Consider the following 57671-nt stretch of genomic DNA (forward strand, 5'->3'; position numbering starts at 1 on the left):
TAAGATAACAGCCAAACCTTTTACCAATGTTGGTTCAGCTTTTGAAGGACTTGATACAAATATCAAGAATGTCAATCAGAGGATTAAGGAAGTTTCTGAAGGTGTTGCGCAAGATTCTTTATCGTGGAGCAATGGTGATAACGCCTTTGTAGCTCTTCATGGGGAAGGTAAGGACAGAAACAATAGCAAATTGAAGTTTCTTTTAGATGGAGAAATTTCTAAAGGTTCAACAGAAGCGATCACTGGCAACCAACTTTATTCAATGAATCAGACATTTGCGACGTATTTTGGTGGAGGAGCAGGTTATAATGAAAAGGGAGAATGGGTTGCACCTACCTTCAAACTTAAAACTGTCAATGATGATGGTAGCACTGGTGAGGAAAAGGTTTACAATAGTGTATCGGAAGCACTTGCAGGTGTTGCAAGTTCTATTACGAATGTTCATAATGATGTAACTAATGTAGTCAGTGATAGCCTTGCGAAGCAGGATGAAAAGACAAAAGTTATCAATATTGGTACAGAAGTAGAAGGCAGTGAAATCAATATCGCAAATAAAGACAAAGGGGATAGAATTCTTTCCGGTGTGAAAGAAGCCGTGAGAGGTAATGAAGCAGTTAACAAAGGTCAGCTTGATAAAAGTCTGAAGGAGCTTTCTAATAATCTTCAGTCTGATGAATCGGCTGTTGTTCACTATGATAAAACAGGTGATGATAATAGCAGCACTAATTATGCGAGTGTGACTTTGGGTAAAGGTAAGGGTTCTGCACCTGTTGGTTTGCATAATGTTGCCGAAGGTCAGATTAGTGAGAATTCGCATGATGCGGTTAATGGCGGTCAGATTTCTAAGGTTTCTCAGGATATTGCGAAATACTTAGGTGGAGGTACAAGCTTTAAAGATGGTACTTTCACGGGTCCAACCTATAAATTATCCAGTGTTGATGCAAAAGGCGAGGTAGTAGAAAAATCCTATGGTGATGTTGGTTTAGCCATTGAAGGTATTGATACGAATTTCAAGAATGTGAATAATAACCTAACGAATAAGTTTAATGAACTTACTGAAAACATCACGAATATTACTCAGGAAGTTCAAGGCGATGCGCTGTTGTGGAATAAGGACGCAGAGGCGTTTATAGCGACGCATGGGGACAATAAAGAGAACAGCAAGCTTACATCACTTGCAGCTGGCTCTATAGTATCAGGCTCGAGTGATGCGATTACCGGTGGACAGATTTATGATCTGCAAAAACAGTTTGCTGGCTATTTTGGTGGTGGTGCTGGTTATAATGAGAAAGGCGAATGGCAAGATCCGGATTTCCAAATTCAGACTTTCAGCAATGATGGTACGAAAGGTGATAAGAAGAGCAGTAATAATGTTGCAGGTGCTTTTAATGACATTAATGACAGCATGAGCACTATCAACGCTCGTATTAAGGAAGTTTCAGAAGGAGTTGCACAAGATTCTTTATCATGGAGCAAGGCTGAAGGTGCTTTTGTCGCCTTGCATGGAGAAAAAGATGGTGAGAAGACACACAGCAAAATCACATCACTTGCAAATGGTGATATTACTGCTAGCTCAAGCGATGCTGTAGCAGGAAATCAGCTATATGCTCTAGGTAACAGTGTTGCGCAGTCTTTAGGTGGTGATGCTAGTTATGCAGGTGGCGCTTGGACGGCTCCAAGTTTCAAAGTTAAGATCGTTAATGAGGATGGTACTAAAGTTGAAGAGAAGAAGTATGATACTGTATCGGAAGCATTTGCTGGTGTAGGAACATCTTTTGAGAATCTTCAAAAAGAGTTTACTCAAAACAACACGGAGGTTACTGAAAATATTAAGCAGAATGCGTTGTTGTGGAGTGATTCTGAAAAGGCGTTTGTAGCAACACATGGAGAGGGTGATGAGAAAGGCAACAGTAAAATTAAGTTTCTTGCCAATGGAGAGGTTTCTGCAAGCTCAAGTGAAGCGGTCAATGGTTCTCAGCTTTTTGATACGAATAAGACAGTTGCAACTTATTTAGGTGGTGGCGCTGAATATAAGGAAGGTCAATGGAGTGCTCCAAGCTTCAAAGTTAAGATCGTCAAAGAAGATGGTAGTGCCGTTGAAGAGCAGAGCTATGATGATGTTGCGTCTGCCTTTGCTGGTGTTGGTGATTCATTCACGAATATTCATAAAGAGCTTCAGAATGAGATTAATAAAGTTGTAGGAGATAGTCTTGTTAAGCAGGATGATGCTACGAAGGTAATCAAGATAGGTGGTGAAAAAGAGGGTAGTGCAATCACAATTGCAAACATGAATGGTGATACACGTAGTCTCTCTGGCGTGAAAGCTGGAACACTTTCTAAAGGCTCGACGGAAGCCGTGAATGGTTCACAGCTTTATTCCTTGAATCAGACGCTAGCGCTGTATTTAGGAGGAGGGGCTAGCTATGAAGGTGGCGAATGGAGGGCTCCGGAATTCAAGGTTGCGCAATTCAATTCTGATGGTAGTTCGTCAGAAAAGAAGATCTATCATGATGTAGCAGGAGCCTTTGATGGTGTCAGTGATGGTATGACGAGTATCAACGAGCGTATTCATGATGTTGAGAAGAATGTGGCGAGCAATGGTTTGAATTGGAATGAAGAAGAAGGCGCGTATGATGCGAAGCATGGTGGTAAGTCGAGTAAGATTACGAATGTATTGGATGGTAAGATAGAAGAAGGCTCGCAAGAAGTTGTTAATGGTGGTCAGCTTTGGAGCACGAATGAGAGGGTAAAAGAGGTTGAAGACAAAGTAGATACGATAGATCAACATGTGAAAGATATTGAAGTAGCCGTAACGGATGGCGTTGTTAACTATGACAAAGATAGTGATGGGAAAAAGACCAATAGCATTACGTTAGTAGGAGGCAATGACAGCGAACCTGTTATGATAGACAATGTAGCGGCAGGCAAGATTGAAACAGGTTCTCAGCAAGCTGTTAATGGCGGTCAGTTGCATGATTATACTGAAGAGCAGATGAAGATAGTTCTTGAAGATGCCAATAAGTATACGGATGAGAAAGTTAGTGGTCTTGTCAATGATGGTGTTAACGAGTCGAAATCCTATACGGATATGAAGTTTGAGACATTGAATTATGCTATTCAGGATGTTCGGAAAGAAGCAAGACAAGCTGCTGCTATTGGTCTAGCGGTGTCCAACTTACGTTACTATGATATACCAGGATCTTTAAGTGTTTCATTTGGGAGTGGTTTATGGCGCAGTCAATCTGCACTTGCTATTGGTGCTGGTTATACATCTGAAGATGGAAATATTCGCTCGAATGTATCTGTGACAAGTGCTGGAGGTCATTGGGGAATAGGCGCTGGAATTACTCTGAGGTTGAGATGATAATAGAAAAAATGGCTGTTATTGTAAAAACGAGAAGTATGTTAGTAAAGGTTCTGCTGTTTGCTCTTGCCTTAATAGGCAAGAGCGAAAGCTTTGCCAACGAGAACAATAATATTTATACAGTGCATCCACCGCACTTATCGATACCTAAGGGAGAACCTGGCGAAACACGTCGAATTATTATGCAGTTTTATGATTGGACTTTGATTTGTGACGAAAAACAAAAGCTTAAACATAAGCAAGGTATATGTAATGTGACACAGACGGTTCATGATCAAGAAGGAAATACCATTTTTAGTTGGTCTCTTGTTTCTACGACAAGTGGTCAAGCAGTGATGCTTTTTCGAACATTGCCAAATTCTGATATAAATGTTCCGATTCAAATGTTTGTAAAAGGTGTTAAAAAACCTGTTCTTATTAATTATACGCAATGTAATGAAACGGTTTGTTTGGCACAATCACCTGTAGGGCCGGTTTTGACTAAACAAATAGAGCAGAACAATAAGGTACGTATTTCCTATAAAACTAAAGAAGGTAAGGTATTTTCTTTTACTGTACCATTTAAAGGGTTAAATGCAGCACTTAATTCTTTCCGTCCTTAGAATTCATCGAGTATTTTTAACAAGAGTCATTTTTCCATAAATTGTTGTATTATATTTTTGAGTGTAAATTATAAGATCAAATAAGTAAGAAGTTTTATATAATATGATATCGAGGTGATTTGTTGGAAAGAGTGAGAGTTGAATATAAAGTTACAGTAAGTTCTTTATATGTAATAGAAAATCAAGTTAGTGTTTTCCATAATGCTTAAAGAATGATTTCGTTAGTTATTAAAAGTAAAAAAGATTAGAAATACTCGATTTATTCCTTACAATAATGAGTAGACTAAATTCTTTTTTTAAGCTTAAAATGGATTTTTAAAGCGGTCTGATTAAGCATTAATATTTTTCAGATAAATTTATAATTCTAGAGTTTTTTTGAACGATAGTTTTTATTGGTATTCACGAAATAACAGCTATTGTAATTGCATTTTGTAGTACTACGGAACTTTTATTCCAGCATAATCAAAGCCATTTCATTGCATATAACAAACGAGGTTTGTGTGTGGATAACAAAAAAAATTTTTTTCTTATAAACCGTACTAATGTATAGGTTGTTGTAACCTTAAGAGTCAGCAAATAGTATGATAGTGTAGGTTTGTTACAATAGAGGTGTGCTCCGTGTGAATGGTATCAAGAAAAGAGCATAATTTATAAAAATTGATGTGAACGTAAACGATTAATTTATAGTTTTAAGTTCATAAAGAGATGCATGATTTCACGGAAACAACCGAAAGATTATACAAAAAACTGAATGATGTTAGTGTAGAAAATTTTAATGATAGAAAAAGAAAGAATGATTTCTTGTATATATCATTTGATGCTGCATTATTGCTTTATTTAGGAATGAGCAGAAGAGTTTTCGCGTTTATTTATTGGGGGACGCTCAAGGGATAAGGGACATGACCCCGTTAAATTATGGTTCAAAAGAGTTAAAGCAAGGAGAAATATACGATACCAAAGCAGATCAGTTGTATGATCAGTGCGGTAGTAATACAAATAATCTTTCTGCATTGTCACGAACAGAGGCATACTCTGTCCTTGTTGATATAAAGAGACAACAGAGAAAAAAACATTATGAACAGAAACAGGTTTTTGTTCAATCTGAGGCAGCTTTTGAGTTTCATAATCAGATAATGATAGGTGCTCAAAAAACAAAAAAACTCAAAGCACCTTTTCTTCGACGGTTCCATTCAGTAAAATCTCCACCTCTTTATGCGGCACTTGATCTCGGAACAAATAATTGTCGTCTTCTTATCGCATCTCCCAGTAAACCTGGATATTTTCGTGTTGTTGATGCTTTTTCTCGTATTGTACGATTGGGAGAAGGTTTAATAAATAACGGTTTTCTTAATACACAAGCTATGGATCGTGCGATTGAAGCATTAAAGATTTGTCATTTAAAGCTAAAACAAAGGCATATTAAGCGTTATCGCTTGATTGCAACGGAAGCTTGTCGTTCTGCAGAAAATGGTAGACATTTTATTCAGCGTGTTTTGGAGGAGACAGGTCTTGAATTGGAAATTGTTGATCGGCGAACAGAAGCGCGTTTTGCTGTTACAGGGTGTAGTACACTTGTTGAACCAAATACTGACGCAATTGTGCTTTTTGATATTGGAGGAGGATCATCAGAAATTGTGCTACTTGATGTTTCTCAAAAGCGTTCTTTTCGTTTAGCTCGACAAATTATCGCTTGGACTTCTCTTCCTGTTGGTGTTGTTACGCTTGCTGAACGTTTTGGAGGGAATGATATTAGCTTAGACGATTTTGAAAAAATGAAAAGCTATGTGCGAGGATTATTAAATAATTTTTCAGATCGTCATAAATTAGGAGAGTTAGCACAAGGTTCAAAGTTTCATCTTTTGGGAACCTCCGGTACGGTTACGACTTTAGCAGGAATGTATCTTAATTTAGAGCGTTATGATAGGAAAAAAGTGGATGGCATTTGGATGAATGATGCGGACATTACACTTATGACACAACGCCTATTATCATGGGATATAGAAAAACGTGTCATAAGCCCTTTTATTGGACGCGAGAGAGCAGATTTAGTTTTAGCTGGTTGTGCAATTTTAGATGTTATTCGGGAAGTTTGGCCAAGTCAGCGTTTAAGAGTTGCTGATCGTGGATTAAGGGAAGGAATTTTGATAGAGCTAATGTTACGCGATGGAGTATGGTGTCGTCATAGAAAGAGCAGAGATTTCAAGTGTTAGAGAATTAAATATGGAGACAATGAATAACGATGAAAAAAACAACGAAAACACCGAGAGGTGGCTATGGAGGTTCAGGGTCACATGAATTATATCAGCGCGTAAAAAAGAAAGCAGGAACCATTAAAGCTTCATCACGACGATGGTTAGAGAGGCATCTGAATGATCCTTATGTCCATCAATCAAAAGTAGATGGTTACCGTTCGCGTGCGGCTTATAAACTCATTGAAATTAATGAGCGCTATAGGTTTTTGAAAAAAGGCCAAAAGGTTATTGATCTAGGAGCAGCACCTGGAGGCTGGTGTCAGGTGGTTGAGCGTATAGTAGGGTCAAGTGATGAGGATCCTAGCGTTGTTGGTATTGATTATTTACATGTTGATCCATTGCCTAGAGTTGCCATGTTGGAAATGGATTTTTTGCATACAGATGCACCGCAGAAATTAATTGAAACTTTAGGGACAAAACCGGATGTGGTTCTTTCTGATATGGCAGCACCAACAACAGGTCATCGTCAGACGGATCATTTAAGAACGATTTATTTATGTGAAGTTGCGGCTGATTTTGCTCTTTCGGTTCTCAAGCCTGGGGGATATTTTTTAGCAAAGGCTTTTCAAGGGGGAGCAGAAAACACTCTTCTTGCAAGATTAAAACAGCATTTTAAAAAAGTTTACCATGTTAAACCACCCGCAAGCCGATCAGAATCAGTAGAGCTTTATCTTCTAGCACTTGAATTTAAGGGAAAAACAAAAGTACAAGAATAGCACCTTCTTTTAAGAAGACTTAATTTTACTTAACCTATTTAAATGCGATGATTTTTTTCTCAAAGAGTTATCAGCGATAGTGACAGTTTTTCTGTTATCAATGATGAAAAACTGGTAAAATTAATGTATTGCCTATAGAGGTAGAGAGATTGATTCCTCAGTGAGTGTTTCCAATGAAATTTCTTGATCAAGCTAAAGTTTATATTCGTTCTGGTAATGGAGGTTCTGGAGCAGTATCATTTCGCCGTGAAAAATTCATAGAATTTGGGGGGCCTGATGGAGGGAATGGAGGACGGGGTGGTGATGTCTGGGCTCTTGTTGTTGATGGACTTAACACGCTGATTGATTATCGCTACCAACAGCATTTTAAAGCAAAAACAGGGGGACATGGCAAGGGGCGTAATATGACGGGTGAGAAGGGTGATGATGTCATCCTTAAAGTTCCGGTTGGGACTCAAATTTTTGAAGAAGATAATACAACGTTAATATGTGATTTAACGGAAGTGGGACAGCGCTATCGCCTTGCAAAAGGAGGGAATGGCGGTTTTGGCAATCTTCACTTTACAACATCGACAAATCGGGCACCGCGTCGTGCAAATCCAGGTTTGTCTGGAGAAGAGCGTGCAATATGGCTTCGTTTGAAGTTAATTGCTGATGCGGGGCTTGTTGGTTTACCCAATGCTGGAAAATCAACTTTTTTAGCTTCTGTAACGGCTGCAAAACCAAAAGTTGCAGATTATCCTTTTACCACTCTACATCCTCATCTTGGTGTTGTACGAATTGATGGTCGTGAATTTGTTTTGGCTGATATTCCGGGGTTAATCGAAGGAGCCCATGAAGGGGTGGGAATTGGAGACCGTTTTTTAGGACATGTGGAACGTTGTCGTGTCCTCCTTCATTTGATTTCTGCTCAAGAAGAAGATGTTGCAAAAGCATATCAAATTGTGCGTCATGAACTTGAGGCATATGGAAATAATCTAAGTGATAAAACTGAAATTGTTGCTTTAAGCCAAATAGATACGCTAACGATTGAAGAGCGTGAAGCTAAACGGGAAGCTTTGCAAAAAGTAACGGATCAACCTGTTATGATGTTTTCTGCGGTTAGCCGCGAAGGTTTAGAAAATATGCTGCGTGCTGGTGCACATATTATTGAAATGTCACGCAAAGAGGAGATCAGTGGGGATAGCAAGGTTGATTGAGATGGCTGTTGGATCGCAAAAACTTACACACTATAAACGTATTGTGGTCAAGATTGGATCTGCCCTTTTGGTTGATCCTCAGGCAGGTTTACGGGTTGAGTGGCTTAAAAGCTTGATCAATGATGTTGTTGAATTGCACAAAAAAGGCGTAGAGATATTATTGGTGTCTTCAGGTGCTATTGCTTTAGGAAGGACATTGCTACAGCTTCCTAAGGGGGCTTTGAAATTGGAAGAAAGCCAGGCATGTGCTGCTTTAGGGCAAATTGAGTTAGCAAAAACCTATGGTGATGCGCTTGCTCAACATGGGCTCAAAACAGGCCAAATTTTGCTCACTTTATTTGATACGGAGGAGCGAAGGCGTTATCTCAATGCACGTGCAACGATTGAGATGCTTTTATATTTGGGAGCTGTGCCTGTTATTAATGAGAATGATACTGTTGCAACAACTGAAATTCGTTATGGTGATAATGATCGTTTAGCTGCACGTGTGGCAACAATGGTGAGGGCAGATCTTTTAATACTTTTATCCGATATTGATGGTCTTTATACAAAGTCTCCCCATAGTGATCCTACGGCTGAATTTATACCTTTTGTTGCATCCATTACGCATGATATCGAAAAAATGGCAGATGTTGCTGCTTCAGAGTTTTCACGGGGAGGAATGAAGACTAAGCTTGAAGCCGGAAAAATAGCTAATGCTGCTGGAACGGCGATGATTATCACCTCAGGCAAGCGTATGAATCCCCTTGCTGCAATTGACAAAGGTGAACGCAAGAGTTTTTTTGCGGCAAGTAAGAAATCTGTCAATGCTTGGAAAACATGGATTTCTGGTCATTTAGATCCATCTGGTGTTTTGACGATTGATCAAGGAGCCATTAGGGCTCTTGAATCAGGAAAATCATTATTAGCTGCAGGGGTTATTGGCGTTGAGGGAAATTTCCAGCGTGGGGATACGGTTGCAATTGTTGGTACAGATGGAGTTGAGATTGCGCGTGGACTTGTAAGCTATGACAAAGATGAGGCTGTACGCATTATAGGACATAAAAGTGAAGAAATCGAAGCTATTCTTGGGTATGAGGCGCGCTCTGCTATGGTGCATCGTAATGATATGATTGTACGTTGCTTGACCAATACTGTTTAAAAAAGTTACTTTTGTTTTTATTGTTTTGGCAGAGTGGATGTTACGATGACTTTAGAAGAACAAATGAAAGATATGGGACAAAAAGCACGCTATGCCGCTGCAGCGTTGGCCGTTGCTTCTTCTGAGCAAAAGAACAATGCATTAGAAATGATCGCTTTAAGTCTAGAGGCTCAGTCAGATGAAATTTTACGGGCGAATTGTCAAGATTTAGAGAATGCTGCTCAGAATAATTTGAAAGCTGCAATGATTGATCGGCTAAAATTAGATGATTTGCGTTTACGTGCAATGATAGACAGTGTTCGCCAAGTTGCTCGTTTATCTGATCCTGTTGGGCAAGTGATGGATGAATGGACGCGTCCAAATGGGCTTCATATAAGTCGTGTACGAACACCTCTTGGTGTGATTGGAATTATTTATGAAAGTCGTCCAAATGTTACAGTTGATGCGAGTGCTTTGTGCTTAAAAGCAGGTAATGCTGCGATTTTGCGCGGTGGTTCGGATAGCTTTCATTCTTCTCATGCGCTTCATTTAGCTTTGGTACAAGGTTTAGAGCGCTCTGGTTTACCCAAAGATGCTATCCAAATGGTTGGAATGACAGATCGTGCTGCCGTTGGGGAAATGCTCAAAGGATTGGATGGAGCGATTGATGTGATCGTACCACGTGGTGGAAAGAGCCTTGTTGCCCGCGTTCAGTCTGATGCACGTGTTCCAATTTTTGCTCATTTGGAGGGACTTTGTCATATTTATATTGATAAATCGGCAGATTTAGATATGGCACGCAATATTGTTTTAAATGCAAAGCTGCGGCGAACAGGGATATGCGGTGCTGTTGAGACAGTTCTCATTGACAGCCAAGCATTAAAAAAGTTTCTTCCTGTTTTAACTGCTTTACAGGAGAAGGGATGTGAAATTCGCGCCACAGAAGATATTGTTTTTCTTATGCCAGATGTAAAATTAGCCTCTGAAGAAGATTGGTCACATGAATATCTTGATGCTATTCTTTCTGTTAAAACGGTTGAGGGGGTTGAGGGAGCTATTGCTCATATCAAGCGTTATTCATCAGGACATACGGAATCGGTTATTGCTGAGGATTTGGAAGTGGTGAAGATCTTTTTTAATCATTTAGATTCAGCTATTTTATTACACAATGCATCGACACAGTTTGCTGATGGAGGTGAATTTGGTTTTGGAATGGAAATTGGTATCGCAACAGGAAAAATGCATGCACGTGGTCCCATAGGTGTTGAACAGCTAACATCATTTCAATATCATGTTAAAGGAAATGGTCAGGTTAGAGTTTGAAAAGCCTATTTTTTCCATGGAAAAATTGTATGCCACATGTTGAAAGATCTAATGTTGTGGGTCTTTTTGGTGGTTCCTTTAATCCACCGCATGCGGGGCATCTTCTTGTTGCAAAAATTGCCATTCGGCGTTTATATCTTGATCAGTTATGGTGGATGGTTAGTCCAGGCAATCCTTTAAAGGATTGTACACAGTTGCTCCCTTTAGAGGAGAGAATGCGATTAAGTTTTAAACTTATTGACCATCCGAAAATTCGCTTAACAGGTTTTGAAAAAGCTATAGGGAGCAAAGTATCGGTAGATACGATTTTTCATATTCTTACTCATTACAGTGGCGTAAATTTTGTATGGATTATGGGGGCAGATAGTTTTGCGACGATACATCATTGGTATCGATGGCATGATATCGTCTCTATGCTTCCTATTGCGATTATTGATCGTCCTTTAGGCAATCGGTCAGCACTTTCCTCTCCTATGGCACATATTTATCGCCGTTTTCGTTTGGATGAGAGAGAAAGTAAGCGATTACCTTTTATCAAGCCACCAGTTTGGACTTATTTGCATGGACCTTTATCTTTTCAATCTTCAACAAACCTTCGTTTGAAGAAGAATGATTTTTCTTGAACATTTCATAAGATTCTGCTTCTCTTTAGAGAAGTCTCTTTTTTAGATTCCACAACGATAAGAAAGGATATTGATCTGAAAAACATTGCACACAAACACTCTTACGATATTATGCCTTCAAAAGAAAAAAAAGTTTTTTCTGTTAGTGAGAGTCTTGAAGTTATTCTCAAGAGTTTAGAAGATACAAAAGCAGAAGATATTGTTGCTATTGATATTCGAGGGAAGTCATCTTTGGCTGATTATATGGTCATAGCTTCAGCAAATTCGCAGCGTCATGTATCGTCTGTTGCTGATCATTTATTACATACTTGGAAAGATAGTGGGCAGGGGCTTGCGCGTGTAGAAGGGCTTGCTGGAGGTGACTGGGTATTGATTGATACAGGTGATATTATCGTTCATCTTTTTCGTCCAGAAATTCGTCTTTTTTATAATTTAGAAAAAATATGGATGACGCCGGATTTAAACGATACGGCTTTGCTTCTCTTCGGAGATCATTAAAATGCAAATTTCTATTTTTGCGGTTGGTCGTATGAAAAGTGGGGCGGAGCAAAAATTAGTTCAGCATTATTTGGATCGTTTTTCTAAAATTTCTGGAGATGTAGGCTTTCATTTAAAAAAGTTACAAGAGATACCAGAAAGTCGTGCTCAAACAGTTTATCAACGTATGGAGGAAGAGGGGAGAAAACTTATTGAATTTTTACCTGAAAAATGTCGATTAATTGTGTTAGATGAGCGTGGAGAATCGATTTCGTCAATTTCTTTTTCTGAAAAATTGAGGTGTTATCGTGATGAGGGCATTCGAGATGTCGTCATTGCTTTGGGAGGACCTGATGGGCATAATGAACAAATAAGGAAGCGTGCTGATTTTCTTTTATCTTTTGGTTTGATGACGTGGCCACATCAAATTGCACGTATTCTTCTTACAGAACAACTTTACCGCGCTGTAACAATTGAAAATAATCATCCGTATCATCGTTTTTAATATTTTTGTTCAATTTTTAGCACTTATTTATATGTTTATTAATATTGTTTTAGCTGACACCATTTAAAGCATCTCTAATGTATACGATGAGGTGTCATGGTTTTTGCAAATGAAAAAGCTTCTTCATAGAAAGATGCTATATTTATATGAGGAGTGCGTCATATTTGTCATTCTGCTCTTGAGTATATTTTTTTGCTTTTCTGTATCGCATGCGGAAGATACAATGAGGAGTACGGAAGTCCATAAAGAATTAGGAGAAATTCGCCAAAATATTTCACTTTCGCGTGAGCGTGTTGCTTTTCTTATGCATCAAGTTGAGCATTTAAAAAAAGATCAACGTGTTTTGAGTGATGCACTCATAAAGGCGGCTAAAGAAGAACGTATAGTAGCAGATGATATTGCTAAAAGGGAAGAAAAGCTTAAAAAAATGATAGAAAAGCGGGTACAAGTCTATCAAAGTTTAAAAAATCGTCGTGCTGAATTTGCGGAAGTTCTTGCAATTTTGGAGCGTATGGGATTGAATCCGCCTCCTGCTCTTATGATACAGCCAGAGGACGCGTTGGCTTCTATACGTAGTTCTGTTTTATTAGGTACCGTTATTCCTCAGATGCAAGAGAAAACACGAGATTTAACAGAAAAACTCAAGGAGTTGACCAATTTGAGTAATTCCATTACTACGGAATATAAGGCATTAAAGACAAAGCTGCAAAATCAAGCAGAGCAGCAAAAACGTCTAGAGCTTTTATTAGACCAAAAAAACAAACTACAAAAAAAATCAGAAAAAGAACTTACAGAACAGCAACAAAAAAATATTGCTCTTGCTAAAAAAGCGCAGTCTTTAGAAGAATTGATTTTAGAGCTCGACCGTCAGTCAAAACTTAGCTCTGATGCATCAGTACAGGTACGGAAAAGTTTGCAATTGTTAGAACAGTCCAATTTTGAAAGCCGAAAAGGTTCTTTACTTTTTCCTGTTTCAGGAAAAAGAATACATCACTCTAACAAAAGTTCGCAGATTACGCGCTTTGGTGAAACGATAGAAACAGAGTCAGGAGCTGTTGTTATATCACCTGTGGATGCTTTTGTTGCTTTTGCTGGGCCATTTCGTTCTTACGGACATTTAATCATTCTCAATGTTGGAAATGGTTATCATATCATTCTTACTGGAATGTCGAGAATTAATGTAAAACAGGGGCAGTTTGTTCTTTCAGGTGAGCCTCTGGGTATAATGGAAATGCAATTTATTTCAAACAGTGTTGCATTGGATATAGGAAAAACTTCTCCAATGCTTTACATTGAGTTTAGAAAGCAGGGAAAACCTGTAAATCCAACTCCTTGGTGGCAGACTGAAAAAATAAGAAGGAGCCAAAATGATTCGTAAAGTTATTCTTTTGGTCGCTGGGGTATTGCTCGGCGCCTGTTCAATGATTATGGTGCAGTCTGTTGCTGCGAATAATGAAGATAATGCATATAAAAAGCTAGCTATATTTGGCGATGTTTTTGAGCGTGTGCGTATGCAATACGTTACAGTTCCAGATGATAAAAAGCTTATTGAAAATGCTATCAATGGCATGCTCACATCACTGGACCCTCATTCATCTTATTTGAATGCTGAAGAAGCCAAGGATATGCGGGATTCTACGAAAGGAGAGTTCGGAGGTCTTGGTATTGAGGTCACTATGGAAAAAAACTTAATTAAAGTTGTTTCACCAATGGATGATACTCCCGCTTCAAAAGCAGGTATTCTAGCAGGAGACCTTATTTCAAAAATTGATGATGTACAAACGAATGGTCAAACATTGAATGAAGCTGTTAATAAGATGCGAGGTGCTCCTGGAACACCAATTACCTTAACAATTATTCGTTCTGGCGTTGATAAGCCATTTGAAGTGAAGATTGTTCGTGATATTATCAAAGTAAAAGCGGTGAAATATCGGGTTGAAGGTGATATTGGATATTTAAGAGTTATCCAGTTTTCTGAACAGACATTAAATAATCTTCTAGCGGCAATTAAAGATATCCAATCTAAAATTCCTGAAGATAAGCTAAAAGGTTATGTCCTTGATTTGCGGCTTAATCCGGGTGGGCTTTTAGATCAAGCTGTTAATGTTTCGAGTGCTTTTCTCAATAAAGGTGAAATTGTGTCGACTCGTGGGCGCAAAAAGAGTGATGTGACAAGATTTGATGCGAAGCCAGGGGATGTCATCAATGGAAAACCGCTCATTGTTCTTATTAATGGTGGTTCAGCAAGTGCTTCTGAAATTGTTGCGGGTGCATTGCAAGATCATCGTCGTGCAACAATTTTAGGGACGCAGTCTTTTGGTAAAGGATCTGTTCAAACAATTATTCCTTTGGGTGAAAATGGGGCTTTACGCTTAACAACAGCACTTTATTACACGCCATCAGGCACTTCTATTCAAGGAACAGGGATCACACCTGATATTATTGTAGAGCAACCACTCCCTGAAAAATATAAAGGTTATGATGTAAAAGTTGGTGAGTCTGCATTAAAAGGACATATCAAAGGAAAACGAGAAAGTAATAAAGGATCTGGTTCAGCTGCTTTTGTTCCCAAAGACCCTAAAGATGATATTCAATTGAATGAGGCTTATAAACTGTTACGAGGTGAAATGGCAAATGCAGCATTTCCACCAGATCCCAATAAGGATGTGTTAAAGTGAGAATTGATATCTATAGCTTGCGATTTTGAGGAATATTAAATGGATGCAGATATTAATTTGAAGATTCTTCCGTATCGCAAATGTGTTGGGATTGTTGTCTTTAATCATGAGGGGAAAGTGTGGGTTGGGCGTCGTTTAATGATGCCCATTCATGCAGATGCAGATATTGACATATCTCATCGTTGGCAGCTTCCTCAAGGAGGGATTGATGAAGATGAAAAACCATTAGATGCGGCATATCGTGAACTTTATGAAGAAACGGGTATTCGATCTGTAAAGTTGATTAAAGAAGCACAAAATTGGTTCCATTATGATTTTCCACAAGAACTTATTGGGTGCACATTAACAAATAAATATCGTGGGCAAATACAAAAATGGTTTGCTTTCCAGTTTACAGGAAAGCTTTCTGAAATTGCGATTAATCCGCCACCAGATGGCAATAAAGCGGAATTCGATCAATGGAAATGGATTGATCTAGAAACCCTTCCGTTGATTGCTGTTTCTTTTAAAAAGCACGTTTATACGAAAGTTGTCAGCGAATTTCGAGGTAGCCTTAGACCATTATAAAAGCTATATGATTATGAGAAAGCTTTTTTTATTAAGATGCTTTATATTATAATAAATAATAAACATGTTTATCTTTTATGTAAAGAACAGGAATATAAAATGAAAAAGTTATTTAATTTACTTATAGTTTTTACTCTCTTGAGTATTTCATCTGTTGCATTTGCAACAAGTTCAAAGCCTCCTGCATCAAAAGATGCGGCAGCGACATTGCCAAATGGAGCTTCTTCTTTGACTGAAACCTACGGTTTGTGGACTATTAACTGTGGTATACAAGAAGGGAAAAGAATTTGTTTTATGCACCGTCAAGAAGTAAATGAGCAGGGGCGTGTTGTTGTGGCTATGGGCCTTACTCTCGATGCTGAGGGTGTTGTATCTGGTAATTTAACAGTTCCTTTTGGCATTTTGGTTTCTAAACCTGTTCGTTTACAAGTTGATGAGGGAAAAGCTGTTATCGAAACTGGTATCCGGACTTGTGTACCAGCAGGTTGTGTGGTTCCTGTCGTTTTTGACAAAAATCACGTAGCAGCTTTACGTTCTGGAAAACAGTTAAAGTTGGCGATGACAATTGCTGCTGCAGGTGAACCAGCTTTGAATGATTTATTTGTTCAGCTAGATGGTTTTAGCAGTGCTCTTAATCGTTTGACTGCTTTGCAGAAATAATTTTAAAACTAAAAGCGGCCTTTAAAAGGCCGTTTTTAGTTTGTTTGTTTTTTATAATTAATAATTAAAACGATGAGATTTAAGATTAATCCTATAAGGGATATTCAGATTTTTTGCCGTTTCTTCTATTTTATGTGCTATTTTTAATTTTGATATTTGTTTTCTAACTGCATCGTCATTAAATAGAGAGATGAAGAATTTAGATGTCTGGTTTTTATTCAAGAAAAAAGAGTATTGAAATATAAAACCATTTTTTGATACACAGACCTGCTTTAATGAAGGTTTTCTATACGCTCTTCTGTTTCCTTGATTGAAAGGGATGACGCATGATTTATGCATTGCTTCGAACGATTGATTTGATTTTTGAGATTTATATTGATATTTTAATCGCGAGTGTCATTTTTTCTTGGCTTTATGTCTTTAATATCATAAATTCGCGCAATCGCTTTGTTGTTTTGATAGGAAGCTTTCTATATCGTCTTACAAATCCCGTTCTAAGCCGTATCCGGCAAATTTTACCAAATTTTGGAACGATTGATATTTCACCTGTTGTAGTCTTCATTATTATTTATTTTATTCGTACTTTTATGTGGCGCGTTTACGCAAACATGTATGTATAGAAATATTACTTGAGGCGAATACATGTTTTATCAAGTTGATAAAAATAACTTGATTTTGTTTGTATATCTCATTCCAAAATCATCTGTTGACAAAATAATAGGGGTTGAATGTAGGGATGGTGAAAAACAATATCTGGTTATACGCCTTCGTGCTGTTCCTGAAGATGGAAAAGCGAATAAAGCTCTCATTAAATTTCTTGCGAAGCAGTGGAGAATCCCATCTTCTTCTATTTCTCTGAAAAACGGTGCAATATCTCGCTACAAACAACTTTACTTTTCAACACATTTAGAAGAGCTAAAACAGATATGGCAATCCTTTAGAGATTACATCTCGTAGAAAAAATAAATAACAAAGCCTATTTTTATAGGCTTTATTTTATTAAATCGTTATATTTTGTTATTGCGCTCAACAGCTTGCTTAATTAATTCATGAGCAAAGTTTTTATCACGCCATCCTTCAATTTTAGCCCATTTTCCAGGTTCCAGATCTTTGTAATGCTTGAAGAAATGTTCAATTTGTTTGAGTGTAATCTCGGGCAGGTCTGTATAGTCATGAATATTGATATAGCGTTTTGTTAATTTTGTAGTGGGAATGGCAATAATTTTTTCATCTTTACCACCATCATCTTCCATCATTAGAGCTCCGATGGGGCGAACATTGATAACACAACCAGGCATAAGTGGACGGGTATTACAGATAAGGACATCAATAGGATCACCATCATCTGAAAGCGTATGAGGGACAAAACCGTAATTTCCAGGATAAACCATTGATGTATGAAGAAAACGGTCAACAAATAATGCACCAGACTTTTTATCCATCTCATATTTTATTGGCTGCCCACCAAGGGAGACTTCCACAATAACGTTAATATCTTCTGGTGGATTTTTGCCTACGGGTATTTCCTTAATATTCATAGAGACATCCTTTCTGGAATATAGTGAGGCTCAATACAATTAAATATTTTACCAAAGAGATTATGAAATTAATTTGAAATTGATGCACGTGTTTTTTCAAAACGTTTACGTTCATTAGGATCAAGATAGAGCTTGCGGAGACGAATATTTTTAGGGGTTACCTCTACAAGCTCATCATCTTGTATCCACGATAAGGCGCGTTCTAACGTCATTTTAATGGGAGGCGTTAACTTTACGGCCTCATCTTTTCCAGAAGCGCGCATATTGGTGAGTTTTTTCCCTTTTAACACATTAACTTCTAAGTCATTATCTCGTGAGTGGATGCCAATAATCATACCTTGATAGACTTTCACACCCGCATCGATGATCATAGGTCCACGATCTTCAAGATTAAAAAGAGCATAAGCGACAGATTCACCGTTGTCATTTGAAATCATAACACCATTAACACGACCAGCAATGTCTCCTTTATAAGGTTCATAAGCATGGAAAAGGCGATTCATAATTGCTGTACCACGTGTGTCCGTTAAAAGTTCAGATTGATAACCAATGAGTCCTCGGGTTGGGGCATAAAAGACAAGGCGGACACGATTACCTCCAGAAGGACGTAACTCCACCATTTCGCCTTTACGTTCAGACATTTTTTGTACAACAATACCGGAATATTCTTCATCAACATCGATAACAACTTCTTCGATTGGCTCAAGAGTTATTCCATTTTCATCTTTTTGCATAACAACACGTGGGCGTGAAACACTAAGTTCAAATCCTTCACGGCGCATATTTTCAATGAGAACTGCAAGCTGTAATTCTCCTCGTCCTGAAACGTAGAAAGAATCTTTATCGGCTGATTCTTCAATTTTAAGAGCGACATTGCCTTCTGCTTCTTTTAACAATCGGTCACGAATGACACGGCTTGTTACTTTATCGCCTTCAGTTCCAGCAAGGGGACTATCGTTGACGAGAAAACTCATAGTAACAGTAGGAGGATCAATTGGTTGGGCAGTAAGGGGTTCATTGACAGTAGGATCACAGAAAGTATCAGCTACGGTACCTTTTTGCAGACCTGCAATCGCAACAATATCACCAGCACTTCCTTCTTCAATAGGTTGCCGTTCTAAGCCACGAAACGCTAAAATTTTTGAAATACGCCCAGTTTCTAAAAGTTTTCCATCTTGTCCAAGAACCTTGACATTTTGATTGGGTTTTAAAGAGCCAGAATGAATCCGTCCTGTAATAATTCGTCCCAAAAACGGATCCGCTTCAAGAATAGTTCCAATCATGCGAAACGGTCCTTCTGCTACACTAGGAGAAGGGACATGCTGCGTCACAAGATCAAATAAAGGACCTAATCCCTGATCTTTTGGTCCTTCAGGGGCTTCAGCCATCCATCCATCGCGTCCAGATCCATAAAGAATAGGAAAATCAAGCTGTTCATCGGTTGCGTCAAGAGCAGCGAAAAGGTCAAAAACCTCATTAATGACTTCATCAACGCGTGCATCCGGTCGGTCAATTTTATTAATAGCAACAATAGGGCGCAATCCTACTTTCAATGCTTTGCCAACGACAAATTTTGTTTGTGGCATTGGTCCTTCAGCAGCATCAACAAGTACAATGGCTCCATCAACCATATTGAGGATGCGTTCAACTTCTCCACCAAAGTCAGCGTGTCCTGGTGTATCAACAATATTAATTCGAGTATCTTTCCAAACAACAGATGTCACTTTCGCTAGGATTGTAATTCCGCGTTCTTTCTCAATATCGTTTGAATCCATCATACGTTCGCTTGTACGCTGATTATCACGGAAGTTTCCTGATTGCTTGAGAAGCCCGTCTACAAGCGTTGTTTTCCCATGGTCAACGTGGGCAATGATGGCAATGTTACGCAATTGCATAAATTTTCTTCTTTTCGTTTAATGAAATTTCATTTGAGGTAAAGTCTTTACATTCTTTGCCTGACTATTAGAAAACCTTTTACATGTTTTTTTATAATTTTGGAAGATGGAGGCAATATTTTTATGGCAAAACTATTTATCCAAGTCTTTAAGGCTCTATTGAGCTTCAATTTCTGAAGCTTCGTAAAAGTTTTTATAGTACGTATGTTCTATTCTCGAGCTAAGAATTATCCAAAAAATCACCGTCAACTTGATTTTTATCAATATGACACAAGGAGTTTATATGAGCTCTTGTAAGAGTAAGTATAAAGCTAGCCATATTATTGTTGTTGTTTTGCAAAGAGATTAATAAAAATCCGGAATATCTCTCAATCCATAGCCAATTTATTGACAGTTTTACAATATTTTTATTCTAAATAAAGCTTTTTCTTATTCCATAACTTGTCAATCAAAATCCAGATCTAATGCAACCGTGTATTTGAGGTAAATATTGAGACGATTAAGAATTTTATAAGAAGTTCTAGCTTTTGTATGCCAGATTAGGGCAAGAGTTATATCTGTTTGATTTATTTATGAACTCGGCATACAGTCTTATTTAGAAAGAATATGAAGGCATCCAAAGAAAATTCCCATCTTTGCTGTTAATCCAATTTATAATTTCAAAAGCATCTAAAGTAATATCTTTTAAACCATGGAGATAGTGCATTGCCTTACTTTTGTTAATTGCACTCTCTAATAGGAGTATGCTTTTCATGCCAAACAGAACACTTTAAACAGCATATACTTTTTGTTGCATATTCATGTACTTAAGAGAGATTGCTTAACGTACCTACATCCATTCCATGATAGGGCTCATAAATGATATAATATACGCGAATAGTATACTATTAACGCCTTTGTGAAGAAATATAAAGCCTGTTGAGTATCATCATTATTATTCTTTCTCAGCTGTCAATATTGCGCCAGTTTTTGATACGAGAGAGAGAGGATATAAGAAGTATTTTATTTTTTCTTGAATAGTTTTTAGCCATACACCGATCTCGTTTGTGTCTGGCAAGAAGATGACTTTAATCGATTTAATATGAGAAGCTTTATGATGAGGTAAGATTACGTTATTCGGAGCTGTTATTCAAAAAAATAATAAATTATCTATAGAGCAGTGCGCTAGAAAATAAATAATAAAGCTTATTCTCTTATGGAAAGAATCTTAGGTTACATGACAAGATTTTTCCATAAGTAAGAGTTTTTACTTTACATGTTTAAAGAAGAGTTCCTGACAAAATGAGAGAAGCTACAGAAAAATAGATTATAATGCCCATGACATCTACTAAAGTTGCCACAAAAGGAGCAGAAGCACTTGCTGGATCAAATTTTAAACCTTTAAGAATAAAAGGCAACATAGATCCAGAAAGAGAACCAAAGGTAACGATTCCAACTAAAGCTGTACCCACTGTTGTCGAAATAGCAATCCAATGTTGGCCATAGTCGTAGATACCCAGTTTTTGCCAAAGAGCAATGCGCGTAACACCAATAATTCCTAGTAAGAGACCAAGGGATAGTCCTGTTGGAATTTCACGAATGATCACTTTCCACCAGTCTTTTAACGTGAGTTCACGTAAAGCCAATGCACGGATAATAAGGGATGTAGCCTGTGAGCCGGAATTTCCTCCTGAGCTCATAATGAGAGGTATGAACAGTGTAAGAATAATCGCTTTTTCGAGTTCTGTTTCGAAATGTTGCATAGCGCTTGCTGTCAGCATTTCACCGATAAAGAGTAAAGCGAGCCAGCCTCCGCGTTTTTTCATCATTTCAGGAAACTTAATTTGCATATAGGGCTTATTAAGTGCTTCCATACCCCCAAATTTATAGGCATCTTCATTCATTTCATCGACCATAGTATCAAGCACGTCATCAACGGTTACAATGCCAATGACATGGTTACTTTCGTCAACTACAGGCACAGAGAGAAGATCATGGCGCTGGAAAAGGCGTGCGATATCTTCATGATGTGTGAAAGGTGATATTGTAATGGGCGAGTCATGGGTAGGGACATTAAGAATTTGTTCATCAGGTGAGGCAAGAATAAGGTTACGCAGGGAAACAGCTTTGAGAAGAGTACCTGTTTTGGGGTCAATTACATAGCTGGTATAAACTGTTTCACGTGTTCGCTCGACCTCACGAATGTGATCCAAAGTTTTTTGTATGGTCCAGTTTGAAGGAACGGCTATAAACTCTGTTGTCATCAGTGCTCCTGCTGTATGATCAGGATAACTGGTGAGTTTTTTAAGTTCAGCGCGCGTTAAGGGGTTAAGCAAGGCATAAAGTCGTGTGCGGGTTTCCTTATCCATTTCTTGAAAGACGTCTGCAGCAGCATCGGCAGACATGCCATCAAGAATTTCAACAGCACGATTTATAGGGAGAAGTTCTAGGATGGCAGCAGGTTGCTCAAGCTCTGGTTTATCAAAAAGTTCGATAACATAATCAAGAGGCAGAAGACTAAGAATAGTTACACGTTCCATGATATCGAGGTCATTGATGATATCAATAGAGTCTGCAAAATGCTGGTTCTTTAACTTTTCAGCGAGAGCTTCAGGAGAAAAATTTTTGAAGTCGAAGGCCGTTTTGATTTCAGTCATGATAAAGTACCTCCTGAAGAGTTGGAGAGTTGTAAATCTAGATAATAGATGAGATAAAAACAAAAGTTTATGGAAGATTTAAAAAAACTCCCCAGCTATATTCCCAATTGTTAATATTTGAAGTAAAGTCAAGGGTAAATTATAAGTTATAAACAAGTTTCTGAATCACTAAAACGAGAATACAGCTTAATTTGAGGATAATATAAAAACGTAAATGTAAAAATCAGTTCTGATTTTACCATCATTTCTTTAATGTAGTTTGCGATTTTCAAAAGAATCTAAAGCAATATTTTATAAAGAGTGGAGATTATGCTTTTCTCCAAGTGTTTTTGTTAATATGCAATTCTATTGTGATGTGCGAGCGAATAATCTTTATTGCTTCAATATAATATGGTTTGAATGAAAGAACTTTACGATTTTCAGGTTTTTTATTCAATAGCGTTTTGAAAGGTAGTTTTGAAACTCACGAAATAGTTTTAGTATGTTATCAATTTGTGTCGTAAAGATAATTGTTACAGTTTAAATTTATAATGGAGACATAAAGTATTATGACAAAAGCAGCAGTGCTGGACTGGAAGGGATTTTCAGGTCTTCCTGATTTTTCTTCTATAAGTGATGAAGATTTTAAACCCGCTTTTGAACAGGCATTTCAAGAAGCAGAAGAAGAACTAGAGGCAATTGCGATGGTGCAAGAACCACCAACGCTTGAGAATTTTTTGCAGCCTTTTGAGCTTTGCGGCAAAGCGCTTGATCGTGTCTGTTCAATATTTTTCTTACGCACCAGTGCTCATACGAATGTATTAATTCAACAGCTAGAGCAAGAGTTCGTTGTAAAACTTTCTCGTTATTCTTCAAAAATGATGATGGATGCGCGGATATTTGCGAAAATAGATGTACTTTATAAACAGTCGCAGCTGGGCACATTTGAGAATGAAACAACACGTGTTCTTGAATTATGGTGGAAAAAGTTTGTTTGTCATGGGGCAAAACTCGATGAAAAAGCTAAGAAACGGCTTTTGGAAATTAATGAAAGACTTGCTTTTTTAAATGCTACTTTTGGACAAAATGTCTTAAATGATGAAGCTGAATGGATTCTGTTTTTAAAACAAACAGACTTATCTGGTTTACCGCAAGATCTCATTGCTTCAATGAAGGAAATTGCGTGTGAAAGAGGCAATGAAGAAGCGTATGCATTAACACTAGCACGTTCGATTGTTGAACCTTTTTTAAAATTCTCTGATCGTCGTGATTTGCGTGAGGTTGCATTCCAAGCTTGGGCTAAACGTGGTGAAAATAATAACAAGAATGATAATAAAACAATTATTGTAGAGATTGTTGCGCTTCGAGATGAGCAGGCTAAATTATTGGGATATAAATCTTTCGCAGATTTGAAGCTCGATAATACTATGGCTAAAAGTGTTGATTCCGTTATGGATTTGCTTATGCCTGTATGGAAGCGCGCAAGAGCGAAAGCTTCTACTGAGCAAATTGACTTACAAAATTTTGCCAACAATCAGGGCAGCAATGAATCTTTAGCTGCTTGGGATTGGCGTTATTATGCTGAAAAGCTTCGCACTGAAAAACTTTCTTTCGATAGCGCTGAGATTAAATATTATTTTCAGCTTGATCTTATGATTAAAGCGGCTTTTGGGGTAGCCGAAAAACTCTTTAGCATTACATTTGAAGAAAAAAACGCTGTTACACTTTGGCATCCTGATGCACGTTTGTGGGAAGTAAAAAAGTCTGATGGAAGTCTACTTGGGCATTTTATTGGTGATTATTTTGCACGTTCTTCAAAACGCTCCGGTGCGTGGATGAGTAGTTTGCAATCACAACATAAATTGGATGGCGGACAAAAGCCTATTATCTACAATGTTTGTAATTTTGCTAAACCACCTAAAGGGGAAGTTGCTCTTTTATCACTTGATGATGCACGTACGCTTTTCCACGAATTTGGACATGCATTGCATGGTTTGCTTTCTGATGTCACATGGCCATCTGTGTCGGGAACATCTGTTTCACGTGATTTTGTTGAGCTACCTTCTCAACTTTACGAACATTGGTTAACAGTACCAGAGATATTAAAATCTTATGCTATACATACAAAAACAGGCCATCCTATGCCACAAGAGTTGATAGATAAAGTCTTAGTAGCACAGACATTTAATGCAGGATTTTCTGCCGTTGAATTTATCTCATCAGCTTTAGTGGATATGGCTTTTCATCAAGGCGAAACAGTCACTGATCCAACAGTGTTTGAACGCCAAGAATTAGAAAAGCTGCAAATGCCTGATACAATTATTATGCGTCATCGTCCCCCACATTTTATGCACGTGTTTGCGGGAGATGGTTATGCATCTGGTTACTATTCTTATATGTGGTCGGAAGTCCTTGATGCTGATGCTTTTCAAGCTTTTGAAGAAACGGGAGATGTTTTTAATTCAGAGCTTGCTGATAAGTTGAAACGTTTTATTTACTCCGCTGGAGGAAGTCGTGATCCAGAGGAGCTTTATAAAGCTTTTCGGGGACGAATGCCTTTACCAGAGGCAATGATTAACAAACGTGGACTATAAGATATAACGGTATGGTTAACACCATGCCGTTTTCATATTATTCGCTTTTTGTTTATAGAGGAAAATAGATTTTGTATTTTAAATAGACATTATGGGAAAGAAAAATTATCAGCTCGATCTTTTTGATGCCCATTTGGTGGAAACCATGATTTTTTTATAAAACTTGACTTTCTTTTGCCTAAAAGGTGAGTGTTTTTTTGTGCCATATCATCGAGGCTCATTGGAGGCTGACGCATAATTTTACTCCGCTCTTGATTCTCTGATTCTTGTATAAGTTTTTGAATAACTTGATCGGTTGAGTAAGAATTTTCATGAGAAAAGGCATAAAAATTTGAAATATTTTTCAATGGTTTTTCTAAATAAGAGGCAAGTTTTTTCTTTCCTTCAGGGGTGAAATGCATGCCATTATTGGTGCGTAATTTGGTTATTTTTCCATTAATATCATAGCCTGAAAAAGAAAAATTTCCTTCTTCATCACTAAAGCCGCTCCAGATATCGAGAAAATACCCTCCTGCTGTTTCTGTTTCTTGTTTATAGAGCGCATTAAAAATTTTCATTTTTTGTGTCAAAAGGTCATTTCCAAAAGAAGGTTGACCTATCCATATCCATGATTTTCCAGAGGCGTGAAGACTTTCAGTAATTTCGATAATTCTTTGTTTGTAGATGCGTATCCATTCTGACTGATCTGTGTTAATCATGTTATGAGAGTCTGTGATGGGTTGATTATCATTTGCACCGATCATCATGATAATAACATCGGGGCTATTTTGATCAATGAGTTTAGAAATATTGCTTTGCCAAGAATAATAATCCGTTCGAACTAAGCCGGAAGCTGGCATTGTGTTGTTCATGATAACGATATCGCTATTATTTATAAAAAATTTCTTAAGTGCATCAGCAACAGCAGAAGCTGCAAAATCCCCTATGACAAGAATGCGCTTTGCATTCTCATTTTTTAGCTTTTGTATGTTTTTTTGTGTTACGATCTTTTTTTGCGGCTTGTCTATTTTTTGTTCTATAATTTGCGGTGGCTGCTGTGTCTGTTTGTTTTGTTGTGACAACCATTTGAAGAAGTTCGTTGCTTTACTTGGGGATGGCTGTAAGATCCCCACAATAGAAAGTGAAAACAGCAATAATGTCAAGTATATCAGGCGAGAAAGAGACAAAACCTTATTCTCCATTATTGTTTGCGAAGGAGAAAAAGCACTTGAGATGATGGATATCCATTTGCTTTTAGTCCGTGACGGAGTTGAAAAGCTTTAATTGCTTTGCGAGAAGCTGTTCCAATTTTTCCATCGACATTCCCTTTATAATAGCCCAGTGCACTTAAGCGAGATTGTAGTTCTTTACATTCTTGGAAAGTAAGAGGTTGAAAAGGTCTTTGCCAATCATTTACCAATCCAGGATGTCCAGCAATGCGATCAGCAAGAAGGCCAACAGCAAACGCATAACGATCTGCATTATTATAATGTTTCAGAACAAAGAAATTTTTTGTGACTAAAAATATAGGTCCTTTTGCTCCATCTGGATATTTTAATATTGCTTGTTCAGATGATGTAGGAAGAGGGTGCCCATTTGCGTGTTTTACACCTAATTTTTTCCATTGTTCAAAGGAATACCAGCCTTCAGGAAGGTTTTTCCCCTGCGGCACTTTTACCTCTACTCCCCAAATAAGATTAGGTTGCCAGCCATTTTTGTGGAGAAGGTTAGCAGCAGTAGCCAGAGCATCTGGAACAGAGTTCCAGATATCACGCCGTCCATCTTGGTCCATATCAACTGCATAGGCGAGATAACTGCTTGGAATAAATTGTGTATGCCCCAATGCACCGGCCCAAGATCCAGTGAGTTGAGAGCGTTTAATTTCGCCAATTTGTAGAATTTTCATAGCAGCAATCAGCTGTGTATATGCATATTTTGCACGTTTTTTATCAGCATAGGCTAAAGTTGCAAGAGAGCGAATGGTATCACGTATTACACTTTTATTAGCTAAAACCTTCCCATAGTTGCTTTCCATTGACCAAATAGCAAGCAGAATATTGCGATCAACACCAAAACGTTTTTCAATTTGAAGAAGCCATTTGTTCCATTTTTGAGTTTGGCGTCGTCCTTCCTCAATTGCAATATCATGGACACGATTATCGAAATAGTTCCATGAAGGAGCAACAAATTCCGGTTGGTATGCGGCGCTTTTTAGAACTTCTGGATCAATGGCATTAACACCTTTAAACGCCATATGAAACGTAGAGGGGGTAATATTGTGAGCAATAGCTATTTTTTTAAATTCTTTAATCCAGTGTTTAAATCCGCTATCAGCATATGAAAGGGGTGCAAAAAACATTAAAAAAGCAGAAAAAATAACGGCAGAGCCAGTGAGAAGAGTTCTCCAAGCTATTGACTTCTCTAAAAAAGAGAAAGTCTTCAATTCTGTTTTTTGCATTTTGAAATTCCCATTAATATTCAATTCATTAGATGTGCAATAACTTTATTTTGTATTTAGTTTAATCGATAATATGATCAAGAAGAGGAAAAAACTGAAATAAATAATACGTTTTAATCCCTTCAATAAATTCTCAGACTCTTTTTACATTTTTATTGCTCATTATAATGATAATCAAAACAATAAGATATCTTTTTTACCATTTCGTAAAAACATATGATAAATAAAACAAAAAAGTTATATGAATTCATTGAGGAGGGTGAGTGTGCGTAAAATCCGGAAAGCAGTATTCCCAGTAGCAGGTCTTGGTACGCGTTTTCTTCCTGCGACAAAAACGATTCCTAAAGAAATGCTAACAGTTGTTGATAAACCTGTTATTCAATATGTTATGGATGAGGCGAGGGAAGCTGGTATTGAGCATTTTATTTTTGTAACTGGACGTAACAAAGCCGTTATTGAGGATTATTTTGATGAGCAAGTTGAATTATATACGACACTTGCTGAATGTGGAAAGAAAGAAGATCTTGCACATTTATACCGTTTACAGCCATTACCAGGGTCAACTTCTTTCACTCGGCAACAACAACCTTTGGGATTAGGGCATGCTCTTTGGTGTGCACGTGAATTAGTTGCAGGGGAACCTTTTGCTTTGTTATTACCGGATATGTTGATACAAGCGAAAAAGGGCTGTCTTTCTGAAATGATGAGCCTTTATGAAAAGGTGGGTGGGGGAAATATTATAGCAGTTCAGGAATGCGATCCTAGAGAAACACATAAATATGGTATTGTTGGGAAAGGCAAACAGATTGCAAATGGTTTTGAAATCACAAAAATGGTAGAGAAACCAGCACAAGGTACAGCGCCATCAAATTTGTACATCAATGGACGTTATATTTTGCAGCCAGAAATTTTTAATATTCTTTCCACTCAAGAACGGGGAACAGGAAATGAAATTCAATTAACAGATGCTATGATACGGCTTTCAAATGAGCAAGATTTTTGGGGTTTGCAAGTAAAAGGGCGCACTTTTGATTGCGGTTCTAAAGCTGGTTTTATTGAAGCCAACGTTGCATTTTCTTTGGCACGCGCTGATATGCACAGCCACGTTTCTGCTTCATTGAAAAATTTACTAGAAACCATTAATGTCGAAAAGTGATATAGATCTCTTACTTAATTTTATTGATCGAATTTGATTATGACAATATCGTCTCCTCATAGGGCTTTGCAAGGTGCAGTAGCATCAGCGCTTAAAACACTTGCTAGTGAAAAGCAGGGGCTTGAAGCTCTTGAAAAAGCTCTTCTGGAAAGTCTTTCTTCTTCTTTTGAAGCGGCTGTTCAAACTATTAGAAATGCTCGTGGACATGTGGTTATTACTGGTCTTGGAAAAAGTGGTCATATAGGGACAAAAATTGCAGCAACCTTAGCCTCAACTGGAACACCTGCCTTTTTTGTTCACGCTGCAGAAGCCAACCATGGTGATCTTGGTATGATTGGCTCTGATGACGTTATTCTTGCTTTATCATGGTCTGGTGAAACTCAAGAGTTAAGTGGTATTATAAGTTATGCGGCGCGTTTTCGTATCCCCCTTATTGCGATGACATCAAGTAAGCACTCTGTGTTAGGACGACAAGCTGATATTGTACTATTATTACCAAAGATAGAAGAGGCTTGCCCCCATGGTTTAGCCCCTACAACTTCAACAATTATGCAATTGGCAATGGGAGATGCATTAGCGGTTTCTCTTTTAGAAATGCGTGGTTTTACCGCAACGGATTTCAAAATATATCATCCTGGTGGTTCTCTTGGTGCAAGCCTTAAATACGTGTGTGATATTATGCATGAGGGTGATAATATTCCTTTGGTTATGCAGGGAACAGCTATGACTGAAGCGATGAATGTTTTGGTGGAAAAACATTTTGGTTGTGTTGGTGTTGTGAATCAAGAAGGTGAACTAATCGGAATTGTAACTGATGGCGATCTTGCACGTAACATTCATTTTAATTTATCAAAATTTAATGTTGACGAGGTGATGACCAAAGCTCCTAAAGTTGTAAAGCCAAATACACTTGTTGGTGCAGCAACAGCTTTTATTAATGATCATCAGATTGGTGCATTTTTTGTGGTTGAAGATAAAAAACCGATAGGAATTGTTCATTTTCATGATCTTTTGCGCATTGGCGCTGCTTAGATTAAGCTTCCCTATCAAATAAAATGTTATTTTAGGTTGAAATAGATTGAATAATACAAAGTTACAATTTTATTGTGAGGTGGCTTTACTGATATTTTGTGGAAGAAAATGATTATTTTACGCATTTCATAATGTTTAGAAAATTTTCAGGGTAAAGATTATACTAGCCTCTTTGCGTATTTTAGAGAGGATTTTCTATCAGGAGGAGAAAGGATATCGCCTCCTGCTTAATGTGTGTGCTCCCTCTGTTCTTAAGAGAGGTTTCCCTTGTACTTTGTTTAAGATTTCCGCTTAAGGAAAAACTGTGCTCCTGTATGTGAGGTGCAGAGAAGTTGTGTGGCGTCATATGACATTGTACAATTGACTCTAGAAATTGTTCCACGGAGAATAGAGCGTATTTCAATTTCTATATTTTGGGCATTGAGATAATTATATGCTCCTTCTGATAGTTTTTCTTCTGTATCTGCTGCATGCGTTTCAAAAACACCATTGTGGAAAGAAGAAATAATACCATTCTCATCAACCCATTTTCCATCAATTCCAGTTGGCATATTTGAGTTATAATATCGCGAAAAGTTACAGGCACTTAACAGCAAGGCGGTAATTGTAAGACATAAAATATGATAGGTATGTTTCATTTATTGCACTCTATTTAGATTATTTTGCTCTCTAGTTTCTATAACATTATTAAATTACCCCATGAGTCAATATGAAAAATTTGATAAAAATCAATGAAAAAGCAAAAAAATGGAAAAAAATGCCTTAATGTTGTATTTAATTGACAGCTTGATGAAGTTCGTAAGTGAAACACAAGAGGTAAAATATTTCTTATGGTTTACAACAATTTTTATATTAAGCTGCTAAGTAGTCTCAAAGGAGATTATTGACATTATGGTTGGTCCCATTCTTGTTGCGAGTGAAGATTATGGAAGACGTATAGAACTTTCTTCTATGCTGCGAGGTTTTGGTTATCGTGTCATTGAAGCAGAAAATGGTCTCCGTACGATTGATCTTTTACACAGGCGTAAAAACATTGTGCTTGCACTCCTTGATGTCGTTATGAGTGATTTGAGTGTGAGCGATTTGATTAAAATGATTAGAGTTGCTGGTGTTTCTGTTCCTATTGTCGTTATAGCACAACAAGAGAATCAGCATTTACTCCAGAAAGCTTTAACAGCTGGAGCTATTGATTATTGGATCCATCCAGTAACATTATTACGTGTAAGAGTTACTTTGGATATCCTTGCTCTTATTTCTGCTTTGGAGCATGAGGTTCGAGATATTCGGCGAAAAAAAGAGAATCATTTACGGTTTTCTGATCTTTGCGTAAAAAGTAGAGCTATGCAGATAGTGTTAGAACAATCGAGACAAGCAGCAACTTCTTTACAGAATCTTTTGATAGAGGGAGAAGCTGGAACAGGACGTGAGACATTAGCTCGGATTATTCATCATGAGGGATTATTTTCGGAGGGTGTTTTTGTTCGCTTTCAATGTTCAGCCATCGTTGATCCAGAAGAAGAAAATCAGCAGTGGTTTAAAGAATTCCTACCATTGGTTTCTTCTCTTGAAAAAGGGACACTTTGCCTTTGTGATATTGATCGACTTGAGCCCATACAGCAAAAACGGTTTGCTCATTACCTTAAAGAAAGGGAAAGGGATACAAAAGGAGATTTTTTTCCTTTTCGGATCATCGCTATTTCAACATCGCGTTTAAAGGACTTGGTTAATGAAAACTTTTTTTTGCATAGTTTGTTTGAACAATTTTCTCACTTGTCTATTAGCGTTCCTGCTTTACGAGAATTAAGGGATGATTTTCCAGAGATCACACAACGTTTGATTGATCGCATTATCACAGAAACAGGGCGATCACATGTCCATGGTTTAGCAGGCTCTGCTCTTTCCTTGCTTATGCAGTATGATTGGCCTGGCAATAGAAATGAGCTTGAAACCTTTTTATTTCGTGCGATTTTACTCAGTGAAGGACCGTTATTAACTGTTCGAGACTTTCCGCAATTAATGGGAAATTCATTAATGAATGTTCCCAATATCATTGAGGGTAATATACAAGAAGATAGTGAGCAAGAATCGATAAAATTTTTGAATACTGATGGGCATGTACGTACTTTTGCAGAAATGGAGCATGATATTATAGAGAAAGCGATTAAACATTATAAAGGACATATGAGTGAGATTGCGCGTCGCCTTCATATTGGTCGCTCTACACTTTATAGAAAAATGGAAGAATTGAGAGCAATAAGAAATCAAGAACGAAAATAAAATTCATAACAAATTTCTCTTCATGACAAGCATGCGTTTCAAAAAATAGAGTGAATTTTGATAAAGTCCGTGGGGGAAAGCTGAAGAAAACAATCATTTATTGTAAAATTTATCTATAGAGGATGATTTTGTTGATTTAAATCAAATATAAATTTTATGTGACTATTTTAATCGTTTATTTCAATTTATACAATTTTAGTTAAGTTTACATTTATTAAAACAGAGAAGCATTTTTAAAAACTTTTAAATACTACCGCTAAAATTTTTGTATCATCAATATTAAATTTATACTCTCTTAAGCAAGAAGTGGCATTTTATCTGCTATACGATTAAGATAAAGTGATTAGTGTTATTGTTTGCATTACTGATGATGTGATAGTTTAAAATAGAAAGTTTGCCCTCTTTGACTCTTTTACAGATTGTTATTGGTTTTGTCCTCTTTTTTTTATTGCATCTATGTTGGCAATCTACACCTATGGGCGTTTTGTGAAAAATGCTAGGGGGCAATGTTCTTATGCGTTACCTCTTCAGAAAGATGAAACTAAGCTTGATCGTATCGTCAGTCAATTAGCTGAGAAAGAAAATGGATTGGGGATTGATAAAGATGCCCTTTCTCTCATTATCAGCAATTTGGATGCGTTTTGTGTTCGTGCAATAGGAGCTGCAGAGGCTGGGCGTAGCCTTGATCTGATGTATTATATTTGGGATGATGATTTAACGGGGCGCCTATTATTAAGTGAAATAGTTGAGGCAGCTGATCGAGGGGTTCGGGTACGGCTTCTTTTGGATGATATTAATGCTCAGGCACGTGATCCAGCTTATATTGCGCTAGATAAACATCCTCACATTGAGGTGAGAATGTTTAATCCAGGGCGATCGCGTAAAGGTGGTTTACGCCGTGGTTTAGAAATTATATTACGGGCAATTACTGTAACACGTAGAATGCATAATAAAGCTTTTATTGTTGATGGCAGGGTCGCTTTTGTAGGAGGACGTAATCTTGCAGATTCTTATTTTGATGCTGGTAAAGAATCCCATTTTCGAGATTTAGATTTGATGTTAATCGGTCCTTCTGTTAAAAAGGTAGAAAGTATCTTTGATGATTTTTGGAATAGTGCTGTTGTTTTGCCAATTCATACTTTGGTTGTTCCTAAAAGCGCAAGTGATCTTAGCTATTGGAAAGATAAATTACGAAAGTTTCGTGATTCCAAAGTTGCAAAAGTTTATTTAGATTATGTCAAAGAGCACATTAACTTTAATTGTTTTATCCAAACAGGAAAGCGGTTATTTTTAGCAGACAAAGTTGTTGTTCTTTCTGACCCTCCAGAAAAAGCATTGCGTAAAAAAGCAAGTAATTGGCTTATGAAGGCACTTTCAAAGGTTATTGGAAATGCCCAAAAAACGGTTCAGATTACGTCACCTTATTTTGTTCCTGGTAAGGTTGGCACGCAGAATTTTAGTAATTTGGTTTCAAAGGGTGTTGATGTCAAAATTCTGACAAATTCTTTAGCTGCTACTGATGTAGCATTAGTGCATGGTGGTTATGTACCTTATCGTAAGGCATTGTTGAAAAGTGGTGTTAATCTTTATGAATTAAAAGCGGAAGGCAATACTCATGGGTTACGATTGTTTCGATCGAGTAAGGCAAGTTTACATGCCAAAGCTTTTTTAATTGATCGTAAAACAGCTTTTATTGGATCTTTAAATTTTGATCCAAGATCAGCATCATTAAATACAGAAATGGGCATTCTTTTTGAATGTGCTCCCATTACAGCAAGATTAGATTTGTTGTTTTCTGAAGAAACCACAGGGGAAATGAGCTATCATCTGCGTCTTGGTGATAATAATCGTATTTATTGGGATTTTATTGAAAATGAAAAAAAATATAGCATTGACTATGAGCCAGAAAGCAATTTTTGGCGTCGCGCATTTGCAAAAATAATAAGTTGGTTACCTATTGAATCACAATTGTAAATTTTTATAAACCACACTTAAAAAAAATATTTATTTTTCTTTTCATTTTGTTTGTAGCATGGCATAATTTTTTGCCAATCTACCATGTATGAGAACCGCAGTTGTATTTTAAAGCTTCTTGCGGTGTTTTATTATAAAAGGAATTTTGATATGGCAAAGATTGTTGAAACGGGGACAGGTGCATTGGCACTGACTTTTGATGATGTACTTTTACAACCCGGTCATTCTCTTGTTATGCCTAGTCAAGTGGATCTCAGTACGCGCATTGCAGCGGATATTAAGCTCAATTTGCCATTGCTTTCTGCGGCAATGGATACGGTAACAGAATCGCGTTTGGCAATTGCTATGGCTCAAGCTGGTGGTCTTGGGGTTATTCATCGTAATATGTCTCCTGCAGAGCAGGCAGAAGAAGTTCGTCAAGTAAAAAAGTTTGAATCTGGTATGGTTGTTAATCCAGTCACCATTGGACCAGATGCAACACTTGAAGAAGCAAAATCTTTGATGCGCTCTCATGGTATTTCCGGTATTCCGGTTGTTGAAAATGGTGCTAAAGGTGAAACTGCTGGACGGCTTGTTGGCATTTTGACAAATAGGGATGTGCGTTTTGCATCGGATCCTAAACAAAAAATTTATGAATTAATGACGCATGAAAATTTAATCACAGTGCGTGAAAATGTTCAACTCAATGAAGCGAAATATCTTTTACACCATCATCGTATTGAAAAATTATTAGTTGTGGATGAACAGAATCGTTGTGTCGGACTGATAACAGTTAAGGATATTGAAAAAGCAAAATTAAATCCAAACGCTGCCAAAGATTCACAAGGTCGCTTGCGTGTTGCAGCTGCAAGTAGTGTAGGGAACGATGGGTTTGAGCGGGCTGAACGATTAATTGATGCAGGCGTTGATATTCTAGTAATTGATACTGCACATGGACATTCTCAGCGTGTATTAGACACTGTTGAGCGTATTAAAAAAATGACGTTTTCTCCAGCTATTATTGCTGGTAATGTGGCGACTGCTCAAGCAACACAGGCTTTGATTGACAGTGGTGCGGATGCTATAAAAGTGGGGATTGGTCCTGGTTCTATTTGCACAACGCGAATTGTTGCAGGTGTTGGTGTTCCTCAGCTTGCAGCCATTATGAATGCTGCAGAAGTTGCTGAAAAAGCGGGCATTCCCGTTATTGCTGATGGGGGGATAAAAGCTTCGGGTGATTTTGCTAAAGCCTTAGCAGGTGGGGCTTGTGCTGCTATGATTGGCTCTCTTTTAGCGGGTACAGAAGAAAGTCCTGGCGAAGTTTATCTTTATCAAGGACGATCCTTTAAAGCTTATCGCGGCATGGGATCTGTTGGTGCTATGGCACGAGGATCGGCAGATCGCTATTTTCAAGATGATGTTCGTGATGAACTTAAGTTGGTTCCTGAAGGTGTGGAGGGGCAGGTGGCTTATAAAGGTCCTATAGCATCAGTTCTACATCAGCTTGCTGGTGGACTTCGTGCTTCGATGGGGTATGTTGGAGCAAAAGATCTCGTAGAGTTTCGTGAAAAAGCAACGTTTGTACGTATTACGAATGCGGGACTCCATGAAAGTCATACGCATGATGTTTCTATCACACGAGAGAGTCCAAATTATCGTGGGCCAGTTTAAAGATACAAGAGCCTAATATCATATTGCATAAATATAAAATTTTCCGAGAACAAGAAAGAGAGACTGCGCTTTTTTCTGTTTGTAATTTGGTGTAATAATCCCAAAAAGGAAAGAATTAGAGGTTAAAACTCTAATTCTTTCTGTTAAGACTATATGAAATAAGTTATATAAAATTAGAATTAACTTTTTGTTGTCTTCCGTCCAGTCTTTGACGCACGTTGGCGAGTGTTTGTCTGATCACTTTGGACGGATTTCTTTCCGTTGTTTGAGGGCATTGTATTATGACGGCTTTTAGACGAAGTTGTTTTTCCATTATTATAAGTCATTATTTTCTCCTTTAAAATTGTCTGGCAGTTGCCATTAGAGTAAAAACGGTCATGCCAAATAGTGGTTCCAAGCATTTTCTAAAAAGTTAATTTTTTGTTGAACGTAAGATGAGCCTGTTTAATTTTATGAGAAGATTTTTTCTATTGTTCAGACAATCCTCGTAAACTTTATTTTACGCCAATAAATTAAAGAGTTTGGTTTTTTCGTAATGCATGGCGGAAATAAGTTTTTTATGGATGGCTACGTATCTTTTAGTATAAGAGGTAGAAAGATAAAAAACGAATGGGCAGAAGATGAAAGGAAAAATTTAGATACTCTAAATTGGATCTTATAAAAAAAGTATGATCAGATCATTTTAAGATTGAATGTAAATTTTTTATGGCTTTGAGAAGGTTTCATTGGCAAGAAGGCGATAATATTATTTTTTTAGATGATTTAAAATTTTATTATTTTAATGGGAGAAATGAATGCGATTAGGTGGGCGTTTGCAAGCAGCAATAGATGTTCTCACAGAGATAGAAATGAAGCATCGCCCAGTAGGAGAAGCTTTAAAGGATTGGGGTCTTTCTCATCGCTTTGCTGGAGCAGGTGATCGTGCAGCTATTGGTACAATCGTTTATGATGTTTTAAGACGACGTTATTCTTTACAATGGCGTATGGAGAGTGATGATATCCGAGATATCGTTTTTGGTGCCTTATTAGATTCTGGAAAAATGACGCTGGAGCAAATTGACGGTGAGTTGACAGAAGATCGGTTTGCACCGCAGTTATTAGGGGCTAAACAGCGTAAATCGTGGCAAGGTCAGCAATTAGTGGATGCTCCAGACTATATTCGTGGTGATATTCCGCAATGGTGTCAAGCGCATCTGCGTCCTTTATTTGGTGATAATTGGATCACTGAAGCGGCTGCGTTAGCAACGCGTCCTTCTTTAGACCTACGGGTAAATAACCTAAAGGCAACACCAGAAAAGGTGCTGAAAGAATTAGCAAAAACCAAACTTAAATCTTTTCCATGGTTTGGGCAAGCTTTAAGAATTGCACCGATTGAAAAGTTTAATCGTCATCCCAATGTTCAAGTGGAACTAGCTTTTCAAAAAGGACACTTTGAAATACAGGATTTAGGATCTCAAATTGTTGCTCACCTTGTGGAAGCGCAAGAGAGCATGCAGGTATTAGATTATTGTGCAGGTGCTGGGGGCAAAACATTAGCTTTAGCTTCCGATATGAACAATCATGGGCAAATTTATGCTTATGATTCCGATAAAGTGCGCTTAGCTCCTATTTTTGATCGTCTTCGACGCGCTGGTGTTCGTAATGTACAAACACGAGCGCAAAAAGAAGAATTGAAGCCATTAATAGGCCAGATGGATAGAGTTCTACTAGATGCACCATGTAGTGGGACAGGAACATGGCGTCGTCGTCCAGATGCGAAATGGCGTTTAACATTAGAACAAGTGAAACAACGCCAAACAGAACAGAGGGCTATTTTGAATGAAGCGATAGCTTATCTTAAGCCAAATGGGCGCTTAATCTATATTACCTGTTCTCTTTTTACAGATGAAAATGAGGAACAAATTTCCCATTTCCTTCAACAACATTCTCATTTTTCTCCAATAGATATGCCAGCGCTTTGGCAGAAACATTTTAGTTTTTCTCCTGTGCAACCAGTTTTTTCAAATTATGGACTTACTTTGTCGCCGGCCACAACACAAACAGATGGGTTCTTTTTATCTGTGTTGCAAAAAAAACATTGATCCATATTCTTACACTTTTTATCATAAACTTTACGAGAATAATCTTTTTCTTAAGAAAACAGGCTTGTGAAAAGAGAAAGATTAAATCATAACTCTCATGAGTTTTCTTTTACAATTGTTGATTGGTTTTCTATGAGCATATCACATCCAGACACTGTTCTTATTATTGACTTTGGTTCACAAGTTACACAACTTATTGCACGACGGGTACGAGCAATGGAAGTATATTGTGAAATTGCTCCTTTTCAATTGGCTTTAGAAGCTGTGCGCCGCATAAATCCTAAAGCTATTATTTTATCAGGGAGTCCTTATTCCGTTATTGATGAGGGCTCTCCGCGTGCTCCAATGGAAATTTTTGAGGCGGGTGTTCCGATTCTGGGTATTTGCTATGGTGAACAAGTCATGTGTATTCAGCTTGGAGGAAAGGTTGAAGCTGGACATGAGCGTGAATTTGGGCGTGCTTTTTTGGAAGTTCAAGAAGAGAGTGCCCTTTTTGATGGAGTGTGGGAAAAAGGTTCTCGTTATCAAGTATGGATGAGCCATGGTGACCGTGTGGCAGCTTTACCAGAAGGTTTTCGTGTCATAGGAACCTCAAAAGGAGCTCCCTATGCGGCTATTGCGGATGAAAAAAGACATTTTTATGCGGTACAGTTTCATCCTGAAGTTATCCATACACCGGATGGTACAAAACTTTTGCAAAATTTTGTTCATAAGATCTCTGCTATTAAAGGTAGTTGGTCAATGGCTTCTTATCGTGAGCAGGCAATTGCTACGATACGACAAAAAGTTGGGAAAAGTCGTGTGATTTGTGGTCTTTCAGGGGGAGTGGATTCATCTGTTGTAGCGGTACTCCTTCACGAAGCCATAGGAGATCAACTGACATGCATTTTGGTAGACCATGGGCTGATGCGCAAGAATGAAGCTAAAGAAGTTCTCACGCTCTTTCGTGATCATTATAATATAGAGCTTATTCACGTTAATGCTGCCGATATATTTCTTAATGCTTTAGAAGGTGAGACAGATCCAGAAAAAAAGCGCAAAACAATTGGTCGTCTTTTTATTGAAGTTTTTGAAGAAGAAACGAAAAAAATAGGAGGTGCAGAGTTTTTAGCACAAGGAACACTTTATCCAGATGTTATTGAGAGTGTGTCTGCTATTGGTGAAACGGTAACCATTAAAAGCCATCATAATGTGGGTGGGCTACCAGAACAGATGAAGATGAAACTTGTAGAACCGTTACGTGAGCTCTTTAAGGATGAGGTTCGCTCGCTAGGACGAGAGTTAGGGCTACCGGAGCAGTTTATTGGTCGCCATCCTTTTCCAGGTCCCGGTCTTGCAATTCGCTGTCCAGGTACTGTGACCCGTGAAAAATTAGAAATTTTACGTGAAGCAGATGCTATTTATCTTGAGGAAATCCATAAAGCTGGTCTTTATGACGAAATTTGGCAAGCTTTTGCTGTTCTTCTTCCTGTTCAAACTGTTGGCGTGATGGGGGATGGTCGCACTTATGAATTTGTTTGTGCTCTTCGCGCCGTCACATCTGTAGATGGAATGACTGCTGATTTTTATCCTTATGATATGGCGTTTTTAAGTAAGACAGCAGCACGTATTATTAACGAAGTTAGAGGGATTAATCGTGTTGTATATGATGTAACCTCAAAGCCTCCTAGTACTATTGAATGGGAATAATTAAAATGAAGGATAAGTCTTTTAAGAATAAAATATGACTGAGGGTTTGATATTCGAAAAGTGTAGAAAAAATCATTTAAAAATGATTGTGTATTTTCATATGATATAAGCCTTTATCTGGCAATCTGTACGTCAATATCGTTTAAAATTGAGAAGTGTGGGATTTTGCATGTCTGAGAAAAAAATTGTTGCACACCGTGGAGGAGCTCATCTTTATCCTGAAAATACCCTTTCGGCATTTAATAATGCTATAGCGTTAGGTGTTGATGAAGTTGAATGCGACGTTCATTTGCTGAAAAGCGGTGAAGTGGTTGTCTTTCACGACTTCCGTTTAGACCAATTGGTTGGAAAAAAGGGGTATATTCACGACATTGATAATGAAACACGCAAACAACTCTGCGTAAAAGGAAGCCAAGAAGCACCTCCCTTATTAGAAGAAGTGCTTGATCTTTTAGCACCAACGAATGTTGCGTTGCATCTTGAAATCAAAACATGTGGTGAAGTGGAGCGTGAAACAATATTATCCCAAAAAGCGCTTGCACTAATAAAAAGCCGAAATTTATCAGAACGGGTTTCTGCAATTAGTTTTGATCCTTTTATCCTTCGTCCTTTTATTGAAGCAGGAATACCATCTGGTCCATGTGTTGATAATTTCGAAGGTGATATGTACCGTCATTTTTCTGAATGGAAGCAATTAGGTTATTCTGATCTAAGTTTAGATGGCTCTATTGTTTCACAGAACTTTATTGAAGCAGCTCTTGAGGCTGGTTTTACTGTAGGGGTATGGACAATTAATGGAAAAGCTCGGTTATCATATTGGCTTGATATGCCTGTACATTATATTACGACAGATCAACCTGATCTCGCATTGCAATTGTGTGCACAAAGGTAAAAATACATCAACACAAAAGGAACTATATATCTTCATAAAGTTAGCGTAATGCAAGAAGAAAAATTATCTAATACATGACAATAATACATTGATTTATAATCATAATTAATATTTTATTCATGTGAGTAAGAGACCTTAATACGTAAGATTCTCTTATTTCAAATATTTTTACAATGAATCAATCAAAATCATTCGTTTGCACATTACAAGCAGGGTTGGTGTGTGGATAAAAAATGATTGAGAAAAGAATAAAAATATTCATTTAACGTATTTTAAATGCAAGATTTGTTGAAGCATTAGGATCGCACATGATGATGTCGTTTTGCACTTTTATGAAGTGTAAAAATGATGGCATACAAAAAGTCTTATATACTTTAATGGAGAGGCTTTAGGGCTTATTTTATAGGTGCTATCATGAAATGTAGATGTATTGAAAGATTTTTTAACAGTATGGAAATTGGTTATACAGTGTCATTTTGTTTTGCGTGAGGGGTGTGATCTTGTTACAGGGAAAGAGACTATTAAGCGCTTCAAAATGATTTTCTTAATTTTAAAAAAATTCTATTTGTCTCTTCTTTAAATTCAGTAGCAACATCGTGTTAAAGTTATAAGCCGAAAGTTATAAGACAAATAATAAAAGAATAAACAATTCTTTTTAAAGAAGTAAATCCAGATATTAAAATAGTCATTGAATGATATTTACGATCCATATCTTTTTACCAAGTGACTTTGCTTATTTAAGCCATCTCACTTTTTTCAGATAGTTACAAACGCGTATTTCATGAATACATAAGAAAGCTTATAAAAGAAAATAAATAAATTTAAACAAATTCATTTGACCTTTAGGTGGATCCTGTTTAAATGAGAGAATATGTTTCTGAAATAAAACTGTCATAGCATGTTCATGTGTAATACTATAAATTTAGGGGTAGTTTGTATTCCATCACTTCAGAAAGGGTGAAGCATGAGTCGTTTTTATCTTTCCATAGCGGCCACGGTTGCTATCATAATGTCCACAGCGGGGATGACAGAAAGTTTTGCACAGACAAAAATCAGCTTTTGGCATTCTATGAGTGGTGAATTAGGAAAGCAAACTGAAAGTCTCATTAACGATTTTAATGCAAGTCAATCTGAGTATAAAGTTGTTTCTTCATTTCGCGGTGAATATGAAGAGGGATTGATTTCACTCATTGCAGCATTTCGTGGAAAGAAACAGCCAGTACTTGCTCAAATTTATGACGTTGGTACTGGAACTATGATGGCTGCAAAAGGTGCAATCTACCCATTTTATCAACTTATGGCTGATACAAAACAAGAATTTGATCCTACAGATTATTTCCCTGCTATTAGTGGTTATTACTCCGATGAACAGGGACGTATCGTCTCTATGCCATTTAATATTTCAACACCCATCCTTTATTATAACAAAGATATCTTTAAAAAAGCAGGGCTTGATCCAGAACAGCCTCCTAGAACGTGGCAAGATATAGAAAACTTTTCCAAGAAAATTCTTAAGACTAAAGCGGCAACTTGTGGTTTTACAATGGCTTATGCCGCTCAATGGATTGGTATAGAAAATTTTTCAGCGTTGCATAATGTTCCTTTTGGAACGAAGGAAAATGGCTTTAAAGGACTTGATTCAGAACTTACATTTAATGGACCTTTACAAGTGCGTATGTGGACTGACCTGAAAAAGTGGTCTGATCAAGGTATTTTCCGTTATGGTGGTCCAGCAGGTGCATTAGATTCAACACCAATGTTTATGGCACAAAATTGTGCAATTTTTATGCAATCTTCAGGATCACATGCTGGAATTGTTTCTGAAGCTCAGTTTAATGTGGGGGTTGGTATGCTACCGTACTATAAGGATACAGAAGGAGCACCACAAAATTCAGTTATTGGGGGAGCTTCTATTTGGGCGTTTAAGGGCCATACTCCAAAGGAATATGCAGGGGCAGCCGCTTTTCTTAAATTTCTTTCAAAAACAGAAAATCAAGCAAAATGGCATCAGGAAACAGGTTATCTCCCAACCACAAAAGCGACTTATGAATTGAGCAAAAAACAACATTTCTATGAAAAAACGCCAGGTGCGGATATAGCTATCAAACAGATTAATCTTAATCCACCAACAGTTAACTCAAAAGGGATAAGATTTGGTAATTTACCACAAATTCGTGCCATTCTTGATCAAGAGTTGGAAGCTGTTCTTAGTGGTTCAAAAACGCCGAAAGATGGTTTAGATGAGACCGTTGAACGTGGAAATAAACTCTTGCGTGAATTTGAAAGATCTAATCATTAATTTCGTTTTATTGTTAAACATTAAAGACTCAACAAAAACGGTTGAGTCCTTTTTGTTTACTTTTTTAAAGTCTCTACATTTAAAGAGCCCTATGAATGCAAGAAAAACATGCATATTTTAAAAATAGTCTACTTTCTTACGGACTGCTTTTTCCTCAGCTTCTTGTGACTTTTTTGTTTTTCTTTTGGCCTGCTGCTCAAGCAATAAAATCATCTTTTGAGCGTGAAGACCCTTTTGGCTTTACAACAACCTTTATTGGTTTTGAGAATTATCTAACCGTTCTTTCTGATCCTACTTATCGGCAATCGCTTTTTACAACCGCAGTATTTTCCATCTCAGTTACTGTCGCTTCAATGACAATATCACTTCTCTTAGCTGTCTGTGTTGATCGTGTCATCCGTGCAAAAAAGGCTTATACAATGCTTTTGCTCTGGCCCTATGCTGTTGCTCCAGTATTGGCAGGTATATTGTGGCTGTTTATCTTTCATCCTACCATCGGAATTATTCCTTTTTTTCTCGAGAAAATAGGGGTGCTATGGAATTATCGTATTAATGGCACTCAAGCAATGATTCTTATTGTCATTGCGGCTAGTTGGAAACAAATTTCTTACAATTTTCTCTTTTTTCTTACAGGTCTTCAGTCTGTTCCGCGTTCTCAAATAGAAGCAGCCGCCATTGATGGTGCTGGTCCCTTTAAACGATTTTGGACAGTGGTTTTCCCGCAAATTTCACCAACGACGTTTTTCCTTCTTATTGTCAATGTCAATTATGTTATGTTTGATACTTTTGGTATTATTGATAATACAACTTCTGGAGGTCCTGCGCGTGCAACGAGCATCCTCGTCTATAAAGTATATGACGATGGCTTTAGAAATCAAATAATCGGTGCATCAGCAGCACAATCAACAATATTGATGTTGATGGTTATTGTCTTAACGTTTATCCAGTTTCGCTGGATTGAGCGCCGTGTACAATATTAGGAAACAAATTATGGTTGAAAATCGCCCTGTTTTGAAATTTCTAACCCATATTATTCTCATTGTTGGTATTATCATTATTTGCTTTCCAGTTTATGTTGCTATCATTGCATCAACTCATAGTTCAGCAGCATTTAACTCAGGAACACTTCCTCTTTTGCCTGGGAAATATGCTCTGGAAAATTATAAAACAATCTTTGGTGATGGCCTTGCACAGCTGGGTTTGCCCAACCTCTGGCCACTCTTAATGAATTCATTCATTATGGCTCTTGGGATTAGCGTTGGAAAAATTATTATTTCACTTTTGTCTGCTTATGCAATTATTTACATGCGCTTTCCCTTCCGAAAAACTGCTTTTGTTCTTATTTTTGTTACATTGATGCTCCCTGTCGAAGTTCGTATTCTTCCAACCTATGAGATTGTTGCAAAATTGGGGATGGTCAACACCTATAGTGGAATGATTATTCCACTTATTGCATCTGCGACCGCTACATTTTTATTTCGCCAGTTTTTTTTGACTGTTCCAGATGAACTCTTAGAGGCGGCACGTGTTGATGGTGCAGGTCCAGTTAAATTTTTTAAGGATATTCTTCTTCCTCTTAGTAAAAGCAATATTGCTGCTTTATTTATCATTATGTTCATTTATGGATGGATACAATATCTCTGGCCTCTTATCATCACAACGGATCAAAATCATCAAACGATCCTTATTATTTTAAAACAGCTTATTGTCGAATCACTTCAACATGATCCTCAATGGAATATACTCATGGCAGTATCGGTTGTTGCCATGGTTCCCCCTGTTCTTGTTGTTATCTTCATGCAGCGGCTTTTTATCAAAGGCCTTATTGAAACGGAGAAGTAATTGTGGCCATAATCCAGTTATCAAATATAAAAAAACAGTATGACAACGGCATTCTGGTCATTGATGATTTAAACTTAACTGTTGCCAATAAAGAACTTCTTGTTCTTGTCGGTCCTTCAGGGTGCGGAAAATCGACCTTATTACGTATTATAGCAGGACTTGAACAAGTTACCTCAGGTGAATTATGCATTGATAACGAATGTATCAATGATCGTGAACCAGCTGATCGTGATATCGCTATGGTTTTTCAAAATTATGCCCTTTATCCCCATATGACAGTTCGTGGAAATTTAGAATATGGTCTTAAAAATCGTAAAACTCCTAAAGAAGAAATTAAAAAACGTATCGCACATGCTGCAAAGCTTTTGGAGATAGAACCATTTCTTGATCGTAAACCACGACAATTATCAGGAGGACAACGTCAGCGTGTTGCAATGGGGCGTGTGATTGTACGTCAACCCCGTGTTTTTCTCTTTGATGAACCTCTTTCAAATCTTGATGCAAAATTACGGGCGCAAATGTGTATTGAAATAAAAACACTACAGCGTTCATTAGGAACAACGAGCCTCTATGTTACCCATGATCAACTAGAAGCTATGACATTAGCTGATAGAATAGTCGTTTTGAATAAAGGAGCTATCGAGCAAATTGGAACACCAATGGAAATTTACGATACTCCAGCAACAACATTTGTTGCTGATTTTATTGGTTCTCCTCCTATGAATTTTCTTGATCGCTATGTCTTAGAACAACATTTAGGGCATTCATTTTCTTGTGGTGAAGAAACTGATCTTTTAGCATTCAGACCTGAAATAATCTTATTGGGCGAACATCCAGATAAAGGGCCTGTCTTTCACACAAAAATTGAGCTTATCAAGCTTATTGGAACAGGTTGCCATGTTTTAACGCGTTGGAATGGTATCATTTTTACGATTGAAATAAAAGAACGCTTGACACACGACTATGGTCAAAAACTAAGTTTCACTGTTGCTCATCAGAATTTTCATACTTTTAATAAAAACACAGGAAAGCGCACAAATAATAAGTAAGCATTAATTGATGTGATACGACTCTCTTTTATGCTGCGTCATGATAATGGTGTGTTTTGACTTGCTCAATTACATTTACAAACTCAGGTTGTAACCGATGGGATTAAAAACAAAATTTTAACAGTTTTGGTAATGATCTATTGTCCCATAGCGCTGAGAATGTCAAAACATTTATATGAAGAAATTTTGCATTTTCACGGTCTGTAAGAAGAATATAATTTTCAAACAATAGAATAAATCTTTATTAACCATATTTTTACTCATTTATAATTTTGTTATAAAAAACAACATATTATAATATGTTTCTTGATGTAATAATTTATGTGTATTATAAAAGTAAATGAGAGAAATAGAGAGAAAAAATGAGTCACAGATAAGGGAGGATGCGCCCCATATCTTGGCTTTGACCCCTAACATAAGAAGTCTATTTGATTCACAAAATACGACGCTGTTTTAAATAGTCTGTACGAAAATAGGCGCATTCTATTTTACCGCTGGCCATATGATCTAAAATGGTTTCAGAGCTCCTATAAGAAGCATTTGTTTTTTCTACCAATCACATAAATTAGAGAGAAACCTATGCGCGCATGCTGCAAGTTTATTTTTTCTCATGTGAATCACTATGCAATTCTCAGCGAGGGTATTTGATAAGTTGCAAAAAAATAACTGAGAGATAGAAGGCGTGCTTGTTTTAGAATTTTCATTACTTTTAGCGATAAAAGCAGATGAAACACATCTGTAACATCTCATCGATCTTTTCTATATTCTTGAGTTAAAAATTGCCTGTAGATCATCCTCAAACAGATCTTTATGAATATAACATAAGGGATCGATGCGAATACCTATAAGAATCAGCAGGGACAAAGGCAGTTATGTTATTGTTTTACAAAGCATTCTATAAAAGCTGGTATATTTTTTCAATATATTGCCAGTTTATTAATGGTTTTATGATATTACTTTCTTATAAAGCGCGTGCTTTTTGTTGCTTATAAATCAACCTAAACTTTATACAGCAGTATGTTTGAGACAAATATGAAGACGGTTCAGTGCTGTATTCAGTTTTGTATGCCAAAGTAGAATAAGCTTATCTGCTTGTGTAATTTCTAAAATGAGGAGACAGCTTAATTTAGGGAGAATATGAAAGCATCAAATAAAAAATAGATTCTGTCTTTAGCATCATCTTTTAATTTAGTGTTGCAATTTTCAAAAACATCTGAGCCAGTGTCTCTTACATAATGGCGATTAAGTATTGCCGAACACATTTTTTTACGTAATAGAATTGCATCTCTCATACAAAACAGAATACCTAAACAGAAGGCTATTGGGTTGCCAATTTACGCACTTTTTTTAAAAAATATCTTGCAAGGTTGTTCCAACTATTTTTTCACGCAGTCGTTTATAAGTAGTATAACATAAAATCCATTGTGTATCGCCATCTTTATGCTTATAAAAATGCAAGCTGGGGCCATCATCATACTCTCTTTCAGTCTCCAACATTGCAACAATTATTGTGTTGAGACTCTTCATAAGAGGCATTTTTTCTTCAAGTGGTTTTTATTCATACACTAATTCTACTTGCATGTTATAAATGAAGTTGGATAGATAAAAATACTTTAAGAAAGAGACACCAAATTCTTCTTATGAATCGTTTCAAGTGTCGAGAGTTATTGTAAAAGAAGCATTGAAAAATAGAATGCTACTGCTGACAGTTTGGGCACCATGAGGCAATAAATCCACTTACTTTATCTATCTTAGAATCTATAGAGTATAAATTTCTCTGTAAAAGTAATTTTATTTCATATCAATGTTATCAATTATAGCTGTTGGGGTATCATTAGTAACATAATCATAGACTTACGATTTTATGAACTCTTTTTTATCTCTTTTATAGAAGATCTTAATGTTTTGTGATAGCGTCAATGATGGTATTTACATTATGTTCCATCATATCGAGATAAGTTGCTGCAGGGCCATTTTTGTTTGACAATGCATCAGAATAAAGTGTTCCACCAATTGTTAAACCTGTTTCTTTTGCAATCTGTTTTATGAGACGGGGATTAGAGATATTTTCAACGAATAGGGCAGTTGCTTTATTCGCTTTAATTTGTTTTATAAGTTTAGCAACATCGGCTGCGGTTGCTTCAGTTTCTGTTGAAGCACTTTGAGGGGCAAGGATAGTAAAACCATATTCCTTGGCAAAATAGCCAAAGGCATCATGAGATGTGATAATGATACGTTTATCTTTAGGAATGGTAGCAATTTTTGTTTTCAGGGTATCTTGTGCTATTTTAAGTTTTTGGATGTAGGTTTCGGCATTTTTTTTGTAGCTGGTACAGGATTGTGGATCGATTTTACAAAAAGCAGCAGCGATATTCTTCACATAGATTTTGACATTGGGAATTGTTTGCCAAGCGTGTGGATCAATAACGCTGTGGTGGTGATGGGCATTATGTTCTTGATTTTTCATTTTGATGGAGGGAATGTTAGCGCTAACTTCGACAAGAAGTGCTTTTGTACCACTTGCTGTAATGAGGCGATCAATAAATCCTTCTAAATGAAGCCCGTTGATGAAAATAATTTGAGCATTTCTAAGAGCCTGAGCATCATGGGGGGTAGGTTCATAAGTGTGGGTATTCGCATTGGGACCTACAAAAGTGGTCATAGAGATATGGTTGTCTCCTACATTTTTTACGAGATCTGCAAGAATAGAAAAGCTCGCAACAACTTTGATTTTATTGTGTGCAGAAGCAGAAAATGGAGAAAGGGCAAGCAATAAAGCTCCAAGAAGAACAAATTTTTGAGCAAACTTAGGCACATTTTTTTCCTTAAAGTGAGGAGGTATAAAAGAGGTGGGGAAACCATGTTACAATAAAGCCACGTGGACTTATCAAACAGGAAACAAGATAAATAAATCCTGCGGCAATGATGATAGCAGGGCCGGAGGGAAGTGAAAGATGAAAAGAAAGCAGGAGACCACATACGCTAGAAATGATTCCAAAAAGAGTGGAAAGCGCGCAAATAGGGCCTAGCCGTGAAAACCAAAAACGGGCTGTAATGGCTGGAATCATCATAATACCAACGGAAAGTAATGTTCCTAGTGATTGAAAGCCTCCAACCAGATTCAGCACCACAAGTCCAAGCAATGAAATATGAATATATTTACTCAATGGAGAGAGTGATTTAAAAAAGAGGGGGTCAAAGCTTTCTAAAACGAGTGCACGCCAAAAAATACAAAGGCTGCAGAGTGTAATCAGCATTATAGTAGTGATTAACCAAAGGCCTTGTGCATCAAGTGCAAGAACCGATCCGAATAAGAGATGAAGCAGCTCAATTGTTGAGTCTTTCAGTGAGATAATAATAACACCTGCCGCGAGTGCAATAAGATAAAAGACGGTCATGGATGCATCTTCTTTCTGAAAGCTGTTTCGTGAAATCAAAATGGTTGCTAAAGCAACAATAAGACCAGCGAAGATACCACCAAGTGTCATAGATATGAGGGAAAAGCCACAAATCAGAAAAGCAATTGCAACACCAGGAAGAATGGCATGAGAGATAGCATCTCCTGTCAAGCTCATTCCACGGAGCATCAAAAACACACCAACAGGACAAGCGCTAATAGACAGAAAAATAGAACCGATAAGGGCGTTTTGCATAAATTGGAAATCAACAAAGGGGGCAAGAAAAAATGCATACACGTCTTATAACCTAAGAAAGAGAGGATCATTGATGAGAAGATTTTGTTTTTGTGCGCTAATAGGGAAAGAATTGGATGTGAGAGGTGGCATAACGTGATGAAGGGTGTTGTTTAAAAACTGTGTTGTTTCTCCATAAAAGGCGTTTTGTTGATCAATTTGAATCATTTGGGGGAAAAATTCTTGCACGATGAGAGGGTTATGGAGTGCGGTGAGAATTGTGCGTCCTTGCTGTTGCCAGTATGTGATCAGAGCAAGAAGGTCTTTTTGGGTATTATGATCTACACCATTGAAAGGTTCATCAAGTAAAATAATATTGGCATCTTGTACAATGATACGTGCAAAAAGAGCGCGTTGTAATTGCCCGCCTGATAATGTTTCAAGCGAACGGGGTGCGAGTTCTGTAAGCCCAACCATTTTAAGAGCATTTTGAATCTTAGAATCATAAGGGCGCTGATTCTTCCATAATCCACAAAAAGACCACAGTCCTGTTTTTACAAGCGTTTTCACATCAATTGGAAATGTTTGATCTATATTACATTGCTGAGCAAGATAAGCAATGCGGCTTTTTTTTGGTTTTGTAATTTTTCCTTTAAGAGGTTTAATCAATCCGGCGATGGCTTTTAGCAGTGTCGATTTTCCAGCGCCATTATCACCTGTTATTGCAACCAATGAACCAGCTTTTAACTTTGCTGAAAAGTTCTTTATTGCTATTCTATTCCTATAGCCTAATGTTGTCTTATTGAAGTGCAGATCCATATTTTTTACCATCGTTGCTTATTATTTTGGAAACTATGTAATAATATAACGTTTGTCAACAAAATGTTATATTATTACAGAGTTTTGAGTACTGAAAATTTTAGTGGGAAGATCGTGGAAAATTAAAAATAATAATTGAATTCACCTTGACGAAAGAGAGAGAGTATATACTATATATAGTATCAAAATGATTGGTGATTCTAAATAAGCACAAGAGAGGGTGTTAGTGTGTTTCGTTTGGTATCTAAGTTATTTCCATTATTGTAAAGAGTTTATTGGCCAAAGGTATAGCAGTATTTTTACTGAAGGGTCTCTTTTGGAAGGATTTCCTTTCGTTTTTGTAATTGATTTTTGCCGTAAAAGAGCAAACAGAGCTCTTGAAAAACGGTAGTTTAGAACATTAGTTTTTTAGACAGCAGGAGGGAATTGTAATGCAAGCAAAAGATTGTTTTATAACTAGGGGGCGTTGCCATTTAAGTTGTAGAATAATCGCTTATTCTCATCATAGTTTTTGAAGTTATTTGATGAGGAATTCTGTTATGTTCAGGAAGCTGTGTATTATTTGAAAATAACCACATGTTTTGCGTACAATTTCTATTTTTTGTTATTCTTGAGTACCTATAAAATTATTAGATTGACCTTTCAGGGTTGATTGTTTGGAATTGTGAAAGTTGAAGAAAATGTCGATCACTATTTATAGCAAACCATCTTGTGTCCAATGTGATGCTACACGCCGCGCTTTTGATGCAAAAGGCATTCATTATCGTGTTGTTGATATTTCCTGTGATGAACAAGCATACAGTTTTGTTCAATCTCTGGGGTATCGTCAGGTTCCTGTCGTTGTTTGTGGTGAAAATCATTGGTCTGGTTTTAGACCAGATATGATTAGTGGTCTTTGTGCTTAATGGGGCTTATTGTTTATTATTCGAGTGCAACGGGTAATACAGAACATTTTGTCTCGCAGCTTGGGCAACGACTCTTCAAAATTGATAAAAGAAAGCCTTCTGCATTGGTTGGTGAACCTTATGTATTGGTTGTTCCTACATATGCAGATGGTGAAGGAAGAGGGGCCGTGCCGAAAGCCGTTGTCCAGTTTCTTAATGAAGCTGAGAACCGAAAATTAATTTGTGGTGTTATTGGCGGTGGGAATCGTAATTTTGGTCGCTATTATAATCTAGCAAGTAAAATTATTGCTGAAAAATGTTGTGTACCTTGCCTTTATCGTTTTGAGCTGCGTGGAACTGATGAAGACGTTATTTATGTAAAAAAGGGATTGGAAAGATTTTGGAAACAATTGGTATAGGACAATCGCAGAAATCGGATCAGATTACTGATTATCATGCGTTGAATGCAATGCTTAATCTTTATGATGAAAATGGTCATATTCAATTTGATATGGATCGGCTTGCTGCGCGGCAATATTTTCTTCAGCATGTTAATCAAAATACAGTTTTTTTTCATAACCTGAAGGAAAAAATAGATTACTTAATAGAAGAAGGTTATTATGAAAAAGCTTTATTTGAGCTTTATGATTTTTCTTTTATTAAAAAGCTTTTTAAACGTGCTTATGCATTTAAATTTCGTTTTCCTACCTTTTTAGGCGCATTTAAGTATTATACCAGCTATACACTGAAGACTTTTGATGGGAAACGTTATCTTGAACGTTATGAAGATCGCGTCTGTCTTGTAGCTTTATATTTGGCACAAGGGAATAAAGCTCTTGCTGAAAGTTTTGTGGATGAAATTATTACAGGACGTTTTCAACCGGCAACACCGACATTTTTAAATGCTGGGAAAAAACAACGAGGTGAATTGGTTTCGTGTTTTTTGCTACGTGTTGAAGATAATATGGAATCGATAGGTCGTTCGGTTAATTCGGCTTTGCAGCTTTCAAAACGTGGTGGAGGTGTGGCGCTTTGTTTAACGAATTTGCGGGAAGCTGGAGCACCAATTAAGCAAATAGAAAATCAGTCCTCAGGTGTTTTACCGGTGATGAAACTCTTGGAAGATTCTTTTTCTTACGCCAATCAGCTTGGGGCACGACAGGGGGCTGGAGCTGTTTATTTGCATGCTCATCATTTAGATATTATGAAGTTTTTGGATACAAAGCGTGAAAATGCTGATGAAAAAGTTAGAATTAAAACGCTTTCGCTTGGCGTCGTTATCCCTGATATTACTTTTGAGCTTGCACGGAATAATGAGGATATGTATCTCTTCTCATCGTATGACATCGAGCGTGTGACAGGTAAGCCCTTTAGCGATATTTCTTTAACGGAGCATTATCGTTCTTTTGTTGATAATGCAAAGATTCGTAAAAAGAAAATAAGTGCACGCGTTTTTTTCCAGACATTAGCGGAAATTCAATTTGAGTCCGGTTATCCCTATATTTTATTTGAGGATACTGCTAATCGATCGAATCCGATAGCTGGGCGCATAAGTATGAGCAATTTATGTTCAGAAATTTTGCAGGTGAGTGAGGCGAGTGAACTGGAGACAGATTTAACTTATCGCACGATTGGAAGTGATATATCCTGCAATCTTGGATCCATGAATATTGCCAAAGCAATGGAAAGTCCTGATTTTGGACAGACCGTGGAATCTGCTGTTCGTGCTCTTACTGCTGTTTCGGATATGAGCAATATTGCTTGTGTGCCTTCCATTGCGAAAGGCAATGCTGAAAGTCATGCGATTGGTTTGGGACAAATGAATTTGCATGGGTTTCTAGCGCGTGAGCAGATCTATTATGGGTCTCCAGAAGCGATTGATTTTACCAATATCTATTTTTATATTGTGACATATCACGCCATACGGGCTTCCAATTTAATTGCGCACGAACGTCAAGAAATGTTTGCAGGGTTTGAAAAATCAGCTTATGCAGATGGACGTTTTTTCGAAAAATATATTGAAAAAGAATGGAAACCGCAATTTCCGCTTGTGCAAGAGCTTTTTGCACGGAATAATATTGTTATTCCAGATCAAAAGGATTGGCAGGAACTCAAAAAATTAGTTATTGAGTATGGGCTTTATAACCGCAATTTGCAGGCAGTTCCACCTACGGGATCTATTTCCTATATTAATCATGCCACTTCTTCCATTCATCCAATTGCTTCAAAAATTGAAATTCGCAAAGAGGGAAAAATTGGGCGCGTTTATTATCCCGCTCCTTATATGGATAATACGAATTTGAATTTTTACCAAGATGCTTATGAGATTGGTCCTGAAAAAATTATAGATACCTATGCTGCTGCAACACAGCATGTTGATCAAGGTCTTTCATTAACATTATTTTTTCCTGATACAGCGACCACACGTGATATTAACCGCGCACAAATTTATGCTTGGAAAAAGGGTATCAAGAGTATTTACTATGTACGATTACGGCAAGTAGCATTAAGTGGAACAGAAGTTGATGGCTGTGTTTCGTGCAGTTTATAGGAGATCATCATATGACAAAGATTACAACCAAAAATCCTGTTGTGTGCGCTGTTAATTGGAATAGATTACATGATGAGAAAGATCTTGAAGTATGGAACCGCTTAACTGGGAATTTTTGGTTACCTGAGAAGGTTCCGCTTTCTAATGACATTCCCTCATGGTCAAGCTTAACGGATGAAGAACGCAAGCTAACGATTCGTGTTTTTACAGGACTAACGCTTCTTGATACAATTCAAAACACTGTAGGAGCCATTTCGCTTCTGGCTGATGCGATAACAGAGCATGAGGAGGCAGTTTTGACGAATATTGCCTTCATGGAAGCGGTTCATGCACGTTCTTATTCCTCTATTTTTTCAACCCTTTGTTCGACGGTAGAAGTTGATGATGCGTTTAGATGGTCAGAAGAAAATATTCATTTGCAGAAAAAGGCTAGATTAGTACTTGAGCGTTATGAAGCAAATGATCCACTTAAGAAAAAAATTGCTTCGACTTTGCTGGAAAGCTTTTTATTTTATTCTGGTTTTTATTTGCCCATGTATTGGGCCAGTCGCGCTAAGTTGACCAATACAGCAGACCTCATTCGACTAATCATTCGTGATGAAGCAGTCCATGGTTATTATATAGGTTATAAATTCCAATTGGGCTTTGCAAAGCTTGATGAAGCCAAAAGACAAGAAATTAAAGATTTTGCTTTTAACCTGCTCTTTGATCTTTATAACATCGAGTGCAAATATACTGAAGATCTTTATGATGCGCTTGGATTGACAGAAGATGTTAAAATTTTTCTTCATTATAACGCTAACAAGGCTTTAATGAATTTAGGTTTTGAAGCTCTTTTCCCCCCTGAGGTTTGTCGTGTTAATCCCGCTATTTTGGCAGCTTTATCACCAAACTCTGACGAAAATCATGACTTTTTTTCAGGGGCAGGTTCTTCTTATGTCATTGGCAAGGCGGTTGCTACCACGGATGATGATTGGGAATTTTAATGTTTGCATGCAAATAGAAGTGCGCGGGGTATTCCACTTAGATCTTTGCGCACTTCTAAACATTGAAAACCATTTTTTTCAAACAAATTGCAGACTTCATTTTCTTGAGAGAAACCAATTTCAACAGCGACATAGCCGTTTTCTTTTAAGTAGTTGGCTGCTTCATGGGCGAGTTTTCGATAAAAATCAAGTCCATCTTCCCCTCCTATCAGAGCGCGCAATGGGTCATGTAAGCGCACTTCTTTTGCAAGTTTTTTGATATCTTTTGCGGGAATATAAGGTGGATTGGAAACAATAAAATCAAAGCGATCTGCGACAGAATCAAACCAGTCGCTAAGAAGAGGTGTGAAGCGGTGTGCTACTTCAGCATTTTTTGCATTTTTTTTTGCTGTTCTAAGGGCATCTTCAGAGATATCGACTGCCACCGCATAGGATTGGGGAATTTGTTTAAGGAGTGCAATAGCAATGGCGCCACTTCCTGTTCCCATATCAAGGAATGTTGTTTTTCTCGAATTTTCGACCTGTTTTTGGAGAAAAGGAAGAACAAGATCTATCAGCGTTTCTGTATCAGGGCGAGGTTCTAACGTCTCTTGAGACAATGTAAAAGATATACCATAAAATTCTCGTGCTCCTATAATACGGTAAACGGGTTCGCCTGCAATACGCCGTTGTAAAGCCTGTTCTATTTGTATAATATGCTCAGAAGATAGATGCATATCTGGTTTAGAAATTCTTTCAGCAGCATTTATTCCTGTTATCCATTCAGCGAGTATTTTCGCATCGAGATTGGCTTCAGCAATTCCTTTCGTGCGCAATTTTTCTTGCATTTGTTGGATAACGTTCTTGAAAGAATATTTGCTCAATTATTATCCATTTCCATCAGCAGTGTTGTTTGATGATCTGAGATGAGTGCATGAAGAAGCTCATCAAGATCTCCCTCTAGAATGCGATCAAGCTTATACAAGGTTAGATTAATACGGTGATCCGTGACACGTCCTTGTGGAAAATTATAGGTACGAATACGCTCTGAGCGATCACCAGAACCAACTTGGCTTTTACGAGAAGCTGAACGTTCACTTTCCGCTTTTTGTCGTTCGATATCGAATAAGCGTGCCCGTAAAATTTGAAGGGCTCTTGCTCGGTTTTGATGTTGTGATTTTTCTGCTTGTACGACCATAATTCCTGTTGGAATATGCGTGATACGAACAGCTGAATCCGTTGTATTAACATGCTGTCCTCCTGCTCCGGATGCACGCATTGTGTCGATACGAATATCTTCAGGACGAATATCAATATCAATATCTTCAGCTTCTGGAAGCACAGCAACGGTAGCAGCAGATGTATGGATACGTCCACCTGTCTCTGTTTCAGGGATACGTTGCACACGATGAACCCCTGATTCATATTTCAATTTAGAAAAGACACCTTTTCCTGAAATGGTAGCAATAATCTCTTTATATCCGCCAACTTCCCCCTCACTAAGTGAAATAACTTCTACTTTCCAATTGTGAGCATGGGCATAACGTTCATACATGCGGAAAAGATCACCGGAAAAAAGTGCTGCTTCTGATCCGCCCGTTCCTGCTCGAATTTCAACAATAGCGTTTTTTTCATCAGCAACATCTTTAGGCAAAAGCAGAATTTGGAGTTCTTTTTCAAATTGCTCCACTTTTTTATATAACGATGGTAGCTCTTCTTGGGCAAGATTACGCATCTCTATATCTGTTTGTTTATCGTTGATAATCGTTTCTAATTCTGTAATCTCTTCGTAAAGAGCATTTAATGCGCGTATAGAGGTAATAACGGGTTGTAGTTCTGCATATTCAGAAGCTAATTTGACATATGTTTCAGCATTTGGATTCGTCGTCATTTGGCTTTCAATTATTTCAAAGCGCTTTTCAAGCTGTCTCATACGATCTTGTGGCAAGGAAACCATGATAATATTGGCCTAATTTTTCATAATACAATTTTTATAATATTTTGTTGCAATGATTGTTTGTTACAATATTGGCAATGAATTACCGTATAGCATCATACAAAGAGGGGTAATAAAGCAATTCTTTTTTTTTTGCCAATGAAAACTATTATATTTTAAAGGTAAATTTTTATAAAATTTGATTTGCCTGAGGTTTTTTATCTAATGATATATGATCACTTTTTTAAGAGTTTTTTTTTCCGTAAAGTTCAAGGCGGTGATGAATAATATCATAGCCAAGAGATTTTGCAATTTCCTCTTGTAGCTTTTCAATAACATCAGAATGAAACTCGATGACTTGTCCTGTTTCTATATCGATGAGATGATCATGATGTTGCCCATCTGCTTGCTCAAAACGAGATGGACCACCACTAAAGCTATGGCGATGAATTGTTCCATTTCCTTCTAATATTTTCATGGTTCGATAAACAGTTGAGAGTGAAATATTCGAATCTATTTTGTTTGCACGCTGAAAAATTTCAAATGCATTGGGATGATCATTTGTATCAGTCAAAATATCAAGAATAACTCGTCGTTGACGTGTTACTCTTAAACCAGCGGTGCGCAATTCTTGCTCATAATTTCGCTTTTTATTCATTTGCATAGTTTGCTTTTCAAACAAAGGCTCCATGACAGTGTTTGTATTTTTTCTCTGAACCGCAAGGACAACGCTCATTACGTCCAACTTTTCCCCATGTGGTTATATCGTTAGGGTCACGATCTTGTGGATTAACAAATCTATTTTCTTGTGATCGTGCCCATAAGGTGGGAGCATTTTCTTGACTTTGATCATTAAAGACAGAAGAAGCAGCATCAGTTTTCTCAGGCATGGTCGGTTCTGTGGGGTGTTGAATGATTTCAAAGCGCATAAGCTTAGAAGTGACAATTCGGCGCAAATTTCTCAACATACTTTGAAAGAGTTCAAATGATTCTGTCTTATATTCATTGAGCGGATCCCGCTGCGCATAACCACGAAAACCAACAACAGAACGCAAATGGTCTAAACTCACCAGATGTTCACGCCATAACGTGTCAATAGTTTCGAGCAATACTGCTTTGTGAAAATAAGCCATAACTTCTGGAGAATATCGTTCAGTACGCTCATTTTCAAGTTTTGTAACAGCATCTGATACACGCTCTAGAATTTGCTCCTCGGCAATTCCATCTTCTTTTGCCCATTCTTCCACTGGAAGCTCAAGATTAAAGAGTTGTTGAAGCTCTTCTTCGAGAGTTTTTGCATCCCATTTTTCAGAATATGTCCCTGATGGAATATAAGCCTCTACGAGATCCTCTACGACTTCATTACGCATTTCAAGGATCATTTCTGATAAATCATCTGCATTCATGACCTCCATACGCTGTTCAAAAATAACCTTGCGTTGATCATTCATGACATCATCATATTTTAGCAGATTTTTACGAATTTCAAAGTTTCGTGCTTCGACCTTTTTTTGTGCTTTTTCAAGGGCTTTATTAATCCATGGATGGATAATAGCTTCATTTTCTTTCAATCCCAGTTTTTGCAGCATACCATCCATACGGTTAGAGCCAAAGATACGCATAAGATCATCTTGAAGAGAGAGAAAGAATTTTGAGCGCCCAGGATCGCCTTGGCGACCAGAACGTCCACGAAGCTGGTTATCAATACGACGGCTTTCATGACGTTCAGTAGCGATAACGTAAAGCCCTCCAGCCGCTAAAGCTTTTTCTTTAAGCTT

The 57671-nt window shown here is 37.4% G+C and carries 47 protein-coding genes and 1 pseudogene (1 of these 48 running past the window's edge); 33 read left to right on the forward strand and 15 right to left on the reverse strand.

The genetic code is table 11. The features are described 5' to 3' along the window. The 16 genes from ACFILT_RS05115 to ACFILT_RS05190 all read left to right on the forward strand — a co-directional run. A partial coding sequence (locus ACFILT_RS05115) for a Vomp family autotransporter (RefSeq protein ID WP_375679693.1) occupies positions 1-3364 on the forward strand: 3364 nt, incomplete at its 5' end. Beyond that, complete coding sequence (locus tag ACFILT_RS05120; protein WP_375611868.1) at positions 3361-3966, forward strand: invasion associated locus B family protein; 606 nt, start codon at positions 3361-3363, stop codon at positions 3964-3966. The genes ACFILT_RS05115 and ACFILT_RS05120, both read left to right, overlap by 4 nt. An 899-nt stretch (positions 3967-4865) precedes the next feature. Beyond that, positions 4866-6176: a Ppx/GppA phosphatase family protein gene (locus ACFILT_RS05125; RefSeq protein WP_375678543.1), complete on the forward strand. Its 1311-nt coding sequence runs from the start codon at positions 4866-4868 to the stop codon at positions 6174-6176. A gap of 29 nt (positions 6177-6205) precedes the next feature. After that, entirely contained in the window at positions 6206-6934 is a 729-nt protein-coding gene (locus ACFILT_RS05130; RefSeq protein WP_375611866.1) for an RlmE family RNA methyltransferase, read from the forward strand. A gap of 173 nt (positions 6935-7107) precedes the next feature. After that, complete coding sequence (obgE, locus tag ACFILT_RS05135) at positions 7108-8133, forward strand: GTPase ObgE (protein WP_375678542.1); 1026 nt, start codon at positions 7108-7110, stop codon at positions 8131-8133. Between the two features lies 1 nt (position 8134). After that, positions 8135-9274, forward strand: coding sequence for a glutamate 5-kinase (proB, locus tag ACFILT_RS05140; protein ID WP_375678550.1), 1140 nt, complete (start codon positions 8135-8137; stop codon positions 9272-9274). 45 nt (positions 9275-9319) lie between these two features. After that, positions 9320-10576: a glutamate-5-semialdehyde dehydrogenase gene (locus ACFILT_RS05145; RefSeq protein WP_375678541.1), complete on the forward strand. Its 1257-nt coding sequence runs from the start codon at positions 9320-9322 to the stop codon at positions 10574-10576. Between the two features lie 29 nt (positions 10577-10605). Beyond that, positions 10606-11199, forward strand: a complete 594-nt coding sequence (locus ACFILT_RS05150) for a nicotinate-nucleotide adenylyltransferase (protein WP_375678540.1) — start codon at positions 10606-10608, stop codon at positions 11197-11199. A gap of 111 nt (positions 11200-11310) precedes the next feature. After that, positions 11311-11697, forward strand: a complete 387-nt coding sequence (rsfS, locus tag ACFILT_RS05155; protein WP_375646386.1) for a ribosome silencing factor — start codon at positions 11311-11313, stop codon at positions 11695-11697. Position 11698: 1 nt separating this feature from the next. Further along, positions 11699-12181: a 23S rRNA (pseudouridine(1915)-N(3))-methyltransferase RlmH gene (gene rlmH / locus ACFILT_RS05160; RefSeq protein WP_375627673.1), complete on the forward strand. Its 483-nt coding sequence runs from the start codon at positions 11699-11701 to the stop codon at positions 12179-12181. A gap of 133 nt (positions 12182-12314) precedes the next feature. Continuing rightward, positions 12315-13559, forward strand: coding sequence for a murein hydrolase activator EnvC family protein (locus tag ACFILT_RS05165; RefSeq protein WP_375678549.1), 1245 nt, complete (start codon positions 12315-12317; stop codon positions 13557-13559). Further along, the gene (locus tag ACFILT_RS05170) at positions 13549-14859 is read left to right on the forward strand and encodes a S41 family peptidase (RefSeq protein WP_273790634.1); all 1311 of its coding nucleotides are present in this window, start codon (positions 13549-13551) and stop codon (positions 14857-14859) included. Before ACFILT_RS05165 ends, ACFILT_RS05170 begins: the two co-directional genes overlap by 11 nt. 39 nt (positions 14860-14898) lie before the next feature. After that, positions 14899-15426 (forward strand): RNA pyrophosphohydrolase, encoded by a 528-nt coding sequence (locus ACFILT_RS05175; RefSeq protein ID WP_375611860.1) that lies wholly within the window; start codon positions 14899-14901, stop codon positions 15424-15426. A 99-nt stretch (positions 15427-15525) separates the two neighbouring features. Then, positions 15526-16086: an invasion associated locus B family protein gene (locus ACFILT_RS05180; RefSeq protein ID WP_273790632.1), complete on the forward strand. Its 561-nt coding sequence runs from the start codon at positions 15526-15528 to the stop codon at positions 16084-16086. Between the two features lie 326 nt (positions 16087-16412). After that, positions 16413-16706, forward strand: a complete 294-nt coding sequence (locus tag ACFILT_RS05185; RefSeq protein WP_375678538.1) for a YggT family protein — start codon at positions 16413-16415, stop codon at positions 16704-16706. Positions 16707-16728: 22 nt separating this feature from the next. Continuing rightward, entirely contained in the window at positions 16729-17043 is a 315-nt protein-coding gene (locus tag ACFILT_RS05190; RefSeq protein WP_375611858.1) for a DUF167 domain-containing protein, read from the forward strand. Positions 17044-17093: 50 nt separating this feature from the next. Here the strand turns inward: ACFILT_RS05190 and ppa are convergent, their stop codons facing one another. From ppa to mgtE, 3 genes are all read right to left on the reverse strand, one after another. Further along, complete coding sequence (gene ppa, locus ACFILT_RS05195) at positions 17094-17624, reverse strand: inorganic diphosphatase (protein ID WP_375613276.1); 531 nt, start codon at positions 17622-17624, stop codon at positions 17094-17096. 68 nt (positions 17625-17692) lie between these two features. Then, a complete protein-coding gene (gene typA / locus ACFILT_RS05200; protein WP_375613277.1) occupies positions 17693-19519 on the reverse strand; it encodes a translational GTPase TypA in 1827 nt (608 codons plus the stop codon). Positions 19520-20778: 1259 nt separating this feature from the next. After that, entirely contained in the window at positions 20779-22155 is a 1377-nt protein-coding gene (mgtE, locus tag ACFILT_RS05205; RefSeq protein WP_375606748.1) for a magnesium transporter, read from the reverse strand. Between the two features lie 548 nt (positions 22156-22703). Between mgtE and ACFILT_RS05210 the strand changes: the two genes are divergently transcribed. Beyond that, positions 22704-24728 (forward strand): M3 family metallopeptidase, encoded by a 2025-nt coding sequence (locus tag ACFILT_RS05210; protein ID WP_375679694.1) that lies wholly within the window; start codon positions 22704-22706, stop codon positions 24726-24728. Between the two features lie 89 nt (positions 24729-24817). On the opposite strand, the gene ACFILT_RS05215 is transcribed toward ACFILT_RS05210, so the two are convergent. Both ACFILT_RS05215 and ACFILT_RS05220 read right to left on the reverse strand, forming a co-directional pair. Next, positions 24818-25894, reverse strand: coding sequence for an SGNH family hydrolase (locus ACFILT_RS05215; RefSeq protein ID WP_375678536.1), 1077 nt, complete (start codon positions 25892-25894; stop codon positions 24818-24820). 14 nt (positions 25895-25908) lie between these two features. Beyond that, positions 25909-27165, reverse strand: a complete 1257-nt coding sequence (locus ACFILT_RS05220) for a lytic murein transglycosylase (RefSeq protein ID WP_375679695.1) — start codon at positions 27163-27165, stop codon at positions 25909-25911. A gap of 265 nt (positions 27166-27430) precedes the next feature. On the opposite strand from ACFILT_RS05220, the gene ACFILT_RS05225 reads away from it, so the two are divergent. Both ACFILT_RS05225 and ACFILT_RS05230 read left to right on the forward strand, forming a co-directional pair. Further along, positions 27431-28321 carry a UTP--glucose-1-phosphate uridylyltransferase gene (locus ACFILT_RS05225; protein ID WP_375613281.1) on the forward strand — a complete coding sequence of 297 codons (891 nt, stop codon included), beginning with the start codon at positions 27431-27433 and terminating at the stop codon, positions 28319-28321. A 39-nt stretch (positions 28322-28360) separates the two neighbouring features. Further along, a complete protein-coding gene (locus tag ACFILT_RS05230) occupies positions 28361-29353 on the forward strand; it encodes an SIS domain-containing protein (protein ID WP_375678534.1) in 993 nt (330 codons plus the stop codon). A gap of 278 nt (positions 29354-29631) precedes the next feature. Here ACFILT_RS05230 and ACFILT_RS05235 read toward each other — a convergent pair whose 3' ends face one another. Further along, entirely contained in the window at positions 29632-29991 is a 360-nt protein-coding gene (locus ACFILT_RS05235) for a hypothetical protein (RefSeq protein WP_375611849.1), read from the reverse strand. A gap of 253 nt (positions 29992-30244) precedes the next feature. Between ACFILT_RS05235 and ACFILT_RS05240 the strand changes: the two genes are divergently transcribed. The 3 genes and pseudogenes from ACFILT_RS05240 (at position 30245) to guaB (ending at position 35254) form a co-directional block, all read left to right on the forward strand. Next, entirely contained in the window at positions 30245-31630 is a 1386-nt protein-coding gene (locus ACFILT_RS05240; RefSeq protein WP_375678533.1) for a sigma-54-dependent transcriptional regulator, read from the forward strand. Between the two features lie 403 nt (positions 31631-32033). Further along, a pseudogene (locus ACFILT_RS05245) lies at positions 32034-33604 on the forward strand (phospholipase D family protein). A 150-nt stretch (positions 33605-33754) separates the two neighbouring features. Then, positions 33755-35254 (forward strand): IMP dehydrogenase, encoded by a 1500-nt coding sequence (guaB, locus tag ACFILT_RS05250; RefSeq protein WP_375613284.1) that lies wholly within the window; start codon positions 33755-33757, stop codon positions 35252-35254. Between the two features lie 179 nt (positions 35255-35433). On the opposite strand, the gene ACFILT_RS05255 is transcribed toward guaB, so the two are convergent. After that, complete coding sequence (locus ACFILT_RS05255) at positions 35434-35580, reverse strand: hypothetical protein (RefSeq protein WP_273722522.1); 147 nt, start codon at positions 35578-35580, stop codon at positions 35434-35436. Positions 35581-36048: 468 nt separating this feature from the next. On the opposite strand from ACFILT_RS05255, the gene ACFILT_RS05260 reads away from it, so the two are divergent. From ACFILT_RS05260 to ACFILT_RS05290, 7 genes are all read left to right on the forward strand, one after another. Beyond that, entirely contained in the window at positions 36049-37335 is a 1287-nt protein-coding gene (locus ACFILT_RS05260) for an RsmB/NOP family class I SAM-dependent RNA methyltransferase (protein ID WP_375679696.1), read from the forward strand. Positions 37336-37467: 132 nt separating this feature from the next. Beyond that, positions 37468-39024 carry a glutamine-hydrolyzing GMP synthase gene (gene guaA, locus ACFILT_RS05265; RefSeq protein ID WP_375679719.1) on the forward strand — a complete coding sequence of 519 codons (1557 nt, stop codon included), beginning with the start codon at positions 37468-37470 and terminating at the stop codon, positions 39022-39024. A gap of 169 nt (positions 39025-39193) precedes the next feature. Beyond that, positions 39194-39916 (forward strand): glycerophosphodiester phosphodiesterase, encoded by a 723-nt coding sequence (locus ACFILT_RS05270; RefSeq protein WP_375679697.1) that lies wholly within the window; start codon positions 39194-39196, stop codon positions 39914-39916. Positions 39917-40880: 964 nt separating this feature from the next. Continuing rightward, positions 40881-42215 carry a sn-glycerol-3-phosphate ABC transporter substrate-binding protein UgpB gene (ugpB, locus tag ACFILT_RS05275; RefSeq protein ID WP_375678529.1) on the forward strand — a complete coding sequence of 445 codons (1335 nt, stop codon included), beginning with the start codon at positions 40881-40883 and terminating at the stop codon, positions 42213-42215. A gap of 95 nt (positions 42216-42310) precedes the next feature. After that, positions 42311-43195: a sn-glycerol-3-phosphate ABC transporter permease UgpA gene (gene ugpA, locus ACFILT_RS05280; protein ID WP_375627662.1), complete on the forward strand. Its 885-nt coding sequence runs from the start codon at positions 42311-42313 to the stop codon at positions 43193-43195. 10 nt (positions 43196-43205) lie between these two features. Then, positions 43206-44057: a sn-glycerol-3-phosphate ABC transporter permease UgpE gene (gene ugpE, locus ACFILT_RS05285; protein ID WP_375613289.1), complete on the forward strand. Its 852-nt coding sequence runs from the start codon at positions 43206-43208 to the stop codon at positions 44055-44057. A 2-nt stretch (positions 44058-44059) separates the two neighbouring features. Further along, on the forward strand, positions 44060-45106 hold the full coding sequence (locus tag ACFILT_RS05290; RefSeq protein ID WP_375679698.1) for a sn-glycerol-3-phosphate import ATP-binding protein UgpC: 1047 nt from the start codon (positions 44060-44062) through the stop codon (positions 45104-45106). A gap of 1347 nt (positions 45107-46453) precedes the next feature. Here ACFILT_RS05290 and ACFILT_RS05295 read toward each other — a convergent pair. The 4 genes from ACFILT_RS05295 to ACFILT_RS05310 form a co-directional block, all read right to left on the reverse strand. Next, positions 46454-46633, reverse strand: a complete 180-nt coding sequence (locus tag ACFILT_RS05295; protein WP_375632276.1) for a DUF4102 domain-containing protein — start codon at positions 46631-46633, stop codon at positions 46454-46456. Between the two features lie 370 nt (positions 46634-47003). Beyond that, the gene (locus ACFILT_RS05300; RefSeq protein WP_375678527.1) at positions 47004-47921 is read right to left on the reverse strand and encodes a metal ABC transporter solute-binding protein, Zn/Mn family; all 918 of its coding nucleotides are present in this window, start codon (positions 47919-47921) and stop codon (positions 47004-47006) included. A 10-nt stretch (positions 47922-47931) separates the two neighbouring features. Beyond that, positions 47932-48801 (reverse strand): metal ABC transporter permease, encoded by an 870-nt coding sequence (locus ACFILT_RS05305; protein WP_375678526.1) that lies wholly within the window; start codon positions 48799-48801, stop codon positions 47932-47934. Positions 48802-48804: 3 nt separating this feature from the next. Continuing rightward, positions 48805-49557, reverse strand: coding sequence for an ABC transporter ATP-binding protein (locus ACFILT_RS05310; RefSeq protein ID WP_375613293.1), 753 nt, complete (start codon positions 49555-49557; stop codon positions 48805-48807). Positions 49558-50237: 680 nt separating this feature from the next. Here ACFILT_RS05310 and nrdH point away from each other — a divergent pair. Genes nrdH through nrdF form a run of 4 tightly spaced genes read left to right on the forward strand, consistent with a single transcriptional unit; the run spans position 50238 to position 53978 of the window. Further along, entirely contained in the window at positions 50238-50462 is a 225-nt protein-coding gene (nrdH, locus tag ACFILT_RS05315; RefSeq protein ID WP_005774163.1) for a glutaredoxin-like protein NrdH, read from the forward strand. Further along, the gene (gene nrdI / locus ACFILT_RS05320) at positions 50462-50860 is read left to right on the forward strand and encodes a class Ib ribonucleoside-diphosphate reductase assembly flavoprotein NrdI (RefSeq protein WP_375613294.1); all 399 of its coding nucleotides are present in this window, start codon (positions 50462-50464) and stop codon (positions 50858-50860) included. The genes nrdH and nrdI overlap by 1 nt, the downstream gene beginning before the upstream one ends. After that, positions 50842-52992 carry a class 1b ribonucleoside-diphosphate reductase subunit alpha gene (gene nrdE, locus ACFILT_RS05325; protein WP_375633944.1) on the forward strand — a complete coding sequence of 717 codons (2151 nt, stop codon included), beginning with the start codon at positions 50842-50844 and terminating at the stop codon, positions 52990-52992. Before nrdI ends, nrdE begins: the two co-directional genes overlap by 19 nt. A gap of 11 nt (positions 52993-53003) precedes the next feature. Next, complete coding sequence (gene nrdF / locus ACFILT_RS05330; protein ID WP_273722534.1) at positions 53004-53978, forward strand: class 1b ribonucleoside-diphosphate reductase subunit beta; 975 nt, start codon at positions 53004-53006, stop codon at positions 53976-53978. On the opposite strand, the gene prmC is transcribed toward nrdF, so the two are convergent. The 4 genes from prmC to secA all read right to left on the reverse strand — a co-directional run. After that, complete coding sequence (gene prmC, locus ACFILT_RS05335) at positions 53975-54841, reverse strand: peptide chain release factor N(5)-glutamine methyltransferase (RefSeq protein ID WP_375679699.1); 867 nt, start codon at positions 54839-54841, stop codon at positions 53975-53977. The two genes, nrdF and prmC, sit on opposite strands and share 4 nt — an antisense overlap. After that, positions 54838-55914, reverse strand: a complete 1077-nt coding sequence (gene prfA / locus ACFILT_RS05340; protein WP_375633948.1) for a peptide chain release factor 1 — start codon at positions 55912-55914, stop codon at positions 54838-54840. The genes prmC and prfA overlap by 4 nt, the downstream gene beginning before the upstream one ends. A gap of 223 nt (positions 55915-56137) precedes the next feature. Then, positions 56138-56629, reverse strand: coding sequence for a Fur family transcriptional regulator (locus ACFILT_RS05345; protein WP_375611830.1), 492 nt, complete (start codon positions 56627-56629; stop codon positions 56138-56140). Continuing rightward, positions 56568-57671, reverse strand: the 3' portion of a protein-coding gene (gene secA, locus ACFILT_RS05350) for a preprotein translocase subunit SecA (protein WP_375678524.1). Its footprint extends 1614 nt past the window's final position; 1104 of the gene's 2718 nt are visible here — the last part of the coding sequence; the start codon falls outside the window, past its right edge — the gene reads right to left on this strand; its stop codon occupies positions 56568-56570. The genes ACFILT_RS05345 and secA overlap by 62 nt, the downstream gene beginning before the upstream one ends.

It is taken from the genome of Bartonella sp. AP7XZML (assembly GCF_042195745.1).
GTDB lineage: Bacteria > Pseudomonadota > Alphaproteobacteria > Rhizobiales > Rhizobiaceae > Bartonella.

Coding starts and splice junctions, on each gene's coding strand:
- ACFILT_RS05120 (WP_375611868.1), top strand. CDS start 3,361: ATGATAATAGAAAAAATGGCTGTTATTGTAAAAACGAGAAGTATGTTA.
- ACFILT_RS05125 (WP_375678543.1), top strand. CDS start 4,866: ATGACCCCGTTAAATTATGGTTCAAAAGAGTTAAAGCAAGGAGAAATA.
- ACFILT_RS05130 (WP_375611866.1), top strand. CDS start 6,206: ATGAAAAAAACAACGAAAACACCGAGAGGTGGCTATGGAGGTTCAGGG.
- obgE (WP_375678542.1), top strand. CDS start 7,108: ATGAAATTTCTTGATCAAGCTAAAGTTTATATTCGTTCTGGTAATGGA.
- proB (WP_375678550.1), top strand. CDS start 8,135: ATGGCTGTTGGATCGCAAAAACTTACACACTATAAACGTATTGTGGTC.
- ACFILT_RS05145 (WP_375678541.1), top strand. CDS start 9,320: ATGACTTTAGAAGAACAAATGAAAGATATGGGACAAAAAGCACGCTAT.
- ACFILT_RS05150 (WP_375678540.1), top strand. CDS start 10,606: ATGCCACATGTTGAAAGATCTAATGTTGTGGGTCTTTTTGGTGGTTCC.
- rsfS (WP_375646386.1), top strand. CDS start 11,311: ATGCCTTCAAAAGAAAAAAAAGTTTTTTCTGTTAGTGAGAGTCTTGAA.
- rlmH (WP_375627673.1), top strand. CDS start 11,699: ATGCAAATTTCTATTTTTGCGGTTGGTCGTATGAAAAGTGGGGCGGAG.
- ACFILT_RS05165 (WP_375678549.1), top strand. CDS start 12,315: ATGCTATATTTATATGAGGAGTGCGTCATATTTGTCATTCTGCTCTTG.
- ACFILT_RS05170 (WP_273790634.1), top strand. CDS start 13,549: ATGATTCGTAAAGTTATTCTTTTGGTCGCTGGGGTATTGCTCGGCGCC.
- ACFILT_RS05175 (WP_375611860.1), top strand. CDS start 14,899: ATGGATGCAGATATTAATTTGAAGATTCTTCCGTATCGCAAATGTGTT.
- ACFILT_RS05180 (WP_273790632.1), top strand. CDS start 15,526: ATGAAAAAGTTATTTAATTTACTTATAGTTTTTACTCTCTTGAGTATT.
- ACFILT_RS05185 (WP_375678538.1), top strand. CDS start 16,413: ATGATTTATGCATTGCTTCGAACGATTGATTTGATTTTTGAGATTTAT.
- ACFILT_RS05190 (WP_375611858.1), top strand. CDS start 16,729: ATGTTTTATCAAGTTGATAAAAATAACTTGATTTTGTTTGTATATCTC.
- ppa (WP_375613276.1), bottom strand. CDS start 17,624: ATGAATATTAAGGAAATACCCGTAGGCAAAAATCCACCAGAAGATATT.
- typA (WP_375613277.1), bottom strand. CDS start 19,519: ATGCAATTGCGTAACATTGCCATCATTGCCCACGTTGACCATGGGAAA.
- mgtE (WP_375606748.1), bottom strand. CDS start 22,155: ATGACTGAAATCAAAACGGCCTTCGACTTCAAAAATTTTTCTCCTGAA.
- ACFILT_RS05210 (WP_375679694.1), top strand. CDS start 22,704: ATGACAAAAGCAGCAGTGCTGGACTGGAAGGGATTTTCAGGTCTTCCT.
- ACFILT_RS05220 (WP_375679695.1), bottom strand. CDS start 27,165: ATGCAAAAAACAGAATTGAAGACTTTCTCTTTTTTAGAGAAGTCAATA.
- ACFILT_RS05230 (WP_375678534.1), top strand. CDS start 28,361: ATGACAATATCGTCTCCTCATAGGGCTTTGCAAGGTGCAGTAGCATCA.
- ACFILT_RS05235 (WP_375611849.1), bottom strand. CDS start 29,991: ATGAAACATACCTATCATATTTTATGTCTTACAATTACCGCCTTGCTG.
- ACFILT_RS05240 (WP_375678533.1), top strand. CDS start 30,245: ATGGTTGGTCCCATTCTTGTTGCGAGTGAAGATTATGGAAGACGTATA.
- guaB (WP_375613284.1), top strand. CDS start 33,755: ATGGCAAAGATTGTTGAAACGGGGACAGGTGCATTGGCACTGACTTTT.
- ACFILT_RS05255 (WP_273722522.1), bottom strand. CDS start 35,580: ATGACTTATAATAATGGAAAAACAACTTCGTCTAAAAGCCGTCATAAT.
- ACFILT_RS05260 (WP_375679696.1), top strand. CDS start 36,049: ATGCGATTAGGTGGGCGTTTGCAAGCAGCAATAGATGTTCTCACAGAG.
- guaA (WP_375679719.1), top strand. CDS start 37,468: ATGAGCATATCACATCCAGACACTGTTCTTATTATTGACTTTGGTTCA.
- ACFILT_RS05270 (WP_375679697.1), top strand. CDS start 39,194: ATGTCTGAGAAAAAAATTGTTGCACACCGTGGAGGAGCTCATCTTTAT.
- ugpB (WP_375678529.1), top strand. CDS start 40,881: ATGAGTCGTTTTTATCTTTCCATAGCGGCCACGGTTGCTATCATAATG.
- ugpA (WP_375627662.1), top strand. CDS start 42,311: ATGCAAGAAAAACATGCATATTTTAAAAATAGTCTACTTTCTTACGGA.
- ugpE (WP_375613289.1), top strand. CDS start 43,206: ATGGTTGAAAATCGCCCTGTTTTGAAATTTCTAACCCATATTATTCTC.
- ACFILT_RS05295 (WP_375632276.1), bottom strand. CDS start 46,633: ATGAAGAGTCTCAACACAATAATTGTTGCAATGTTGGAGACTGAAAGA.
- ACFILT_RS05310 (WP_375613293.1), bottom strand. CDS start 49,557: ATGGATCTGCACTTCAATAAGACAACATTAGGCTATAGGAATAGAATA.
- nrdH (WP_005774163.1), top strand. CDS start 50,238: ATGTCGATCACTATTTATAGCAAACCATCTTGTGTCCAATGTGATGCT.
- nrdI (WP_375613294.1), top strand. CDS start 50,462: ATGGGGCTTATTGTTTATTATTCGAGTGCAACGGGTAATACAGAACAT.
- nrdF (WP_273722534.1), top strand. CDS start 53,004: ATGACAAAGATTACAACCAAAAATCCTGTTGTGTGCGCTGTTAATTGG.
- prfA (WP_375633948.1), bottom strand. CDS start 55,914: ATGGTTTCCTTGCCACAAGATCGTATGAGACAGCTTGAAAAGCGCTTT.
- ACFILT_RS05345 (WP_375611830.1), bottom strand. CDS start 56,629: ATGAGCGTTGTCCTTGCGGTTCAGAGAAAAAATACAAACACTGTCATG.